29 protein-coding genes (1 of these 29 running past the window's edge) are annotated in these 47,052 nt (G+C 34.5%); 17 read left to right on the top strand and 12 right to left on the bottom strand.

What is annotated here, in order from left to right:
* Positions 1 to 21 precede the first annotated feature (21 nt).
* Entirely contained in the window at positions 22 to 2,868 is a 2,847-nt protein-coding gene (locus BXU01_RS14350) for a glycoside hydrolase family 2 TIM barrel-domain containing protein (protein ID WP_083693839.1), read from the bottom strand.
* A gap of 248 nt (positions 2,869 to 3,116) precedes the next feature.
* On the opposite strand from BXU01_RS14350, the gene BXU01_RS14345 reads away from it, so the two are divergent.
* The 5 genes from BXU01_RS14345 (at position 3,117) to BXU01_RS14330 (ending at position 14,759) form a co-directional block, all read left to right on the top strand.
* Positions 3,117 to 5,423, top strand: coding sequence for a DUF4450 domain-containing protein (locus tag BXU01_RS14345; RefSeq protein WP_255373776.1), 2,307 nt, complete (start codon positions 3,117 to 3,119; stop codon positions 5,421 to 5,423).
* Between the two features lie 243 nt (positions 5,424 to 5,666).
* Entirely contained in the window at positions 5,667 to 6,530 is an 864-nt protein-coding gene (locus tag BXU01_RS23895) for a hypothetical protein (RefSeq protein WP_255373775.1), read from the top strand.
* Positions 6,531 to 6,778: 248 nt separating this feature from the next.
* Positions 6,779 to 8,905, top strand: coding sequence for a hypothetical protein (locus BXU01_RS14340; RefSeq protein WP_083693838.1), 2,127 nt, complete (start codon positions 6,779 to 6,781; stop codon positions 8,903 to 8,905).
* A gap of 227 nt (positions 8,906 to 9,132) precedes the next feature.
* Entirely contained in the window at positions 9,133 to 10,980 is a 1,848-nt protein-coding gene (locus BXU01_RS14335) for a rhamnogalacturonan lyase (RefSeq protein ID WP_083693837.1), read from the top strand.
* A 188-nt stretch (positions 10,981 to 11,168) separates the two neighbouring features.
* Positions 11,169 to 14,759 (top strand): T9SS type A sorting domain-containing protein, encoded by a 3,591-nt coding sequence (locus tag BXU01_RS14330; RefSeq protein ID WP_083693836.1) that lies wholly within the window; start codon positions 11,169 to 11,171, stop codon positions 14,757 to 14,759.
* Positions 14,760 to 15,685: 926 nt separating this feature from the next.
* On the opposite strand, the gene BXU01_RS14320 is transcribed toward BXU01_RS14330, so the two are convergent.
* Positions 15,686 to 16,093, bottom strand: a complete 408-nt coding sequence (locus tag BXU01_RS14320) for a helix-turn-helix domain-containing protein (protein ID WP_083693834.1) — start codon at positions 16,091 to 16,093, stop codon at positions 15,686 to 15,688.
* Between the two features lie 94 nt (positions 16,094 to 16,187).
* Entirely contained in the window at positions 16,188 to 17,228 is a 1,041-nt protein-coding gene (locus tag BXU01_RS14315) for a GntR family transcriptional regulator (protein WP_056254281.1), read from the bottom strand.
* A 387-nt stretch (positions 17,229 to 17,615) separates the two neighbouring features.
* Between BXU01_RS14315 and rhaT the strand changes: the two genes are divergently transcribed.
* The 11 genes from rhaT (at position 17,616) to BXU01_RS14260 (ending at position 30,149) form a co-directional block, all read left to right on the top strand.
* On the top strand, positions 17,616 to 18,665 hold the full coding sequence (rhaT, locus tag BXU01_RS14310) for an L-rhamnose/proton symporter RhaT (RefSeq protein ID WP_083693833.1): 1,050 nt from the start codon (positions 17,616 to 17,618) through the stop codon (positions 18,663 to 18,665).
* A gap of 19 nt (positions 18,666 to 18,684) precedes the next feature.
* The gene (locus BXU01_RS14305) at positions 18,685 to 20,826 is read left to right on the top strand and encodes a bifunctional aldolase/short-chain dehydrogenase (protein ID WP_083693832.1); all 2,142 of its coding nucleotides are present in this window, start codon (positions 18,685 to 18,687) and stop codon (positions 20,824 to 20,826) included.
* Positions 20,827 to 21,026: 200 nt separating this feature from the next.
* Positions 21,027 to 22,301: a TIM barrel protein gene (locus tag BXU01_RS14300; protein WP_083693831.1), complete on the top strand. Its 1,275-nt coding sequence runs from the start codon at positions 21,027 to 21,029 to the stop codon at positions 22,299 to 22,301.
* 12 nt (positions 22,302 to 22,313) lie between these two features.
* A complete protein-coding gene (locus BXU01_RS14295) occupies positions 22,314 to 23,675 on the top strand; it encodes an FGGY-family carbohydrate kinase (RefSeq protein ID WP_083693830.1) in 1,362 nt (453 codons plus the stop codon).
* Between the two features lie 507 nt (positions 23,676 to 24,182).
* Positions 24,183 to 24,923, top strand: coding sequence for a (Fe-S)-binding protein (locus BXU01_RS14290; RefSeq protein WP_083693829.1), 741 nt, complete (start codon positions 24,183 to 24,185; stop codon positions 24,921 to 24,923).
* A gap of 6 nt (positions 24,924 to 24,929) precedes the next feature.
* On the top strand, positions 24,930 to 26,330 hold the full coding sequence (locus tag BXU01_RS14285; RefSeq protein WP_083693828.1) for a lactate utilization protein B: 1,401 nt from the start codon (positions 24,930 to 24,932) through the stop codon (positions 26,328 to 26,330).
* Entirely contained in the window at positions 26,323 to 26,910 is a 588-nt protein-coding gene (locus BXU01_RS14280) for an LUD domain-containing protein (RefSeq protein ID WP_083693827.1), read from the top strand. The genes BXU01_RS14285 and BXU01_RS14280 overlap by 8 nt, the downstream gene beginning before the upstream one ends.
* 128 nt (positions 26,911 to 27,038) lie before the next feature.
* Entirely contained in the window at positions 27,039 to 27,941 is a 903-nt protein-coding gene (locus BXU01_RS14275; protein ID WP_083693826.1) for a carbohydrate kinase, read from the top strand.
* Positions 27,942 to 28,501: 560 nt separating this feature from the next.
* Positions 28,502 to 28,915 (top strand): hypothetical protein, encoded by a 414-nt coding sequence (locus BXU01_RS14270; RefSeq protein WP_083693825.1) that lies wholly within the window; start codon positions 28,502 to 28,504, stop codon positions 28,913 to 28,915.
* Between the two features lie 225 nt (positions 28,916 to 29,140).
* Positions 29,141 to 29,527, top strand: a complete 387-nt coding sequence (locus BXU01_RS14265; RefSeq protein WP_083693824.1) for a helix-turn-helix transcriptional regulator — start codon at positions 29,141 to 29,143, stop codon at positions 29,525 to 29,527.
* A 259-nt stretch (positions 29,528 to 29,786) separates the two neighbouring features.
* The gene (locus BXU01_RS14260) at positions 29,787 to 30,149 is read left to right on the top strand and encodes a carboxypeptidase-like regulatory domain-containing protein (protein WP_165689790.1); all 363 of its coding nucleotides are present in this window, start codon (positions 29,787 to 29,789) and stop codon (positions 30,147 to 30,149) included.
* Between the two features lie 59 nt (positions 30,150 to 30,208).
* On the opposite strand, the gene BXU01_RS14255 is transcribed toward BXU01_RS14260, so the two are convergent.
* Positions 30,209 to 30,541 carry a YegP family protein gene (locus BXU01_RS14255; protein WP_083693822.1) on the bottom strand — a complete coding sequence of 111 codons (333 nt, stop codon included), beginning with the start codon at positions 30,539 to 30,541 and terminating at the stop codon, positions 30,209 to 30,211.
* A 237-nt stretch (positions 30,542 to 30,778) separates the two neighbouring features.
* Here BXU01_RS14255 and BXU01_RS14250 point away from each other — a divergent pair, with 237 nt between their 5' ends.
* Complete coding sequence (locus tag BXU01_RS14250; protein ID WP_083693821.1) at positions 30,779 to 31,261, top strand: copper resistance protein NlpE; 483 nt, start codon at positions 30,779 to 30,781, stop codon at positions 31,259 to 31,261.
* Positions 31,262 to 31,424: 163 nt separating this feature from the next.
* On the opposite strand, the gene BXU01_RS14245 is transcribed toward BXU01_RS14250, so the two are convergent.
* The 8 genes from BXU01_RS14245 to BXU01_RS14210 all read right to left on the bottom strand — a co-directional run.
* Positions 31,425 to 31,988, bottom strand: a complete 564-nt coding sequence (locus BXU01_RS14245) for a DUF2911 domain-containing protein (RefSeq protein WP_083693820.1) — start codon at positions 31,986 to 31,988, stop codon at positions 31,425 to 31,427.
* A 161-nt stretch (positions 31,989 to 32,149) separates the two neighbouring features.
* On the bottom strand, positions 32,150 to 33,961 hold the full coding sequence (locus BXU01_RS14240; protein WP_083693819.1) for a glycoside hydrolase family 2 protein: 1,812 nt from the start codon (positions 33,959 to 33,961) through the stop codon (positions 32,150 to 32,152).
* Between the two features lie 33 nt (positions 33,962 to 33,994).
* Positions 33,995 to 34,882: a hypothetical protein gene (locus BXU01_RS14235; protein ID WP_083693818.1), complete on the bottom strand. Its 888-nt coding sequence runs from the start codon at positions 34,880 to 34,882 to the stop codon at positions 33,995 to 33,997.
* 134 nt (positions 34,883 to 35,016) lie between these two features.
* Positions 35,017 to 37,428 carry a glycoside hydrolase family 2 TIM barrel-domain containing protein gene (locus tag BXU01_RS14230; protein WP_083693817.1) on the bottom strand — a complete coding sequence of 804 codons (2,412 nt, stop codon included), beginning with the start codon at positions 37,426 to 37,428 and terminating at the stop codon, positions 35,017 to 35,019.
* 80 nt (positions 37,429 to 37,508) lie between these two features.
* The gene (locus BXU01_RS14225) at positions 37,509 to 38,693 is read right to left on the bottom strand and encodes a glycoside hydrolase family 88 protein (protein WP_083693816.1); all 1,185 of its coding nucleotides are present in this window, start codon (positions 38,691 to 38,693) and stop codon (positions 37,509 to 37,511) included.
* 162 nt (positions 38,694 to 38,855) lie between these two features.
* Positions 38,856 to 40,367 carry a RagB/SusD family nutrient uptake outer membrane protein gene (locus tag BXU01_RS14220; RefSeq protein ID WP_083693815.1) on the bottom strand — a complete coding sequence of 504 codons (1,512 nt, stop codon included), beginning with the start codon at positions 40,365 to 40,367 and terminating at the stop codon, positions 38,856 to 38,858.
* 95 nt (positions 40,368 to 40,462) lie between these two features.
* A complete protein-coding gene (locus tag BXU01_RS14215; protein WP_083693814.1) occupies positions 40,463 to 43,465 on the bottom strand; it encodes a TonB-dependent receptor in 3,003 nt (1,000 codons plus the stop codon).
* Between the two features lie 213 nt (positions 43,466 to 43,678).
* A protein-coding gene (locus BXU01_RS14210) for a two-component regulator propeller domain-containing protein (protein ID WP_083693813.1) crosses the window boundary here: on the bottom strand, positions 43,679 to 47,052 show its 3' portion. It continues 718 nt past the right edge of the window; 3,374 of the gene's 4,092 nt are visible here — the last part of the coding sequence; the start codon falls outside the window, past its right edge; it ends in the stop codon at positions 43,679 to 43,681.

Raw genomic sequence — 47,052 nt, 5'->3', positions numbered from 1 at the left:
AAACCTGAAACCTGAAACCTTTTAGTCCCTAAAATCAAACCATAAATTCATCATAATCCCATCATCACCACTTTTAATTCGAATATTGGTGGGCTGACTTTGTGGGCCTTGTTGTTCTAAAGGTTTAAAATCTCTCATTGCCGGAATTTCATACATAAAAGATATATCTCCCTCCGGAAAATCCGGTTGCGGATAACTTCCCGGGAAAGCATTTTTAGGCAAATCAGGCGTAAATAATCGCAGGAATAAATGATCAGATTCACTAAAAACTTTAAACGATGCACTTCCTGCCTTTAGATTAGCTCCTAATAAATTGGCATGATAGCCTTTAAATTCCGGGTAAATAAGATTTTCAAAACTTTCACCTGTTATCGTGTTGTTATAGTCTTTCTCCCAAAAACCGTAAGTAGTTCCTTTAATTCGGTTTTTCCAAACGTGGTAAGGACCTCTTCCAAACCATTTTATTCCTGTAACCTCCTTTTCAGGAAAACTGAATGTGATTCCGAAAGCGTTGATTTTATCTTCAAAAAAAGCACCGTCAAATCCTTCTCCTCCCGATGCATTTTTTAAGGCAAGTAATTCCATTTTAAACCTTCCGTCCGGCTCCATAATCCATTTTATAGCAGATAATCCGCCTGAATAATTAACCTTGCAAATCGCTTTATCACCTTCTTGTAAAACTTGAATGTCTTTTAATTTTGCTTTCATCCCAATTGGGCGTGGTCCATTTTTTAATGGTATTGTAGATGTTCTGTTTTTTATTGTTACAATTTCTCCCGTCAAAGCATCAAAAGAAACCGTGATTTCATTTCCTTTTAAAATAATTTCGCTGTCATTTTTTGTGACCGATGCTTTTCCTATAGAATTTTGAACCGTTAAGAATTTTTCGGCATAAAATTTCGCTTTATGAATGGGCCATGTCCATGTATAAATTTCTTTATTGAACTGATCATAGGCCGAAACAGACAGAATATCTCCTTCATAAAAATTAACCGGAACATCAAATTTTATCTTTCGCGTTTCTCCCGGATCAATACTCGGAATTTCAATTGTGTCGGAACTTATTTCTTTTGCAATTTCATTTGTATAAAGAATATTTTTAGCTGCTTTTATCACTTTAAAATCCATTCTACAGGAATTCAGATTACTAAAAAGATACTCATTTGTGATTAAGAATGATCCGTCAAAACCTTCTGTGATTTGCTTTGGCAGAAACTGAATTGGTGCCCAAACTTCTTTTACCGTATAATAACTTCCTTCTCTTTCGCGATGAGGTCCAAGAATTCCATCTGCCGCAAGCGAACCTTTAGAATCAAATTTTACATCACCCGTCCAATCGGATCGTTTTACGGCTTCATCGAGCATCGCCCACATAAATCCTCCCGCAAATAACGGACTTTGTTTGTATCGGTTCCAGAAATCCTCGAGAGCCGCTCCATGTCCGTTATCATAAGTTCCGTGCATAAATTCAGTTGGAAAAAATACATTTTCACCCGCATTAAAACGATGCATTCCCGTTAAATAAGTTGGATAATGGTGCGTGTCCCAGCCATTAAAATCTGCCCACGGATGAATCACAATTCTTTTTTGTGGATCATTTTCGGCAAAAACTTTATCGACATTATAATTCCAGCCGCCTTCATTGCCATTATCCCAAATAATTACTGACGGATGATTGACATCACGTGTTACCATTTCTTTTACTAATTTGGTTCCCGTTTCAGTATCATACGAGTTTTGCCAGCCCGCCAATTCATTCAGTACAAAAAGTCCCAATGAATCACAAACTTCTAAAAAGTGATCGTCAGGCGGATAATGCCCGCGAACGGCATTCATATTCATGTCTTTTATTAATTTAACATCCATTTCGCTGATTCGTTTGCTGGTACTGCGTCCGCCTTCAGGCCAAAAGGAATGACGATTAATACCTTTCATGATAATTTTAGTGCCATTAACATAAATTCCGTCTTGTTTTTTGAATTCCAAAGTTCTAAATCCAATTCGCTTATGGTATTGATGAATCGTAGTTCCGTTTTGTTTTAAAGTCAATTCTAAATCATATAAAACAGGACTTTCAGGATTCCAGGGTTTTATGTTTTCCCATTTTGCAGCAATGGTTTCTTTGATACTTTTTGCCTTTACAGGAAAAGTAAAAGTTTGAAAATTTTCTCCTTGTGTTCCTTTTAATGAAACTTCTAAAGTACTATTCTTCTGAATGTTTTTTAAATTGAGATCAACTGTCAGAGAACCATCCATTTTGGGATTCACAGCGATATTCTGAATATGTGCTTTAGGAGAAACCTCAAGCCAAACCGGACGATAAATACCGCCAAACAACCACCAATCGGCTCTTCGTTCTGCTGCATTTACTGATTTATTAGCAGAATGTTTCCAGACATGAACTTCTAAAACATTGACAGAACCAAACTTTAGTAAAGACGAAATATCATATTTAAATTCATAAAAACCACCCTGATGAATTGCTCCGGCTAGTTTTCCGTTTATTTTAACCTCTGTATCCGTCATCGCACCGCCAAAAGCAATTATAATATCTTTATTTTTATAATTGGCAGGAACATCAAATTCATATTTATACAAACCTTCCTCTTTGCTTGGTTCATTTTGTTTCAGTTCTTTATACCATCGTCCATACGTATATTCACCAAAACCTTCCAGTTCCCATTGCGACGGTACATTTATTTTAGACCATATTTTACTATTGTTTCCGCCTGTACAATAAAAATCCCATTGCACAGGATGCTCAAAATCTTTTCCTGATAGATAGATTTTATCCGTTTGTTGCGCACTGCTTTTACAAAAAAAGAAAAGCACGAGTATATTTATATAGATTATTTTTTTTGACTGCATAGTTAATTTGATGTTATTTCAAAACTATGAGTTCTATTTTTATATAGTATCCTGTACTATGATGTTAAAATATTGAAAAATTATAAATTATGTTTTTATCAAAAATCAGGTAGGTACAGGATACTATACCACTAAAAAACAAAGAAATTGCATCTATATTGAAAGATTGATATAAATGATACAAAATACTATAAAATCGATGTTTTCATATATCCAATAAACTCAGGAATAATTCATTTTACAGCGATATGAAAATTAAAAAGTACTTAATTCAAACTTTGACTGGTTTATTTCTATTCTGTTCAGCTACAACATTTGGACAGGAAAATAAAGCGTTGCGCAAAATACATTATGCGCCTGACGGAAATAGTTTTGTTCTAAAAAATGGTACTCGAAAATTCAATCGCGCTTTATACGGTTCTAATACCGGATTTAGGGTTGAAACTGGCGATTTGCCTGAATTTGCAATGTATATGCCGGGAATGGGAGGAAATTTTAAACTTGGATTAACAAACGGAAAAGAGAGCAAATGGATCACCGAAGCTTTAAAAATTGATACCCGTTATGTTTTAGGCACAATGCAATATACGATTGAAGATCCAATTTTAGGAACCGGAAAATTGTTTGTTGATGTTGTAGCTTTAAAAGAAAGTGAAGGTTTTATTGTAAAAATATACGGTAAAAATGTGTCAAAAACGACCAGTTTAATCTGGGCTTTTGGCGGTGCAACCGGAAAAAAGTTTAGTCGCGACGGAGATATTGGTGCTGATCCGGAATCGGTTTTTTATTTACAGCCAGAATATTGTATCAATAATAAGTATACTATCAAAGACGAATCTTTTTTATTAGAATATGGTTCTGAAAGCAATAAACAAAAAACAGGAAATAATAAGAATCTTACTGGATTTTTCCCCAAATCAGTTATGCATTTAGCCAATGCAAAAATGCAAATTGCGCCATTAGAACTGTATCATTCGAATCCGGAATCGCTGAATGTTATTACGGGAAAAATAAAATCTGTTTCTGAAAAAGGAGATTATTGGTTATTTCTCGCAGAAGATTCCAAAACAAATTGCAATCAAAAAAACATCGCTCAGCTTTACCAGAAATCGGTTCAGGAAACCCATATTTTGGCGAACAGAGTGAAGGTTTCGACTCCGGATCCTTACATCAATACTTTGGGATCTGCACTCTCGATAGCCGCTGACGGAATTTGGGAAAGTCCTGCTTATCTTCATGGCGCCATTGCCTGGAGAATGTATCTCAATGCGTGGCGAGGCGCTTATACAGCTGATCCTTTGGGCTGGCATGATCGTGCAAAAACGCATTTTACCAGTTACAGCAATTCGCAGGTTACAAGCCCTGAAAATGGCCCGATTGTATTGGATGAAGAAAGAAATTTAGCACGCCAAAAAGAAGAAATAGGAACATCGATGTTCAGCAGCGGGTATATTAGCCGAAGTCCGAATAAGAATAATGTCGCACATCATTATGATATGAATTTGGTTTTTATAGATCAAATGCTGCGACATTTTAAATGGACAGGAGATACAGCATTCATAAAAGAAATGTGGCCCACAATCCAACGACATTTAAATTGGGAAAAAAGAAATTTTGATCCTGACAACGACGGATTGTACGATGCATATGCTTCAATCTGGGCAAGCGATGCTTTGCAATACAGCGGAGGCGGAGTCATTCATTCATCAGCCTATAATTATTATGCGAATAAAACCGTTGCTCAAATTGCAAAGAAAATTCAGCAAGATGAAAACCCATTTACAAAAGAAGCAGATAAAATTCTAAAAGCCACAAACAGCCAGCTTTGGGTAGCTAAAAAAGGAATTTTTGCCGAATATAAAGATGCTTTAGGAAACAAATTATTGCATGATACGCCCGGAATATGGAGTATTTACCACACGATAGATTCAGAATTATCGAATCCTTTCGAGAGTTATCAAATGCTGGATTACGTGAATAATCAGATTCCGCATATTCCGATTTCGGCAGAAGGATTAGACAAAAAAGAGCTGTATGTAATTAGTACCACGAACTGGCAACCTTATACGTGGTCGACAAATAATGTGGCATTGGCAGAACAATTGCATACTTCACTCGCATTCTGGCAAGGCGGACAATCTGAAAAAGCGTTTAAAATGTGGGAAAGCGCCCTTATAGAAAGTATGTATTTAGGCGCTTCGCCGGGAGGTTTCGAGCAGCTTTTGTATCAGGATGCCATGCGTGGCGAATTGTATCGTGATTTTGCCGACCCAATTGGCATGGCGTCGAGAACATTGGTCGAAGGACTTTTTGGGATTCAACCGGATGCATTAGAAGGTGTTTTAACAATCAAACCCGGTTTTCCTGAAAAATGGAATCAGGCTTCTTTGGAAATTACGGATATTTCGATTGATTTCAAAAGTGAAAATAATGAAGAAAAATACCAAATCAAAAATCATTTTCAGGCCAAAATGAATTTGAAGCTGGTTCTAAATTCCTCTTATGAAGCTGTAGAAAATATTATCGTTAATGGTAAATCAGTTTCATGGAAATAAGTCACGGAAAATATAGGAAATCCAAAAATAAGTATCGAAGTTCCCTATAATGCCATTTATGATATAAAAATTAAATGGAAAGGAGATTCAATAGAAAATATTCAGTCAAAAGAAAATTATGCTGTAAATGAAATACTCGATTTAAAAACTTCTAAAGCTAAAATTTTATCCATACACGATCCGCAAGTTGTTTTAAGTGAAATTACGAAAACGGAAAATTCGCTCAAGGCAAAAGTGAATTCGGTGGGTAATAAACTCTTTTTTATAGAATTGAAACAAGGAGAATTGTCGTGGTGGAAACCTATTAACGTTAATGTAAAAGAAGAAAATAAATTGAATGCAGCAATTACAAACTGGGATATTCCCCTGGATAAATCAAAACAAGCAGAAACAATCTCGCTTTCGTCATTTTTTAATTCAAAAGTTACAGATATTTTTAATTATGAATATCTGTCGCCAAGACCGCAAACTGTGACGTTACAGTTGCCAAAGCAAGGTATTGGAAATTGGTGTTATCCTAATATTTTCGTAAAAATTGATGACAAAGGCTTGCGTGAAAAAGCAAAAGCAAACGGACAAATTTCAACACCAAACGGAATTCCGTTTCAAACGCCTTCTGATGAAAATCAGAAAAATATCATCTTCACATCGATGTGGGATAATTTTCCTGAAAGCATTACTATTCCGCTAAACGGAAAAGCTTCACATGCTTATTTTATGCTTGCCGGAACTACAAACCCAATGCAAAGCCGAATCATAAATGGAGAAATTACAGTAAATTATACCGATGAAACTTCGGAAATCCTGCCTTTAAAAAATCCCGAAAACTGGTGGCCAATCGAACAAGATTATTTTATCGACGGTTTGGCTTTTACAACTGATGCCCCAAAACCACCAAGAGTTTATTTTAAAACAGGAGAAATAACAAGAGATTTTAAGGATTTTAAATCCATAAAAGGATTCACAAATTATGGAGTCGATGGTGGCGCAGGAACTATATTAGACTTGCCATTAGATAAAAATAAGATATTAAAAAACCTGACTTTAAAGACTATTGCCAATGATGTAGTGATTGGTTTGATGAGTGTGACGTTGGTGAGAGAATAAAGAATAAAGAATAAAGAATAAAGAAGAAAGAAAAAAGAATATAGAAGAAAGAAGAAAGAGAATAGGAAAAATGAGGTAAAATGCTCCGTTAGGAGCTAAATATTGGTAGCAAAAAAAAATCAATTTCCCTCATTTCAGAGTCCCGTAGGGACGATATACAAACCTGAAACCTGAAACCTGAAACCTGAAACCTGAAACCTGAAACCTGAAACCTGAAACCTGAAACCTGAAACCTGAAACCTAACCAAATGAAAAAATATCAATTAATTATTATATTCCTATTCTCGACTCCGTTATTTGCGCAACAAAAAATCGATCGCAAAGCGTTGGTAACAAGACATAATGTTCAAATTACCGCTATCGATACTTTGGCTTCGCTGACCGTAGGAAATGGAGCTTTTGCTTTTACTGTTGATGCTACAGGATTACAGACTTTCCCTAAAAAATACGAAAACGGAATTCCGTTAGGTACACAATCAGAGTGGGGTTGGGACAGTTATAAAAACACGAATAATTATAAGTTTTCAGAAATCCTGAGAGATTATAAGCAATACGGAAGAGATATTTCATACACCGTTCAGATAAAAGAACCTGCCAGAAAAGTCGAAGCGGTGAATTGGTTTCGCCAGAATCCGCATTTGTTGCAATTAGGAAATTTAGGTTTTGAAATCACAAAGAAAGACGGAAGTACAGTAAAACCGGAAGATATTAAAGCCATTGCCCAAAAACTGAATTTATGGACAGGAGAAATCGAAAGTTATTTTGAAGTAGAAGGAATTCCGGTTAAGGTTCTTACGGCTTCGCATCAGGAAAAAGACGCAATTGGTGTAAAAGTAACATCTGATTTATTAAAAGAAAAGCGTCTCAAGATTAATTTGAGAATTCCGTTTCCTACAGGTGATTGGGCAGACATGGGAACAAAATATGAAGGCAAGCAGGATTATAAAAGTACTCTTGTAGAAAAATCAAAAACCGAAGCTGTTGTAACGCATGTAATGGACAGTATTTCATACCATGTCAATTTAAGCTGGAAAGGAAACGCGCAGATTAAAAAAACGGGAGATCATTATTTTGTGATCGAAGCATCGAATACAAATACATTAGAATTAAGTTGTCTTTTTGCTTTAGCCGATAAAAAAATATCAAATTCGTCTTTCGCAGAAATTGAAAACAGCAGTATAAAAGGCTGGGAGCAATTCTGGAAAAGTGGTGCAGCCGTAGATTTTTCAGGAAGTACAGATCCCCGAGCTAAAGAATTAGAGCGAAGAGTAATCCTTTCGCAATATTTAACCAAAGTACAATGTACAGGGAAAGTACCTCCGCAGGAAACAGGCTTAACTTATAACAGCTGGTACGGAAAACCGCATCTGGAAATGCACTGGTGGCACGGTGTTCATTTCGCACTTTGGAACCGACCTGAATTACTGGAAAAAAGTCTTTCGTGGTATCAGAAAGTTTTTGATAAAGCGAAGAATATAGCCAAAAGACAAGGTTTTGAAGGCGCAAGATGGCAAAAAATGACAGATCCTGACGGGAACGAAAGTCCGTCGTCTGTAGGTTCATTTTTAATTTGGCAGCAGCCACATTTTATTACGTATGTAGAATTGATTTATCGTTCAAAACCAACCACAGCAACTTTAAATCTATATAGTGAGCGTGTTTTTGCAACCGCTGATTTTATGGCTTCGTTTGCCAATTACGACAGCAAAACAGGTCGTTATGTTTTAGGACCGGGCGTTATTCCGGCTCAGGAACGTTTTAAAGCGATGGAAACTTTTAATCCAACTTATGAATTGGCATATTGGAACTGGGCTTTGAAAACAGCCATCGCCTGGAAGAAAAAACTAAACCAAAAAGTACCTGAAAAATGGGAAACAGTTTTGGCTAAATTATCTCCTTTGCCAATTCAGGATCAGGTTTATCTGGCTACAGAAAGTGCCAAAGATTCCTACACCAATCCGGAATTTAAAACCGATCATCCATCAGTATTAGGAACTTTTGGGATGTTACCGGAAACGTCACTTTTAGACAAAAAAATTATGAAAAATACTTTCGATCTGGTCTGGAAAACTTGGTCCTGGGATAAAACCTGGGGATGGGATTTCCCAATGACAGCAATGTCGGCGGCACGTTTGCAAATGCCGGAAAAAGCGGTTGATGCCTTGTTTATGAATGTAACGACTAATACATACTTAAAAAACGGACATAATTATCAGGCAGAAAGACTAACGCTTTATCTTCCCGGAAACGGAGGATTACTAACCGCCGTTGCCATGATGTGCGCCGGTTGGGACGGAAGTACAGAACAAAATCCGGGTTTCCCGAAAGACGGAACATGGAAAGTGCAAAGCGAAGGATTTAAGAAAATGTTTTAAAATAATGGCACACGGATGACGCGGGTTTTGGCTGATTTTCGCAGGTTTTTTATTTAGTTTTTATTGAACTTAAATATTCTCGCGCAAAGTCGCAGAGGCGCAAAGGAATAAACTTATAAAGTAAAACTTTGCTACTTCGAGACTTTGCGCGACATAAAAAAAACCTGCGCTAACCGGTAAAAACCCGCCCAATCCGTGGGCCAAAAACAACAATAAACTTACCAACTATGAAGAATAAAATTTTAATATTATTTCTTTTATCAACTTTAATTTCATTCGCACAAAGGCAAATGGAAAACTTAGATCGGGGTATAATTGTAATAAAAAACAAAGGTGAGTTTTTTGTAGGTTGGCGGGTTTTAGGAACAGATTCTGATGAACTTGCTTTTAATTTATACCGAAAAAGCGGTACTAAAAAAGCGGTTAAATTAAATGAAAAACCTATTCTGGGCGCAACAAACTTTGTTGATACCAAAGCAAATAATCAGGAAGAAAATACCTGGTTTGTAAAAACAGTTTTAAAAGGAAAAGAAACCGATGCAAAAGGAAGCTTTACGATTCCTGCCCAAAGTCCGGATAAAGATTATTTATCGATTAAACTCAAACCAGTTGCAGGATATATTCCCAATGATCTTTCGGTTGGAGATTTAGATGGTGATGGGCGGTATGATTTAGTTGTGCATATGACAGGTAAGAGTCTCGATAATTCTTTTAAAGGAATGACAGATCCTCCCATATTTCAGGCATATACAGTAGATGGAACTTTTTTGTGGCAAATAAACTTAGGGAAAAACATTCGCGAAGGCGCACATTATACGCAGTTTATGGTGTATGATTTAGATGGTGACGGAATTTCGGAATTTGTTTGCAAAACTGCTGACGGAACAACAGACAGTCAAAATAATATAGTTGGAGATGTTTCGAAAGACTGGCGTGATGTAGATCCGGATTCTGCAACTTATGGTAAAATCCTGAAAGGTCCTGAATATCTTTCGGTTTTTAACGGAAGGACCGGAACACTAATCACAACAACAGAATATATTCCGGAACGTGGCGATCTTGCAGGTTGGGGCGGAAAAGGCGGAAGTGGCGGAAATGACACAAAAGGAAACCGAATTGATCGTTTTACGGCTTGTATTGCATATCTCGACGGCATTCATCCCAGTGTAGTAATGTGCAGGGGATATTACGGAAGAACGGTTTTGGCAGCTTGGGATTTTAAAAATAACAAGCTCACTTCGAGATGGGTTTTTGATAGTAAAGATGCAGATAATCCCTATTCCGGAATGGGAAATCACGGACTCACGGTTGCAGATGTTGATAACGACGGAAAAGATGAAATTATTTACGGATCGATGTGCGTTGACGACAACGGACAAGGATTATATACAACAGGTTTCAGACACGGCGATGCTCTGCATGTTTCTGATCTTGATCTTGATGTTCCGGGCCTGGAAGTTTTTGGAATCCATGAAATCGAAAACGGAACTACTGGTCCTGGTGTAACTTTATTTTCAGCATCTAATGGAAAAGTTTTATTTACAGGTTCTCTAAACGAAGATGTAGGCCGTGGTGTAGCGGATAATATTGATCCAACCAGAAAAGGCGCACAATGCTGGTGGTCAGGATCTCCTTATTTGCATGATATGAAAGGAAATGAAATTGGGAAAGCACCAACATCGACTAATTTTTTAATTTACTGGGATGGGGATTCTTCCAGAGAATTGCTCAATTCTAATTATATTGATAAATACAACAAAGGCAGATTGTTTACCGCAACAGGAGCAACGTCTAATAATGGCACAAAATCGACACCGGCACTTTCTGCAGATATTCTGGGAGACTGGCGCGAAGAATTAATCCTGAGATCTGAGGATAATACGGAGTTAAGGATTTATTCGACCACAATTCCCACAGAAATTAGACAATATACTTTAATGCACGATCCACAATACAGATTAAGTATCGCTTGGCAGAATGTAGGTTACAACCAACCGCCACATACCAGTTTTTATATGGGAGCAGAAATGAAACCCGCACCAAAACCTAATATTGTTTTGGTAACTAAAAAATAAGGTTTAATGAAAGGATTAAATGCTGATTAAAGAGCATTTAATATTTTAAAATAGAGAATTGAAAGTCGTTATTTCTTCGTTTATCTAGTTTGTAAATTTGTTTTTTAACGTTGTAATTATTTACAATTTATATAAACAAGAAGTTTATATGTGTTAAAATTTAACATATATTTACAAAAATATTTAATATGAAAAAACTTTACTTTCTGATTCCTTTTTTCTTTATTTTTAATGGTTATTCGCAAAACGCTGCTGATAGAGATCCTTCATTCAATAGCGAATTCAAAGTACCGTTGGGTAACTATTATGTAAGAGATAATGTTTCTAAATCCAGAATTCAGCATGACGGTAAAATTATTTTACTAAAAGGTGCGCCAAATCCAAATGAAAAGGTCTTAATAAGACTTGACAACAATGTTTTAGATAAAAGCTTTAATATTGGTACTGGTTTTAACGGCACATTAGAGGATATTGAAATTCAACCTGATGGCAAAATATTGGTAGCTGGATATTTTTCTATTTATAATAAAGAAAATGTCAAACGAATTATAAGATTAAATATCGATGGAAGTCTGGATAAAAGCTTTAATTTGAGCTCACTGGTGACTATTAGGGGAGGGTCTGATACAAGATTTAATATTGAGTTACAACCTGATGGAAAAATTGTATCAACAGGAATTTATGGTTCTCAAAAAGGAATCGTTAGGTTAAATTCAGATGGTAGTTTAGATACTGCTTTTAATGCTGATGTTAATTTTTTTGATGATACTTCCAGATTTTGTTTACAGCCGGATGGCAAAATTATTGCTACAGGAGAAGCTTTAAGCGATACTGGAAAAGCATACAGGAAAATAGTGCGATTAAATGCAAATGGTAGTTTAGATGTTGATATAACTCCAAAAATTCCAGAAATTTACACACATTATAATATTGCTTCACAACCTGATGGCAAAATTTTAATCACGGCAAATTTAAAAGACGAGAATAATATATACACGAATCGAATTATTCGGTTAAATAATGATTGTAGTCTTGATACAACTTTTAAATCAGACAAATTTATTGTGTATGGTGACCCGTCTATAACTAAAATCGTTGTTCAGCCAGATGGTAAAATAATTATGAGTGGTTTTCTTACTTATGAAAGCCTTAAGCAAAAATATATTACAAGGTTAAATAGTGATGGAACACAAGATACTACATTTAAAATTGGAACTGGTGCAAATTACATTGTTCAGGATTTTGCATTATTTGATAGTGGAAAAATATTAGTAGCGGGTAGTTTTGATTTATTTAATGGTTTAACGGTCAGCAAGGTTCTGGTTTTAAATAGTGACGGAACGAAAGACAGCACTTTTAATAATCAGTTTGTAGGATTTGATTCAGGACATGTAAGTGTTGTAACTGTTCTTCCTAATGAAAAAATTATGGTTTCAGGAAAATTTTATGGTTATAATGGTGTTTCAAATCCAGGTTTTATTAGGTTAAATAGTGATGGAACTCAGGATCAATCTTTAACATTTGGAGGATTAAAAAGTTTTGCTAGCTCATCATCTCCCTTTGATAATATTAGTTCAATTGTCGCGCAAACTGATGGAAAGTTTGTTGTAGGGGGAGATTTTTCAACTTATAACGGCATCACTACTTACAGAATAGTGAGATTAAATTATGACGGAACCAGAGATAGTTCTTTTGTAATTGGTACCGGATTTAATTCTCGCGTAGAGAAACTGATTCTATTGCCTGATGGCAAAGTGGTAGTTGGAGGAACTTTTACATCCTATAAAGGAGTTTCTTGTCCCGGATTGGTACGATTAAATTCTGATGGTAGTCTTGATAGTACTTTTAAAAGCAGTTGGATAGGTACAAGTGAAGGCCAGATAATATTTATAAATGACATCTATAACCTGCCTGATGGTAAAATTTTAGTTGCCGGATATTTTAAAAATAATGTATCGTTTGTAAGACTTAATAGTGACGGAACTAAAGATAATACTTTTGTTTTTAATACTCCAATATCACAATACTCGCAAAATTTTATTGTACAGAAAGATAATAAATTTTTAGTTTCAACATTTTCAAATATTATAAGACTAAATGCAGATGGTAGTCCTGATAACTCCTTTAAATATGTAACAACACCATCGACTAGTAATTATGTTCTAAGTATAGCCGGAATTCAACTTGACGATAAAGTATTAATTTCAGGAAATAAAAGTAATAGTTCAGATGTAATTTTCTTCAGATTAAATTTAGACGGTAGTTTAGATGATACATTTAATTTTGTATATAGTGAAAATAGCTATAACGACGAGCAAAATCCTAAAGTAGTATCTCAATCAGATGGTAAACTGCTTTATTATGGTGGATTTACAGGGTATAAAGGCATACCTATTGGTGGATTAACACGATTATTAGGCCAGGATTATAAATTTGTTCAGGGACAAAACAGGCTGGATTTAGATAATAATGGCTGTGATTTGAATGATGTGCCATTCAAAAATTTAAAAATGAATATCCAGTCAGGAACAAGTACGAGTAGTTTAATTACCAATACAACAGGAAATTATACGATGACATTTCTTAAAGGAACTCATACTATAACACCTGTATTAGAAAATCCTTCTTATTTTAATATTAGTCCGGCGAGTTATACTGTAGATTTTCCTGCAGAGGCAAGTCCTCGTATATCTGATTTTTGTATCACAGGAAAGGGAGTACATCCTGATCTTGAAGTTAGTATTTTACCATTGACTGTAGCGCGACCAGGTTTTGATGCAAAATATAAGATCGTATATTCAAATAAAGGAAACCAGCCACTTTCAGGAACAATATCATTAAATTTTGATGACACTATTACTGATTTTATCGAAAGTTATCCGGCTGTTTCAAGCCAGTTGGTGAATAACTTAAAATGGAATTTGGCTAATTTAAACCCTACTGAAACAAAAGAAATTACGTTTGTATTAAATGTAAATTCACCTATGGAAAATCCTCCTGTAAATGGCGGGGCAATCTTAAAATATCTGGCAGAAATCTCATCATCACAAACAGATGAAACTCCGGCTAATAATAAATTTGTTTTTGATCAGGTTGTCGTTAATTCTTTTGATCCAAATGATAAAACATGTATCGAAGGTGATAAAATTTCGAAAACTAAAATAGGCGATTATGTGCATTATATCATTCGTTTTGAAAACACAGGAACATATGCAGCGCAAAATATTACTGTGAAAGATGTAATAGACCTTACTAAATATGACATTACTAGCTTATATCCTTTAAGCGGAAGTCATTTGTTTTCTACCGAAATTACAGATAATAATAAAGTAGATTTTAAATTTGAAAATATCAATCTTCCTTTTGATGATGCCAATAATGATGGTTATTTAGCTTTTAAAATCAAAACAAAATCAACCTTAGTCGAAGGAGATTCATTTGGAGGATCTGCAAATATCTTTTTTGATTACAATAGCGCTATTACGACAAATGTTCCAACAACTACAATTGAACAAGCGCTTGGAGTTAAAGATTTTTCATTTGGTCAATATTTTGTTGTGTATCCAAATCCGGTAAGTGATGTTTTAAATATCACTACAAAAGAAGATATTCAATTGTCATCAATCCAGATTTACAATGTTCTTGGACAATTAATACGAGTAATTCCTAATGCCAAAAATGTAGAAAACATCGATGTTTCTGGTTTACATTCAGGAAATTATTTTATAAAAATTGTTTCTGATAAAGGAAATTCAAGTACAAAATTCATCAAAAAATAGACAGAAATTCGTTCTGAAACTTTCATTAAAAAAGCCTGAAAAATTAATTTTTCAGGCTTTTTATTTTTGTAGCAGTTTTTTTTTGATTTATGTTGCAGGAACAGATTCAAATCAAATAGATCAGATTATCATGAGTTTGCAAAACTCTTAAAAATAGGCTGAAAGCCCTAAAAGCAACAGCATAGTGCAAAGCGCTATGAATTAAAAATGATTTCTATTTTAAGCCCTGAAAGGGCGAAAGCCTAATTTTAAACTGTGTATTTGCTTTTGCCCTTTCAGGGCGACTTTCAATTTTGATTTAATTCATAGCGCTTTGCACTATGCTATTGCTAGGGCTCTTTCAGAGCAAAAAGATTTCTAGCTGTTATTAATTGTGAATCTTTTCGATAGCGTCAAATAATGTTTTAAAACAAAAAAAAGACTCGAAAGTCTCTTTGTGAATGAATATGTCTTTATAAAAGATTATTTCATTTAAATTTTCTCAATACAAATGAAAATTATTTATTGATTAGTTTTTAAAGGAAAAGAATTGAAATTCAGGATTTGGTATTGCAAATCATGAGTTTGCAAAACTCTTAAAAATAGGCTGAAAGCCCTAAAAGCAATAGCATAGTGCGAAGCGCTATGAATTAAATCAAAATTGAAAGTCGCCCTGAAAGGGCAAAAGCAAATACACAGTTTAAAATTAGGCTTTCGCCCTTTCAGGGCTTAAAATAGAAATCATATTTAATTCATAGCGCTTCGCACTATGCTATTGCTAAGGCTCTTTCAGAGCAAAAAGATTTTGAACACTTATAATTGTGAATCTTTGTGATCGTGTCAAATAATGTTTTAAAACAAAAAAGAGACTCGAAAGTCTCTTTGTGAATAATATATCTTTATAAATGATTATTTCTCATTTAAATTTTTCTAAATACAAATGAGAATTATTTATTAATTAGTTTTTCAAGCCTTGTCATCATTTCTTCTTTCTCTTTCAACATACGCTCGTACAATGCAATCTTTTCTTCGTGAAGTTTTAGAACCTCTTTTATAGGATTAAATGTTGGATTAATATTAATTGCAGACGCTCCATCTTTAAAGTCTGTAAATGTATTAGAAATTACATTCACCGCGTGCTCCTCATCAAAATTCTGAAACGCTTCAACAGGAATTTTCAATGAACTCGAGATTTGATTAAGTATCTCCTCTTCAATTACATCTTTTTGCTCCAGCATAGAAATTTTCTTCTGATTCCAGTCATTCCCCAAATCAAAAGCCAATGCTTCTTGTTTGATTCCAAGCATTTCTCTAAAACGTTTTACGTTCCTTCCCTGATGTATTTTCTGTTCCATAATGACTGTCAATTTTCTAAAGGCTCAAATATAAAGCCATTTGAATTATAAATTCTGAATTTCAAAGATAATTACAAAAAGACAGGTTTACAATCTAAATCGAATTTCGATCAATAAAATTAAAAGGAACCTTAACCTGACCTTTCTCTTTATTCAAAATCATTCTCGCAACGGTTTCCCCCATTACATTAAAATCTGTAGACATTACCGTTATTCCAAGCAATTCCTTTAGTGGTGTATCATTATAGGATATTACCCCAATATCTTTGCCCAGAACATATTCTTCGTCCCTGATTTGTTTCATTAAATTCACAAGGTCAGATTCTTCGATCGTGATAAACAAATCTCCTTTTTTAAGGATCATATCGTCGTAAACTTCGCTCAGGATTTCAAAATTAATTTCATGTTCGACACAAAACTTTTTAAATCCGTGTAAAATTCGGCGCGGATAAGGATAAACAGCCTTCTCCGGATATATCAAAATTAGTTTTTTGTATTTGTTTATTTTCGAAAGTCCCTCTTTTAAGGCATTATAAATATCATTTTCAAAATCCTGATAAATCTTGATGATTTCGCCTTCCATTCCTAATTTAATATTATCCATTAAAATTAGTTTCTCTTCCGGAATTCTTTGGATAGCTTTTGCAACTTCATCTGTAAAACTAAGGTGTTTAAGTTCATCGGTTTTAAAATGGGTTGTAATTACATAATAGTCATAAGCGCCTTCAAACTTATCTAATAAGTTCAAAAATAAGGTTTCATCACAATGATAAATATGTAAATCAGTATGTGCATTTGCTCCAATTGTGTCAATAAAAGAGTTGTACGTTTTCATTTTATACGCACTAAGTTTATTCAATACAAATAACACATTTACTTTAGACTCCAGCTTTGTACGGGTAATATAATATCCTTTTCCTCGGATAGACGATATTATTTTTCGTTCTTTTAGAATATTATAGGCCTTTTCGACTGTATCTCGTGACATATAAAATTCTTCACTAAAACTGTTTATCGAGGGTATTTTTTGATTTATTTTTAAATTTCCGTTGGCAATATTATGCAAGATCGAGTCTACAATTTGTTTGTATTTAGGAACCCTTGAATCTTCATCTATTTTAATAAGTTTAATCATTTTTATGGCTTATAAATTATGCTACAACCTTCTGCAAGATCATTTTGACTATAATTTGTATCAAAAATTTCATTAAAAAAAACATATAAAATATTCTGCTTGTTACTTTTCTCACAAAAGCGTTCCATTTAAATAAGGCTTATTTTATGTTTTTTATCGATTTGTTTATTTCTGACAAATTGAGGATATAATAATTACGAAATCGATTGCTAAAATAGAAATTTTAAATCTATATTTCTAATATTACCAGATTGTTCTTTGCAATAATCCTTAGTTTTAACATAAATAACAAAAGTATAAAGGATAGTACAGGACAGTTTTCTTTTTTACATTCTATTATTTTACAAAACCAAAATAACTATCAATTAACCAAAAACAAAATTATTAATGGAATCATTATTAGGAATCATTTTTCATTCTATCGGAGGATTCTCTTCAGGTAGTTTTTATATGCCTTTTAAGAAAGTAAAAGATTGGGCTTGGGAAAGCTACTGGATCATAGGAGGATTTTTTTCCTGGCTGATAGTTCCGCCAATTGCTGCTTATTTAACGATTCCACATTTTGTTGAAATTATTGTAACAGCTTCGCCATCTATAAAAGCATTCACATTTTTAATGGGATTAATTTGGGGAGTAGGAGGATTAACGTATGGTTTAGGTGTTCGTTATTTGGGAATGTCTTTAGGAAACTCTATTATTCTTGGATTCTGTTCTGCTTTTGGCGCCTTGGTTCCTTCTATTTATTATGATTTATATCCTACTGCAGGTAAGATTTCATTTAGTGATATGTTATCAAATACCGGCGGACAACTTGTTCTTGCAGGAGTTGCAGTTTGCCTTATTGGTATTGCGATTTCAGGAAAAGCAGGAATTCTTAAAGAAAAAGATTTCGCAACAGGACACGAAGACAAAGACAAAGATTTTAGTTTAGTAAAAGGGCTGATTATAGCCGTGATCTCAGGAATTTTGAGTTCATTTTTCAATTACGGTATCGAAGCGGGAAAACCTATGGCAGAAACGGCAGTAACTTACGGCTGTAACCCATTATTTCAAAACAATGTGACTTATATCGTTTTGATGTGGGGAGGTCTTACCACCAATTTTATCTGGTGTATGTACCTTAATTTCAAAAATAAAACCTTCTCTGATTATACCAATAAAAATGCGCCAATTGCCAGAAACATACTTTTCTCAGGTATTGCGGGAACGATGTGGTTTTTACAATTTTTCTTTTACGGAATGGGAGAAAGCAAACTGGGGAACGGTGCAAGCTCATGGATTTTGCATATGGCAACCATCATACTTACAGCAAATTTTTGGGGATTTTATCTCAAAGAATGGTCGGGAGTTTCTAAGAAAACGATTAGAACTTTTGCCTGGGGAATTGCATTAATCATGCTATCAATTGTTTTGGTTGGAATTGGAAATTCATTATAAATAAAATAACGTAACAACAATGTCGAATATAAATATAAATAATATGACTTTTAAGCATGTAAGCTATCTTTGGGATGAGGCTAAGGCAGCAGCATTGGCGGGAGATGAAGTGGGGCTTTTCATTTATCGATCTAATTTATTAGGAGCTGATTTAAGATTAACAAACTATGGTGGCGGAAACACATCTGTAAAAATTACAGATAAAGACCCGTTAACCGGAGAAAGCTCTGAAGTAATGTGGATCAAAGGTTCTGGTGGAGATATTGGTACGCTTACAAAATCAGGTTGTGCCGCATTATATTTAGACAGACTTCGCAATCTTGAAAATGTATATAAAGGAATTGAGTTCGAAGATGAAATGGTGGAGTTATTCAATCACTGTATTTTTGATTTAGCATCAAAAGCGCCTTCTATAGATACGCCTTTACATGGTTTTTTACCCTTTAAACATATTGATCACCTGCATCCTGACGCTGCAATTGCAATCGCAGCGGCAAAAGACGGAGCTAAAATTACCGATGAATTATTCAACGGCGAGATTGGCTGGGTAGGATGGCAGCGTCCAGGTTTCGATTTAGGACTTCAGTTAAGAAGCTGTCTGGAAGAAGCAGAGAAAAAAGGAAAAAAACTACGCGGAATCATGTTGGGTTCTCACGGTTTGTTTACCTGGGGCGATACAGCATACGAAAGTTACATCAATACGCTTGAAGTAATCGAAAAATGTGCAGAATATTTAGAAAATAATTACGGAAAAAAACGCCCTGTTTTTGGAGGTAAAAAAATAGAAAGTCTTCCTGTAGAAGATCGTAAATTAAAAGCAGCAAAAGTTGCCCCAATTTTAAGAGGTTTCTGCTCATCAGAGCGTCGAATGATTGGTCATTATACAGATGATGCAAGAGTTTTGGAATTCATTAATTCTAATGATTTATCAAAATTAGCTCCGTTAGGAACTTCTTGTCCGGATCACTTTTTACGTACCAAAATAAGTCCTTTGGTTTTAACCTTAGATCCCAACGAAGACTTATCAGATGTTGCTGCGATCAAAGCAAAATTAACTCCTGCTTTCGAGGCATATCGCGCGATGTACAAGGATTATTACAATACTTGCAAAAAGGATAATTCGCCTGCAATGCGTGACCCAAATCCAGTTGTGATTTTATATCCGGGAGTAGGTATGTTCACGTTTGCCAAAGATAAAACAATGGCACGTTTAGCATCAGAATATTATATCAATGCCGTAAACGTTATGAAAGGCGCAGAAGCAGTTTCAGAATATACGTCGTTACCACATCAGGAAGCTTTTGACATTGAATATTGGTTGCTTGAAGAAGCAAAATTACAGCGTATGCCAAAACCAAAAGCATTGTCAGGAAGAGTCGCTGTTATTACAGGTTCTGCCGGCGGAATTGGTAAGGCTATTGCCAAAAAGTTTGCTCAGGAAGGTGCTTGCGTAGTAATAAACGATATCAATGAAGAGCGTTTAGAGCAAGCAACAGCTGAGTTTATCAAATTATTTGGTAAAGATGCCGTTTCAAGCACATTACTAAATGTTACTGACGAAAAAAGTACAGAAAAAGCATTAGATGAAGCAAGTCTGGCTTTTGGAGGCGCAGATATTATAGTTAACAATGCCGGAATCAGTATTTCTAAATCTATTGCAGAACACACACTCGAAGAGTGGGACAGATTATATGATATTTTGGTAAAAGGACAATTTATTGTCTCAAAAGCCGGAATCGAAGTAATGCGCAAACAAGGCTTTGGTGGGGACATCGTAAATATCGTTTCTAAAAATGCCGTTGTAGCAGGTCCAAATAATCCGGGTTACGGTTCAGCAAAAGCTGCACAGGCACATTTAACACGTTTAATGGCTGCCGAATTAGGAGCAGATAAAATTCGTGTAAACACTGTAAATCCTGATGCAGTAATCTCAGACTCTAATATTTGGTCCGGAGGCTGGGCAGAAGGTCGTGCAAAAGCATATGGCGTAACGGTCGAAGAGTTACCGGCTTATTATGCAAAACGCACGTTATTGAACGAAATTATATTGCCTGATGATATTGCAAACGCATGTTTTGCATTTGTGGGTGGTTTACTCGATAAATCAACAGGAAACGCCCTGAATGTAGACGGCGGAGTATCAATGGGCTTTTACAGATAGATTGTTTAAGTTTTTATAAGTTTGTTTAAAGCAAAAGTGGTTTTTTGTGATCTAACGTTCGATATCTTTCGGACGTTAGATTTTTTTAGCAAATAATAAACCCCGTAAAATCAAACAAAATAGCATAAAATACTAACGTTAAACCAGAGATGAATTTATATAATTTATATATTGTAATCTCTATTAAAAGATAAAATAATATGTTAATCGGATCAAACAATATAGAATCTCACAATGAGGATTTATTAAAAAAACATCAGAATAAATTTGCTTTTACAGTATCAGAAATTGTTGATACAGAATCGATTATTCAAAAACTGATCGATTTTCAAATTGCAATTCCGTCTTGGGCTTTAGGAACAGGAGGAACAAGATTTGGACGTTTTGCAGGAGGTGGAGAACCACGTTCTATAGAAGAAAAAATCGAAGACGTTGGTTTGCTTCATGCTTTAAACAATGCTTCAGGAGCAATTTCTTTGCACATTCCGTGGGATATCCCAACAGATTATAAAGCAATCAAAACCCTTGCCGCACAACACAATTTAAGATTTGATGCCATGAACTCGAATACCTTTCAGGATCAGGCAGGTAAGGCAGGTTCATATAAATTTGGATCGTTGCAAAACGTAAACAAAGCAGTTCGCAAACAAGCAATAGCACACAATATAGAAGTTATTCAACACGGAATCGAATTAGGATCAGAATCACTAACAATTTGGTTAGCAGACGGATCTTCGTTCCCGGGACAATTAAATTTTAGAAAAGCATATCAAAATACATTAGAAAGTTTAGAAGAAATCTATGACGCATTACCTTCAAACTGGAAATTATTTTTAGAATATAAATGTGCTGAGCCTAACTTTTATTCGACTACAGTGGCAGATTGGGGGCAATCCTACTCGTATGTTAAAAAGTTAGGCGATAAAGCGCAAACTCTTGTCGATTTAGGACATCATTTGCCAAACGCTAATATAGAGCAAATCGTTTCTTTATTATTAATGGAAGAAAAATTAGGAGGATTCCACTTTAACGATTCAAAATACGGAGACGATGATTTAACCGCCGGAGCCTTAAAACCATACCAGTTATTCTTGATATTTAATGAATTGGTAGAAGGAATGGACGCCAGAGGAATGAATCACGCCAAAGATTTAGGCTGGATGATCGATGCATCGCACAACATAAAAGATCCTCTTGAAGATTTATTGCAATCTGTAGAAGCCATTATGATTGCCTACGCACAAGCACTTTTAGTAGATAGAAAAGCATTAGAAATTGCACAAGAACAAAATGATGTAGTAAAAGCACAGGAAATCCTGCAAGATGCTTTCCGTACAGATGTTCGCGCATTAGTTGCTGAAGCCCGTTTGCGTTCAGGAGCTGCACTTAATCCGGTTGAATTGTATCGCAGTCTTTCCGTTAGAAAAAATCTAATAGGAGAAAGAGGCTTAAAAACCATGGCTACAGGCTTATAAAAATCAGTATAAATGAATGTAGTTGCAATTTTTGACATTGGTAAAACAAACAAAAAAGTATTTTTATTTAATGAAAATTATAAAATTGTTTGGGAAAAATCAGTTAATCTGGAGGAAACCGTCGATGAAGATGGTTTTCCCTGCGAAGATATCGAGGTCCTGAAAAACTGGATATTCGAACGATTAGCAGAAATAAAAACCCTGACCGATTATGTTTTAAAAGCCATCAATTTTAGTACTTACGGTGCTAGTTTTGTCTACATTGATAAAGAAGGAAAAGTTTTAACACCTCTCTATAATTATCTAAAAGAGTATCCCGAGGAATTAAAAAATAACTTCTATAACAAATACAAAGGAAAAGAAATTTTTGCAGTAAAAACTGCTTCTCCCGTTTTGGGAAGCCTCAATTCAGGAATGCAGATTTACAGACTGAAAGAAGAAAAGCCGGAATTATTCAACCAGGTAAAGTACTGTTTACATTTACCACAATATTTGAGTTTTTTATTAACCCATGAAGCTTATTCTGATATTACAAGTATTGGATGCCATACCAATCTTTGGAATTTCAAGAAGATGAAGTATCATAAATGGCTCAAAAACGAAAATATTTCGGCTAAAATTCCACCGCTACATTACGGAAAAGATACAATAAAAAAACAAGACGGATTAGCCATAGGCGTGGGTTTACACGACAGTTCATCAGCTATAATCCCGTATACCATAAACTTTACAGAACCCTTTGTTTTGCTGTCTACAGGAACCTGGAGTATCTCTCTGAATCCTTTCAACAACAAACAATTAACTTTTGAAGAGTTACAAAACGATTGTTTGTGTTACATGCAATACACAGATAAACCGGTAAAAGCAGCGCGCCTTTTTGCGGGAAATGAACACGAAGTACAGACCAAAAGATTGGCGGAACATTTTAAAGTGCCTTTAGATACGTATAAAGAGATTTATTTTGATAAAAAGATAGTGTCGAATTTACGCGCTCTAAATTTTCAGATTATTTATCCAAAGAAATATGATTTTGATATTCTAAAAGAATGTCCTTTTCAAAAAAGAGATTTGAGTAATTTTAAAAGTTACGAAATCGCCTATCATCAATTGATGCTGGATTTAGTCGAACAACAGTTTTTTTCGACTAATTTAGTAGTTCATAATAGTCCTGTAAAGAAGATTTTTGTAGACGGAGGTTTTAGCAAAAATTCAATTTTCATGAATTTATTGGCAGAAGCTTATCCGGATATCGAAGTTTATGCCGCATCAATGGCGCAGGCAAGCGCATTAGGAGCTGCATTGGCAATTCATCAAAACTGGAATTCTAAACCAATCCAGAATGATTTAATAGATTTGAAGTTTTACAAACATTAAAAAAAGAAATTAAAAAATAAAAAATCTGCTCAATCTGCAAAATCTGCGAGAGAAAAAATAGCCACAGATTAAAGGATTAAAATGATTTAGTTTCACGTAGATTTTACAAATTTAATTTTAAATAAAAAATCTGCCCGATCTGCAAAATCTGCGAGAGAAAAAATAGCCACAAATTAGAGGATTAAAAGGATTTAGTATCACGCAGATTTTACAAATTTAATTAAAAATAAAAAATCTGCTCGATCTGCAAAATCTGCGAGAGAAAAAATAGCCACAGATTAAAGGATTAAAATGATTTAGTTTCACGCAGATTTTGCAAATTTAATTAAAAATAAAAAATCTGCTCGATCTGCAAAATCTGCGAGATAAAATACAGCCACAGATTAGAGGATTAAAATGATTTAGTTTCACACAGATTTTGCCAATTTAATTAAAGATAATAATCTGCGTATATCAGCTTAAATCTTTTAAAATCTGCGTAAAAAAATTATAACAATTACCAAGAATATGAAAATCGGACTATTTATACCGTGTTATGTCGACCAGTTTTACCCAAAAGTAGGTATTGCAACCTATGAACTTTTGCAGAAACTAGGTTGCGAAGTTCATTTTCCAATGGGACAAACCTGTTGCGGACAACCTATGGCAAATAGCGGATACCAATATTTAACCAAAGGATGCGATGCTAATTTTATAGCTAATTTTACCGGATTTGATTATATTGTTTGTCCTTCCGGAAGTTGTGTTTTGCATGTAAAAGAACATTTACATGACGAGAAACAAGAAGAAGTAGCCGCAGAAATGCGAAAGAAAGTCTTTGAATTAACAGAGTTTATTACTGATATTTTAAAAATAGATTCTATCGACGGAAATTTTCCGTACAGAGTAGGAATGCACGTAAGTTGTCACGGTCAACGCGGATTAAAACTTTCGCAGATGACAGAATTAAACGCACCGTTTTTTTCTAAACCGGAACAATTACTGCACAATATAAAAGGATTAGATCTGGTTTCGTTAACCAGAAAAGATGAATGCTGCGGTTTTGGAGGAACATTTTGCGTGACCGAAGAAGCAGTTTCAGTAAAAATGGGACAAGACCGAATAAAAGATCATGAAAACCATCACGTAGATTATATTACCGGCGGAGATATGTCGTGTTTGATGCATTTAGAAGGAATTCTAAAAAGACAAAAAAGCCCGATAAAAACCATTCATATCGCCGAAATATTAAATTCACTCGGAAATTAAAGCACAATGTCTTCAGAAAAAATAATACAGCACAGCGAAGCCGCAGCAAAATTCAACAAAGATGTGGAACGTGTCAACTGGCACGATGAAACACTTTGGTTTGTTCGTGAAAAACGTGATAAATCAGCACATCAAATTCCGGATTGGGAATTACTTCGCGAAACAGCTTCGAAGATAAAAAATAATGTACTTTCTAATATTCATGATTATTTAGTTGAATTTGAGGCAAATGCACAAAAAAACGGAATAAAAGTACATTGGGCAGCAGATGCAAAAGAGCATAACGAAATTGTACATTCGATCATGGCAAAACACGATGTAAAGCAAATGGTCAAATCAAAATCAATGCTTACAGAAGAATGTCATTTAAATGATTATCTAGCCGAAAAAGGCATCGAAGTAATCGATTCTGATTTAGGAGAATACATTGTTCAGCTTCGTAAAGAACCGCCAAGTCATATTGTTTTACCCGCAATTCACCTTAAAAAAGAAGATGTCAGCGAAACCTTTCACGAACATCTGGGAACAGAAAAAGGAAATATAGATCCTCAATATCTGACAGAATCGGCTCGTTTGAGTTTAAGAAACACCTTCCTGACCAGAAAAGTAGCCTTAACCGGAGTAAACTTTGCCATTGCAGAAACCGGCGAAATTGTAGTTTGTACCAATGAAGGAAATGCAGATATGGGCGCGCATTTAGCCGATGTGCATATTGCCTGCATGGGATTCGAAAAACTGATTCCGCAGCGCAAACATTTAGGTGTTTTCCTGAGATTATTAGCCAGAAGCGCAACAGGACAACCTATAACTACTTTTTCAAGTCACTTTAAGAAACCAAGAGAAGGAAAAGAAATTCATATTGTTATAGTCGATAATGGCAGAAGTACACAATTAGGGCGGGAAGATTTTAGAAACTCCCTAAAATGCATTCGTTGCGGTGCCTGTATGAATACGTGTCCGGTTTACAGACGAAGTGGCGGACACAGTTATCACAATGCTGTTGCAGGACCAATTGGGTCGATTCTGGCACCAAATCTGGACATGACTAAAAATGCCGACTTACCATTTGCAAGCACACTTTGTGGTTCTTGTACCAATGTTTGTCCGGTAAAAATCGATATACACGACCAATTGTACAAATGGCGTCAGGTGCTGGTAAAAGAAGGACATACGCCAAAAGCCAAAACCGTTGCAATGAAAACGATGGCAACAGTTTTAGCAAACCCAACCATTTTTAATATTGCAGGAAAATCAGGTCGTTTTGTAATGAAAAATGTTCCCGGATTAGTCCATAATAAAATGAACAAATGGTACGATCAGCGCGAGATGCCAGCCGTTCCGGAAGAATCTTTTAGAGAATGGTACAAGAAAAATTCAAGAGAAGCAAAAGCAAAAGACAATGAGTAGTAAAGCGGATATTTTAAAAAAAATAAAGCAAAACCAACCTGCTTTAATTACGGATTTGCCGGACTTGAATGTTTTAGGTTCAGAGAATTTTAATGTACTTGAAACCTATAAAACAGTATTAAAAAATATTGGTGGAGATCCTGTAGAAGTTGCTGATTATGCTGAAATCATTCAATATATAAAAGCAAATTATAATCTCGATAAACGCCTGATAACAACCATTCCGGAGCTTTCTGAAATTGCATCTTTAGACTGGACAAACGATGATGTACATTCACTTCAGGATGTAGAATTAACGATTGTAAAAGCTCATTTTGGTGTAGCCGAAAATAGTGCACTTTGGGTTACAGATGATGTACTAGGGCAGCGTGTATCGCCTTTTATTGCGCAATATCTCGCTATTATAGTGTATAAAAAAGATCTTATCGCAACAATGCATCAGGCTTATGAAAAAATTGGAAATCAGGAATACGGTTTCGGTACCTTCATTGCCGGACCATCTAAAACAGCTGATATCGAGCAATCATTAGTTCTTGGAGCTCACGGCGCAAGAGGATTAATTGTTTTCTTACTCGATTAATACGCAAAGATTGAATAGGATTTAATATTTCTTTTTTTGTTTGTAAATCCCATATTCCATAGGTCACCACAAAATAAAAGTTTAACTTTATAATATAGAATGTATACAAAATATTAAAAAAGTTGAGAATGAATAACGGTAAAAACCTTAAAGCAGTAGCTTACGGAGAAGTACTTTGGGATGTTTTTGATAATGAAAAAAAAATTGGCGGAGCACCTCTGAATGTTGCGTTGCGCATGAAAACATTAGGTTGCGATGTAGCCATGATTAGTTGTGTAGGAAATGATAAAGATGGCGATGCTATTATTGATCATATAAAAAGTCTGGGACTCGAAACCAATACTATTATACAATCAGAAGAATATCCAACAGGTTTAGTAAATGTTACCTTAGATAATACAGGATCTGCAAGTTACAGTATAAATTACCCGTCGGCCTGGGATAAAATTGTTTTAAATAAAAGAGCTGTAGAAATAGTAGATAATGCTGATGTTTTAATTTACGGAAGCCTCGTTTGCAGAGATGAAGTATCCAGAAAATCTCTTGAAGAATTGCTGCAAAAAAACGTTTATAAAGTGTTTGACGTCAATCTGAGAAAACCACATTATACATACGAAATACTCGAACAATTAATGCATTCAGCTAATTTTATAAAGTTTAATGATGAAGAATTGCTTGAAATTTCGGCTGCTTTAAAATCGCCATTTACAACTTTAGAAGAAAACATAAATTTTATAGTTCAGCATACAAAAGCGACGGGAATTTGTGTTACCAAAGGCAAAGACGGAGCCTTATTGTTCTGGCAGGGAAAATTGTATGAAAATGCAGGTTATCCTATTAAAGTTGCTGATACAGTAGGAGCAGGGGATTCTTTTTTAGCAGCATTGACCACTTCGCTGCTTACCGGAAAAGAACCTCAGGATGCCATAGATTTTGCCTGCGCTGTAGGAGCTTTGGTTGCCCAGTCTCCAGGTGCAAATCCAGAAGTTTCGCATTCTAAAATTGAAAACTTAATGAATAAAGTTTCATGATTTTTTGTTTCTGAAGAATATTTAAAAAACACTCTCAAAAGGAGTGTTTTTTTTGTTATAGATTAAAGAGATCTATTTATGTCTGTCGGAATTTCTGTTTTTTTCTCATTTTTAGTGTCAGTTATCAGAAAATTTGAATCGATAATCCGGTGTTTAATAAGTATGGGACTATTAAAGATTTTTTTTCGAATACATTTTGGCACAAATGCAATTAATTATTTGTATATATTAATTTTTGCTGTCAACGACTATTTTTTTTGTTATAAATAGTGCTTATTTTTTTATATCTGTCTAAAAAACAGCGCTGTAGTGTGAAAAAAAATAGTAATAAGTACATCGTAAAATTTACACAACAATAGGCAAAAATTAACAATATAGATTTAATTATAACTTTTAGTTATATTCTATTAGAGGGTTTGTAGGAAAAAAAAACGAGATAATGCGTAATATTGCGAGGAAGAAATGTTGTTTTAAATTAATTGTTTGAGATAATTTTTTAACTGTTTTATTTTAATTCTTCAGTACAATAAATTCATGTTTTTTAAATAACCCAAATTATTATGTTCTTTACCCTTACTCATGACCAAGTTCAGTTTCAGTATGGATCAAAACGATGGCAATACAGCTTTAATGAAATTGCCGAACTTGGTTTACTCAAAAAAAAGAAGTCCTACCTTCTTGAAAATGGCGCTTTTATTTCGGTAACAGCTTTTGCCTATTATTGTATGGTTTTCTCTAATTTATCTGAGTTGTATTACATAGCACCTACTTTGTTAATGTATACCATTCTGATCATTTTGAGATTTTATAATGATATCGAATTCGAATATTATGTCATTGTGAGAGACATTTATAAAAAAGAAACCAAGGTAAAAATCAATTCTACAGATCGTCCCGTAATAGGAAAACAAATTGATCATTTCTTACACCTGAATTTTGACCGACTGCTTCAAAAAACAAAAAAAAATCTATAAAACCAAGCCATGTTATTATCAGGAATCTCCCTTTATGATTTAGTTTTGATGGCAGCGGCTATTCTATATGGTTTTATTATTACGACTAAAAAAAAATGAACAAATATTACCTCAAGAAACCTACGATTGAAGTAGTATGATATTACACATTAAAAAGCTATAGCTGTAATACCAAAAGTTTAATACCGGTCAGTTTTAGCTATACAAAATACCCCAAATAAAATTATGACCTCTTCAATAAAAAATAAAATTAAAAGCATTAGAGAATTAAAAAATTATACCCAGGAATATATGGCAGATCAACTAGGAGTTACACAAGCAGGTTATAGTAAAATTGAAAAAGGAAAAACGATTCTTTCTTATGTAAAATTGGTTGAAATTGCCCGAATTTTAGAAGTCAGTGTAGAAGATGTTATCAGTTTTGATAGTCAGAGATATTTCAATAATTTTAATAAAGTCAGAGGAAATAATAACGGAAGTATTCAAATTAATTCTGATAGCAGTGCAACCCTAAAAGTCCTTTATGAAGATAAAATAAAGTTATTAGAAAAATTATTAAGCAAAACAGAAGAAGAATTATGTCGCTATAAAGATAAATTTGGACAGCTTTGAAATCTGTAAACAAGCTATAATGTTAGTACATATTTAGTTGCAAAAAGGTGTATGAAAATTTCATGCACCTTTTTTGTTTTTTTGCATGCCTAAAAATCACTAAAACTGGGTATTGCATATTGTTTTAAAGTGATATAAATTGCCGGAAATATATCTGTAAACTAAAAATACAATTAATAAAACAGATAATATTTATCCATAAAAGATTCTTCTTTTAAGGTCTGAACGATTATTTACAATGACAATTAAAAAAAAAGAAATGCAAAATAAATTGATATTAAAAGTAAAGCTAATTATTTTGAGCCTATTATTTTGCAGCTGTACAAACAACACTTTGTCCGGTCACGTATACGATTATGATACAGGTGAACCGCTTTCGAATGTGCAGATAGACAGTAACGGAAATAAAACCGAAACAGATATTAACGGATATTTTAATATAAAAATAAAACCAAACAACATTTGCAGATTATCTTTAAAGAAAGAAGGTTATGAGGCAAAGAAAGTAAAACGCAAACCAGATTCTTTGGGCTTGTTTTCTCAGGGAAATATAAAAAATCGTAAAATTTATCTGTTTAATAAGGAAAGCGATTTTTCTAATAAAAGAAGCGATTATAAATAGAAAAGGCATAAAAAAAACGAGGCTTTTAAGTCTCGTTTAATTTAATATGGTATAAAAAATTACACTGTTTGATCATCTGTAGTTGCGTCAGGAGCATTTTTCTTGACAGATTCAATCCCGCTTTCTCTTGCAGAAGTACTCTCATACATTTCGCTTGATCCAATGATTTGACCATTGGTAGCCTTTAGATTGAAATATGGTTTTCCGTTGCTGGATTCCTTTCTATCATAACGAGCATCATCCTGTGAGTTTGTTTTCACAGATTCAATTCCGTTTGTACAAGCCGCTTTAGTAGTATAGCCTTCACTTGCTAAAATAGTCTGGCCATTACCTGCTTTTAAATTAAATTGGAATTCACCATTGGTTCTTTTGGTAATTACAAATTTTCCCATGTAGTTTTATTTAAGTTAATATAATTTATTTTGCTACAGATAAAAATACAAAACTTCATCATATAAATCATACAAAACGAAGAAATAATACTGACGTCATAAAAAAATAACAAGCCCATAAAACGAATGAACTATACTAATTTTTAACCTGCAAATTTTCGATTATTTCAGAAAAAAGGTTAAATAAAACCAATAAACACAAGAATATTCTTATATTTAATTTTTAAAACATATAATATGAAAAAGTTAGTAGTGTTGCTCGTTGTTGCTTGCCAGTTAATGTCTTGTAATTCTAAAAAGAAAGAGGAAACTATTCAGGATACCTCTGATGTACTCGATAGTGAAAATACAGAAAATGTTTTGGGACAAGTCATGGTATATGAAGGTTTATTGCCGTGTGCTGATTGTGAAGGAATTGAAACTGTACTAAAAATTTATCAGGGTGATGGTACAATCGAAGGACATACATTTGAATTGACAAGTGTATATAAAGGAAAAACACCTGAGAAAAAGGTAATAGTCGAAGGGAACTATAATCTTGAAAGAGGATTAGAAAAAGATCCCGACGGAACAATTTATGTCTTAAATTATGACAGGCCAGAAGCAGAGCAGTTATTTTATGGATATTCTGCTGCAAATCCTGATAATTTATTTTTATTAAATAATAAAAGAGAAAAGATAAAATCCAAGCTCAAGTATTTTTTAACCCTCAACGAATAATTATCTAAAAAAAGGAAACAGGTTCTTATTTCGTGAACGGTATTTTTTTAAACATAACTTAAGTAAAGTAAAACATCAGATGAAATTATAGAAACCGTTAAGGCTTAAAAACAAAAAAGAGACATTGAAAAATGTCTCTTTTTTTATTATTAGAATGAATCCATTATTTAATTGTAATAGGCAATTCAACTGTTGTTTTGTCCCAACCAATAACTAAATTAGCAACAGAATCCTTACTTGTAAAAGCAATTGATAAAGCTTCGATTACTTCAGATACTGATTTTACAGGAACTGAAACCCTTACAAAATCTTTACTTTCGTCATAAGCATAACCTCCCCATAAATCAAGTTCTTTATTGATAATGATTGTCCATTTGTCTTTTTCAGGAATAGCAAATAAACTATAAGTACCGGCCGGAATCTTTTTACCGTCAATGGTAACCGCTTTGTAAAATTTGATTTCTGTATTTTCATTAGCACCAACTCTCCAAACTTCACCAAACTTTACAACATCACCAAAAATTGTACGTCCTTTTACAGAAGGTCTTGCATAAATAACTTTTACAACAGGATTTGGATTATCAGTTTTTTTGAATTTAACAGCTTTGTTCGGGAAGTAAGAAATATCTACCGGACTTGCATCCAGCGGAGCAAATTTTACTGCATCTTGCGCATGAACTGAGAAGGCAGCAAATAAAACAACTGCCAGTAAACTAAATTTTTTCATAAGATTAATTTATTTTGATTACTACAAAGTAAGTTAATAATGAAGAAAAATCATATAATTAAACTTTGTTTTTTGTTAATGAATTGATAACGGTTCTTACATTTAATTAGATTGAGGTACAAGGCTTTCCTTTTTTTTTCTCATTTTACGAAAGAATACTTTTAATACTCTTTTTTCTTCTTTGCATACCAATCCTGCATGATATAAAAAGCTTTCTTTTTATTCCCGTCATTAGAGATTAGCCCTTTTCTGTTATAGCCGTCCTGAATTCCCGGAAGAAGTCGTTTTGGCGATCTGAAATCGACCAGAATCCACGGACTTAAACCACTAAGGTGAGGTATTTTTTCGATCATCTTCAAATTCTGAATGTATAGATATTCCTGATATTCCTCAGTCCAGCGCTCGTTTTTTTCTCCGTGGAATCCCTGTTTTGCATCTCCGCCAAATTCAGAAACGATGACAGGTTTGTTGTATTTGGTTTTCCATAAAATCTTCTCGGCATCTTCCAGTTTTCCACCATACCAGCCCAAATACTGATTGAACGAAATGATATCCAAATATTGACCAATTTCATCGTTTATAGTACCAAAACCATTTCCGCTTTGCGTTAATAAAGCCGCGCTGATTAATCTGGTATTATCTAAAGATTTGGTGTGATCCACCAGGTTTTTTATAAAAATATTTCTCGCATCAGATATTGGTGTTTCATTTGCCATCGACCAGATAACAATACACGCCCTGTTTTTATCTCTGGTAATAGTTGCTGTCAATTGATCTTCGGCATTTTTATAGGTACTTTGATTGGTGAATTCAACGGTCCAGTATACCGGGATTTCTTCCCAAACCATCAAACCTAATTTATCTGCCGTTCTTATTATGTTTTCGTTATGCGGATAATGTGCCAGACGAACATAATTACAACCCAGTTCTTTCGCCCAGTTCAGTAAACGCAAAGCATCTTCTTCAGAATTTGCACGTCCGCCTTTTGCATTTTCTTCATGAATAGAGATTCCGCGTAAAAAGATTTGTTTTCCGTTCAAAAGGATCTTGTCTTCCTGCGTTTCAATTGTTCTGAAACCAATAGTATCTTTTAGTTTTTGCCCGTTAAAATCAATTATAACTTCATATAATTTTGGATTTTCGGGAGACCAATACGAGATTTTTTTCGTCGGAATTTCAAAATTTACCATTCCGTCAGCACCAATTTTTCCTTTGTAACTAATTTTCAGTTCAGGAATTGAAATTGTTATATTATTCTGTGCCGAATTATAATTATTGATTTTAATAAAACCGGCAATCAAATCTTTATTATTCTTTTTAAGCTGAATGTTATAATCTTCTACAAAAGATTCATTTTCCTCGATAAGAGTTACATCGCGTGTAATTCCGCCATAATTCCACCAATCCGTATTAATAGTAGGAACATCTTCTTTATGTCTTGTATTATCTACTTTTACAACCAAATAATTGTCTTTTGGTTTTACAATAGATGTTATTTCATAATTAAAAGGCGTAAAACCACCTTCATGAGTTCCCAGCTTTTTCCCGTTCAAATAAACATCTGCTTTATAATTTATTGCTCCTAAATAAACAAAAAGACGTTTTTTGTCTTTTAGATCATAATCAAAAGATTTCTTGAACCAGACATTTCCTTCGTAATATTTAAGTTCAGGAACCTGCGAATTCCAATCTCCGGGAATCGTAATCGTTGGAGATTTGTCAAAATCATATTCCACTAATTCCTGTTTGTTCACAGCATGATAATTATTAAAAAAAGCACTATTTGATGGTTTTTCCTGTTTGTCATACTGATCGAGATGAAAACTGTAAAATCCTGTTTGATACGGATCAATAATATAATTCCAAACCCCGTTTAAAGAAGTTGTATTTCGATTAGGAATATTTGAAATCAGGTTTTGTGCCTGTCCAATAAAAACCGTTGTTAGTAATAATAAGGTGATTAGTTTTTTCATTCGTATATTTATTTTGTTTTATATTGTTGAGAACTAATTATCTTTTTTAGATAAAGGAGTTATTTCCTGTATGCTAAAATCCGAAAATCGCATTGTTTCATCTTTCATATCGGCAATATCTTTCAAACTGCGATACATTCCCCATTTAGGTCTTATAAAAGAATTTGCACTGTAATTAGTTCCGGTTTTTGAAAGATAGGCAGTACGAATCGTTTGAATATTAGAATTGCTGTAATTCATTAAAACTGTTCCGTCACTTACTTTTTTTATCGTTAAATCATAAGTTCCTTTTAAACCAATTTTAATAGTTTCTGTTGCTTCAACCCAGATTCCTTCAAAAAGGGACATATTTACCGTTTGATATTTTGTCATTTTTGTAGCTTCGTCCTTTACATAAATAAGTTCTAATTTATTTGAACCATTTGACATTTTTCTTAAAGTTAAAGTAAACAAAGGATTGCCATCATCGCCATCTACCGCTTTAATCTGATGAATATGGGTAAAATTTTTAGTAGGTTTAAATCCTGTAGGTATCTTAAAACGCCATTTATATTGTATGGTTTCGCCGGTTATTCCTTTTAGATTATCTGGAGAAGGTTCAAATGACTTTATTTCGACGCGTTGCCTGTCTGTTTTACCTTTAACAGGTTCATTGTCTGGCGGTGTATTAGTAATGTGTAGATTAAATTCAAATACATATTTCTTCAGATCATTATCATAAACCTCTGTGATGTGACGCCCAAAATCTGGATGTATAGCGTCTGGAGCTTCTACGGAGCCGTTTGTTGTTCCGGGTGCCAATGCTTTTGTAATTAATTCGTAAGTACCAACTCCGCCCGGACCATCTGCATTTAAGATTACTTGTGCGTTGGTTGCAAAACTGCTCATTAAAGCGATTCCGTAGAAAATGGTATTTTTCATAGTTTCTGATCTTTATTTATTCTCATGTTGTCATTTCTCAAAATGACAAGCCAGACTTCAAAGCATGATATCAAAAAATCTGCTTAATCTGCAAAATCTGCGAGAAAAAAAACTTGCGAACTTTGCGTTTAAACTTAATTAACAATAATCTTCAAATATTCACCTTTAAAACTCTGATTCAAAGCCGTCATCTCTATCGGAACACTTGATCCGTCAGGAACCACTTCGATAGAAGCTTTTCCGTTTGCCATTTTTATGGATTCGCTTCCGGTTGGCGTTCCCTGGCTTTTCATTGTTTTTCCACCTTTCAAACACTGAAAATAAACACTTTCTTCATAATCTAAACAACGCAAATTGTTATTATCAATTGCAATTGCAGTGACTAAATAATTGCCATTTTTTAATTTTTCCGATGACAATTGTAAAGAAGTTGCCGTATCATTTTTATTGAAACGATAGTTTACTTTTATCGTATCAGATACTTTTTTCCCGTTTTTAGTTTCTCCAACAGCGATCAGAATATTTTCACCTTTCTTAAAATTAACATCCCAAGTTAAGCCATTTGCAGGATAAAGTGAAAGATTTCTCTGTTTTTCTCCAAGCGATTTCCCCTGATGAAATAAAGTAACCTTGTCACAATTACTAAAAACACTCAACGTTCTGGGAGTATTTTCCGGACCTTGTCGTTCTGTCCAGGTATGCGACTCGATATAGGTAAAAGGTTCATCGCTCCAGTAACTTTTAAAAACATAATACGCATCTTTTGGATTTCCGTTGCGATCTGCCAATCCTTTTTGATTCATGTACGGAATATCATCTTCCGGACGTAACGGCGTTGCAAAATCTTTAAATGCCCACTGAATATTTCCCACAAACGTTGGATCATTCTCGGATATATGCAAATGCCAGTCGAATAAATCAACGATATAATTCTCACTCCAATCACCAATTTGGGCAATATTTGCCACTTTTGTTTGCACAATGGCTTCTTCCCAACCTTCGGCTTTTATGATATTTTCACCGGTAACAGGATTTTCGCTATGACGTCCTACGTGACTGTCTCCGCCATATTCGGCATGAATAAAATGCTTGTATTCTTTTTTGTAAACATCAATTGCTTTTTGATAGTTTTTATAACTTCCGGAATACCAGCCTGACCAGATAGAAGGGGAGAAGACATCGACAATTTGTGAACCTTCGTAGTATTTTCTAATCGCCGTTTTTCTGGTTGGATCCATTTTATGGGCAATGTCGTTAAGTTCCGTCAGGAATATGTTTGTTTTTTCGGTATTATCTCCGTCAGTAAAATCAGGCAGCCAATTCATTTCGTTTCCAAGTGACCAAATGATTATACTTGGGTGATTGTAATTTTGATTGATGATTTCGGCAAGCATATTTTTAGTATTCGTTTGCCAAAGTTCACCGCCAATTCCGCCACGGCACCAAGGCAATTCATCCCAAACCAATAAACCCAGTTCATCGCAGGCTTTGTAAATTTCAGGATCTTGCGGATAATGCGCCAGACGAACAAAATTAGCGCCCATCTTTTTTATTGATTCCATATCAGCGCGATGTTGTGCATTGCTCATTGCAGCGCCAACTGCGGCTTGTTCTTCATGACGGTGTGTGCCACGAATCAACAATCGTTTTCCGTTCAGGTAAAACGGACCGTGATCTTTAAACTCAAACCATCTAAAACCTACTTTTTCGTTTACGCTGTCTCTTACTTGGTTTTTCTCAGATAAAAAAGCAGTTATTTTATATAAATTTGGTTTTTGAGTATCCCATAATTCAGGATTTTTCAGGTTTTCGAATGTAATGGTGGTTGTCTTATCCAAAACCGGAATCGTTTTGCTGGCAACTTTTTTTCCTTTCGTATTTTTAAGAACTACAGTTAACGATAAATCTTTGGTATTATCCGGATTTACAGTCGCAGCCACAATATTTAAAGAAGCTTTTTTAGCCGAAACTTCAGGAGTTGTAATTTTTAAGTTCTCGATATGATTTTTGTATTTAGACAATAACCAGACATCACGGGTTATGCCGCCATAAATAAAGAAATCACTTTTTTGAGAAGGGATAATTTCAATATCATAACTGTTATCAACCCGAACAAAAATATCGTTGTTCCCTTCTTTAATATAATTGGTAATATCAATTGTAAAACCAATGTAGCCGCCAATATGTCCTCCGGCTTCTTTACCGTTTACATATACTTTTGTGGTTACATTCGATCCTTCAAAATACAAGTAATAACGTTGATTTTGATCAATTTTAGAGATATTCAGTTTTTTTTGGTACCAGCTTGCATCACGTCTGTAACCCGGATTAAGATCTGTTGCATCTTCTGCATTCCAGGTGTGAGGTAAATTTAGAGAAGTCCAGTTTGTCGCTTTTTGTGCTTCACCAAGACTTGAAGTATGATTTTCGAGATACAGCCAGTTTTCATTGATATTCATTTTTGTCTGAGCAAAACTGCCCAGACAAATTTGAAAAAAAACAAAAAGCGCAAAAATAGAAAATGTATTATTTTGATAATTCTTCATGTGTGTATAGGTTCAGAGGTACAAAGGCCCAAAGATTTCAAGGTTCATAAGTTCAAAGGCAAAAAAACTTTGTTGCTTTGTTACTTTGCCACTTTTCTTAAAAGAGCTTCCAGAAAATAATAGTCGGCATAGATTATAGGTTCGTCAATTTCGTCGTGTTTTGGCCAGTTTCCAGTGCTGTGATCCAATATAAAAGGCGCATTTATATTTGGATCTAAAATGTATTTATCCGAATGTAAACTCGTGATTATCTTATCGGCGAAAGCCAAATAACTTTTGTTTTTAGTATAACCATAAAGTTCATACAAAGCAGAAGCCATTACGGTTGCAGCAGAAACATCTCTTGCAGAATTAGGAATGGCAGGATCTCTAAAATCCCAATACGGAATTGCGTCTTCTGGCAGGTTTTTATCTGTCATAAAAAATTGTGCGGTTGCTTCGGCTTGTTTTAGATATGCAGGATCTTTGGTATAACGGTACGACATGGTAAACCCGTAAACCGCCCAACCTTGTCCGCGTGCCCAAACCGAATCGTCATTATATCCCTGAAGTGTCGTTTTTTTTCTAACAGCTCCGGTTTCCGGATTATAATCAATGACGTGATAACAGCTATTGTCTTCTCTAAACTGGTTTTTAAGTGTTGTATTGGCGTGTTTGATGGCAATATCCTGATACTTTTTGTTTCCGGATAATTTACTGGCTTCAAAAAGCAATTCGAGATTCATCATGTTATCGATAATTACAGGATAATCCCAAATTTCCTTATTGAAATCCCAGGAACGGATTGCACCTACTTTTGCGTCAAAACGAGTACATAAAGTTTCAGCTCCTTTAATGATTACGTCCTTGTATTCTGGTTTGTTTTCGGCTTTTAGACCTTCGCCATAACTGCAATAAACTTTAAAACCTACATCGTGAGAGTTTCTGTTTACGCTTTCTTTTTTGCTAAAACGAGTCCATTTTTCAGCTTGCTTTTTATATTCTATATTTCCTGTCAGTTGGTATAATTGCCAAAGGTTTCCGGCAAAGAATCCGCTCGTCCAGTCTCTGGATGGAACTTTTTTAATATCATTTGTTTTGATCGTCATACTTCTTGGCATAGACATAGAATCAACCGGATAATCGAGTACCATTTTGTATCGGGTTTCCAGAAGAGTCTTTGCATTTGCAGAGCTGACTTTTGTTGGGGAATTAATCCCGGATTTGCATGCCGCTGCGAGCAATGCAAACCCCAGAATTAAAACAAAAAAACTAACTTTATTCATACTTATTAATTGTTTTTTAGTTTCTAAACTAAATTTAAGACGCAGATGACGCAGATTCGCTATTGCGAAAACGCTGATTTTCGCTGATTTTTTTAAATCCGTTTTTTTCTGTGTCTTCGCGATAGCGCATCCGGTTTATCTGCGTTTAATAATTGAGTTAAATTAATACCCCGGATTATTCGGTTTTAAATTAGGATTAATCGCTAACTCAGTTCCCGGTAATGGAAATAAATAATCTTTGTTGGGATTAAAATTAGGATGTGGCTCAAATCCATTCGGACCAAAAACTTCAGGACCATTTTTCAACCTTTTGATATCATACCATCTTATGTATTCAAAGGCAAGTTCTAACCTTCTTTCGTCGATAACCATTTTTCTAAAATCAGCCTGAGATAATCCAGGTGTTACATTTGCAGGAAAAGAAACCAGTTTTCCGTTTTTATTTCTGGCTCTCGCGCGCACTCGGTTTACATAACCATCTGCTTCTGCAGTTCCCGGAGAAATTTCGTTAAGTGCTTCGGCAGCAGTTAGTAATACTTCGGCAAAACGCATCGTGATGTAATTATGTTGCGAAGTTCTTCCGTTTGCACCTGCTTTTCCCGGAAAACGGTAATATTTAGCAATATGCGGACGTGGCGCTTTTTCGTTATCGCTTGATGGAAAAACCACTAAATTTGCACCCACTTTTTTTCTAATTATCGTATCAAAACTTACCGCTCTTCGATAATCTCTTTTATCCCAATCGTTAAATACTTTTAGTGAAGGCACAGCAACTGAGAATCCTTGCCCGTAACTATAACTTTCATCTTTTAAGGAACCGGTAAAAAAAGCGGTATAATCCTGACCGTAATTTCCTGAAACTAAATTGTTGAAATCAATTGTAAACAAAGGCTCTTTAAGTTCAGCTGCTTTTGTAGCATTAAACAAATCCTGAAAATTAGCATCTAAACCTAAGCCAAATTTTGCTTCGTTTGTGATCACATATTTCGATTCGTCATATGCTTTTTGATAATTTCCTAATGTCAGGTAAACAGATGCCAAATATCCGGCTGCGGTACCTTTTCCCGGAACTGCTTTTACCTTTGGTTTATCGTCCAGCCATTGTTTTGCAAATTCTAAATCAGAAATGATTTTTGCGTACACATCAGCTTCTTTGGTTCTGCTTAAAGAATTTACCTGTGCAACATCATTTACAACAAAATCAATATACGGAATATCTCCAAAAATTCGAACCAGATGATAATAAGCAAAAGCTCTGGCAAAATAAGCCTGTGCCATAATTGCATTTACCTTTGCAGGATCTCCTGGTGTTTTTTTAGCACCTTCGATAGCCTGATTTGCTGCTGTAATAATAATATACGACTGCGGCCAGAAATTTGCCACAAGTGCATTAGTATCATTCATATTCATATCATTAACATCGATACGGGCAGCCTGAGTAGTTCTGTCACCAATATCAGCCATATCATCACGCAGCATAAGCGCAATTGTAAATTCTCGTCCCCAATAATTATTGTGGGCAATGTTTGCAAACGCGCCATTTACGGCAGCTTGCAAATCATCTGTATTATTAAAGAAGTTATCAGGACGAATAACGCCTACCGGATGTTCTTCTAAATCGGAACATCCAAAAGCGAATATTCCCAAGAAAAGAAAAGCTATATATTTTTTCATGTGTGTTACTATTTAATTTTTAATGGAACATGGAATCGTTATTCTTAATTCTGTTTTTAATTTGGAATCGTGGCGATTTCATAATACTTTTTAGACTAGAATTTTATATTAAAACCAAAAGTGAAAGTTCTTACGTTCGGATAACTTCCGTAATCCAATCCTAAATTGGTATTACTTCTGGCATTTGTATCATTAAGATAATTTACCTCAGGATCAGAACCCGGATAATTTGTAATAGTCCATAAGTTTTGTGCACTGATGTAAAAACGAACTTTATTTAATCCTATTTTCGAAACTACTTTTTCATCTAAACTATATCCAATTGAGATATTTTTTAAACGAATATAACTAGCGTCATACACAAATCTCGACGTAACTCTTTTTGTTCTTGCCGCATTTGCTGGAACATTTGTATCTGTATTGGTTGGAGTCCAGGCATCCAGAACTTCTGTTGTAGCATTGTTATTTCCTGAAGCTAATTCCATTAAAGTATAATTTAAGATTTGATTGCCTTCTGAACCCTGAAAGAAGATATTCAGATCGATGTTTTTATAGGTAAAATCATTATTGAAACCAAAAATGAAATCAGGATTAGGATTACCAATAATAGTTTTATCGTTAGAATCCAGTTTTCCGTCACCATTTACATCCCTGAATTTTTCTCCACCCGCAGCAGTTTCAAAATTCCCGGGAAGAACAGTTTCACCTTGCTGGATTACACCATCATAAATAAACCCGAAGAATGAACCAACCGGCTGTCCAACTCTTAAAATCTGAGAATCTGTAGCAAGGAAATGTCCAGGCGTAGAGTTTATTAAAAGATCCTTGTTATCAGCCAGTTTCAATACTTTGTTTTTGTTCGAAGAAATATTAAAGCTTGTTGACCACGTGAAATCTGCACCAATAAAGTTTTTGGTATTAATACCCAATTCCCATCCTTTGTTTTCTAATTCTCCCACATTTTGCAATTGAGAAGCAATTCCTGAAACTCCCGGTAAAGGCCTGTTGAACAATAAATCTTTGGTAATTGTTTTATAATAATCAGCTGTGATGCTGATTCTGTTATCAAATAAACCTAAATCAATTCCGTAATCTTGTTGGTACGAGGTTTCCCATTTTAGATTTGGGTTGTTTAATGACGTTAACTGAACCGCATTTACAATTACGTCACCACTTACATCATAAATTTCTGAAAATCTTGACAGAGTAGAATACGCATCAATAGACGGATTTCCGGTTGCACCATAACTCGCTCTCAATTTAAGGTTAGAAACCGTTTTATTGTCTTTTAAGAAATTTTCTTTACTAATATTCCATCCAATCGCTCCGGAAGGAAATGTTCCGTATTTATAGTTTTCACTAAAGCTTGAAGAACCATCGCGACGTGCGGTAAACGTGAATAAATATTTATCGTCATAATCAAAATTCAACCTTCCGAAAGCCGAAATTAATTCCGTTTCAGACAAGCTCGATTCCGGTTTCAGGAATACAGTTCCCGCACCTAAATTATGATACGAATTTGTATTGGTCAAAAATCCTCTTGACGCAGCAAAAGCACGTTCATTTTTGTTTTTTTGATACGAATATCCTCCAAGAACCGTTAAGATTCCTTTATCGATAATTTCACGTTTAAACGTTAGATAATTTTCAGTAAGGAAAGAAGAAAATCTCGTATTGGTCACAGAAGCTTCTCCTTTAATATTTTTTCCTGCAATTAAAGTTGACGGAATATAGCGTCCGGTTTGCGAATTATTATCTGTTAATCCTAAAGTTGTTTTAAAATTTAAATCTTTGGTAATTTGATACGACGCAAAAAAGTTACTTCGGTTTACGATAGAAACTGTTTCAAGAATGTTTTCCATTGCCGTTGCATACGGATTATCAATATCGTCCCCAATTGGAGCCGTTGTCGTATACGATCCGTCAGCATTATAGATTCCTTTATCCGGCATAAATCGGTAAGCGGCAGCAATTACACCCGCCGCACCAGTTCCTCCGGCGCCGGTCTGGCTGATAATTCCTTGCTTGTTTTGTTTGCTTTGAAATAAATTCAGACCTACTTTAAACTTATCAGATAAATCAGCTTCAAGATTACTTACAATCGTGTATTTATCGATTCCTGAATTAATCACCACTCCGTTTTGATTAAAGTAATTTCCGGAAACATAATACCTCACTTTATCAGAACCTCCGGAGAACGATAATTGCGTGTTCGAAATCATTCCTTCACGATAAATTACATCTTGCCAGTCTGTGTCAGAACCCGCAGCGGTATGTGTGGTAAAACTTTTTCTATACGCCACAAACTGATCTGCATTTAATAAATGCAATTTGTTATTGACAGATTGTACAGATGTTGAATTACTGAATTCGATAACCGGTTTTCCCGGTTTTCCTTTTTTAGTCGTCACCATAATAACACCGTTTGATCCTCTTGATCCATAGATGGCTGTAGCCGATGCATCTTTTAAGACTTCAATCGATGCAATATCACTAGGCGCCGGCATGGCAACTCCTGCAAAACCATCGACCACAATAAGCGCGTCACCGCTGGCATTGATGGATGTTCCTCCACGAACCCTGATTTTTACCGGTGCGCCAGGTTCTCCACCATTATTAGACTGAACCGAAACTCCCGCTGCACGACCTTGTAAAGCTTGTTCTGCATTTAATGTTGGGTAAGCCGTAAGTTCTTTTGCCGTGACAGAAGATACAGAACCCGTTATGTCGCTTTTTTTACGAGTACCATAACCTACAACAATTACTTCGTCCAGATTTTTAGTGTCCGGTTTAAGACTTACATTGACTACTGTTTTATTGCCTAACGGAATTTCGACAGTCTGATATCCTACATAATTGAAGACTAAGACAGCGTTTTTATCAGAAACGATTACGCTATAGTTTCCATCCATATCTGCAGATCCTCCTACAGAAGAACCTTTGATATAAACATTCGCACCAGGAAGTCCCAGTAAATCTTCGCTCGAAGTTACTTTTCCGGTGACTTTTTTTTCCTGTGCATTCATAACGATATTTACCAGTAAAAAAGCTACTGACAAATACCATTTAAGCGATTTGAAATTTTGGTTTGTAAACATTCATTTTGGTTTTTAGGTTAATGTTAGATAAAATAAAAGAGCAATAAACTCATTCCTATTATGAGCAGTACAAATAGAACTTGCAGCAATATGAATTTTGTTTTTGTGATCTTCATAACGGCAAATGTAGCAGTGGCGAAGGATATAGAAATACAAAAAAGGGTATCTAAAAATACAGATACCCTTTTTTAACCCTTTAAAATAACGAATTCCCTAAATTTTGACGGAAGACTTGAAAAATTTGTCAGCAAACTGAGTTGGTGTTTCCCCATACTTTTTCTGGAAGCATTTACTAAAGTATTTTGGATTATTGAAACCGACTTTATAACTGATTTCAGAAACATTTAATTTGTTTTGTTCTAATAACTGAGCAGCGCGTTTTAATCTTATTTCATGAATAAATTCGTTTGGCGTGTAATTGGTCCACGCTTTTATTTTTAAGAATAACATGGTACGGCTCACACCTAATTCTGTACAGAAAAACGGAATATCGAATTGTTCGTTCGAGATGTTTTCCTCGACAATTTTGAATGCTTTTTTTAATAACTCTTCGTCTAAGGATGAAACGGTAATTTCTGACGGAATAAAATTATCCTCGCTTGCAAATTTGTTTTTAAGACGTTCAGTAGAATTCAACAGGTTTTTAACACGGAGTTTAAACTCAATTAAATTAAAAGGCTTACTGATATAATCATCAGCACCGCTTTCTAAACCTTCAAATTTGTAAACTAAGGAAGTTCTTGATGTTAGCAGAATAACCGGAATATGACTGGTTTTTAAATTCTCCTTGATTTTAGAGCAAAGTTCTGTTCCTACCATTTCCGGCATAATTACATCGCTTATAATTAAATTAGGAACATGCTGAAGTGCTTTGTCGAATGCTACTTTTCCATTTTCGGCTTCAATAACATTATAATCTTCCTTAAGCAGGTTTTTCATGAAGGATCGCAGGACTTTATGATCCTCGACAATCAGGATGGTTTGTTTTTCGTCATTTACCACAAAATCATCAATATCTTCCGGTTCTGTTATTGCTGCTTTTTCTAATTGGGCGGTATATTGATCGATATCGTCACTAATTTTAAAATCGCTGATAATTTCATTGTCCATAAGATGCGCTCGTCCTAACGGAAGCGTTACTGTAAAAACCACACCTTCCGGTTTTTTATTGGTTACATCAATATTTCCTTTATGGAGTTTTACAATGTTTTTTACAATCGAAAGCCCAATTCCCGTTCCTTTATTGTAGTTTTTCTGGACGTTTTTATGCATTGGAACTTCAAAAAACAAGTCAAAAATCTTATCGATATGTTCTTCAGCAATTCCAACTCCTGAATCTTCTACCGCTATAAAAAGATTCTCATTGTCATGTGATATTTTAAGATTAATGTTTCCGCCTTTTGGAGTGTATCTAAAAGCATTTGAAATTAAATTATAAAAAACACGCTCCAGTTTATAACGGTCAAAATACACGGGAATTTCTTCCTGCGATGATTCAAAAGTATACGTATAATCGCCGTCTTTGGCATATTCGATAAAAGAGAGAAAGATTTCTTTGGTGAATTTTACAATATTTCCTTCGGCAGTTTCCAGCGTAACCTGATGGTTTTCGAGTTTTCTAAAATCCATTAAACGGTTTATTAAACTCAAAAGATGATTGGCGCTTCCTTCAATAACCAACAACTTTTTATACATTTCGTTTGTTCCGTTGTAGTTGGCCAGAATTTGCTGCAAAGGTCCTAATATCAGTGTAAGCGGAGTTCTGAATTCGTGCGAGATATTGGTAAAGAAATCCAGTTTAGCCAGATTATTTTCTTCGATACGTTTGGTTTCCAGATATTCTAATTCCAGTTTTTGTTTCAGCCTGGCTTTCGATTTCATAATCCAGATCAAACCATATAAACCTAAACCAATAACGATCCCGTATAATAAAAACGCCCAGATACTGCGCCAAGGAGCTGGTTTTACGATAACGGTTAAAGTTGTTGTTTTTTTGTTCCAGACACCGTCATTATTTGCGCCTTTTACTTCGAATGTATACGTTCCGGGATTCTGAATGGCAAAAATGGCTTCGGTACTTTTAGTTACGGTCCAGTTATTTTCTAAACCAACCATTCGATAACTGTATTGATTATTTTTAGACCGAATATAACTTGGAATTGCAAAATCTATAGAGAAATTTGCCTTGTCATAATCCAGTGTAATGGTTTTGGTATAACCAATGCTTTTTTCTAAAATGCCTAAAGAATCATTGGCATGAATTGTTTGGTTTTTAATTTTCAGATTGGTTATCAATACTTTTGGAGCATAGGTATTTAAGGATATTTTCTTGGCATCAAAATAAGTTGCTCCGGACGGACTTCCAAAATAAAATTGATTTGAGTTGAGTTTTAATGCCGCATTATCATTGAATTCATTACTTGCCAAACCGTCTTTTTGATCATAAATAACAACGTTTTTAAGCGTTGTACTGTATTTTATAATGCCCTGATTGGTGCTGATCCATAAATTTTTATCATCATCTTCTAAAATAGAATGTATAGAAGTAATAACGGTATTGCCAACTCTTAAATTGATTTTGTTGAATTTTTTTCCATCAAAATAATGTAATCCTTTTGCTTTTGTTCCTACCCAGATTTTATTTTGACTGTCCTGAAACAAAGTCAGAATATCATCGCCTGATACAGAAGCCGAATCAAAAAAGTAATGCTTGATGGAATATTTATTAGGAGAAAAATTGCTTAGCGGGATATAATTCAGTCCGTTTTGTGTGCCAGTCCAAATACCTTTTTTTTGATCGACCAAAATAGTTCGAACAATGTTATTGGTGAGATAATTGGGTTTTGTATTATCGTTTCCAATAGTTTCAAAAGTTTTAGAAATGGTATTGTACCGAATCAGTCCTTTGCCAAAAGTACCAATCCAGATGATATCATTTCCCTCGGCTTTGATAGAATATACACCGGATTCTTTTAATAAAAGATTTAAATCAGCCGCAATCCTGTTGTCTTCAATTCTTTTTGAAATCACGTTGTAAGCCGATAATCCTTTTGAGAAAGTTCCAATCCATAAAATATCTCCTGAAAGACACATCGATTTAATATCATTTTTAACCGTTTGTCCGCTTTTACTGTTGATGTAACTTACAGCTTCGGTATTTTTATTGTAAATCGTAATTCCGCCGCCTTCAGTTCCAAAATAAATATTCTGGTTTTTATCAGCAATAATAGAACTTACGACATCAAAACTCATCGGAATCTTTTTCGAATTCTGATTGTAATTCGAGAAATTCACATTTGAAATATCCCAAATATTAACGCCTTTATAATAACAGCCAATCCAGACCGAGCCTTTTTTATCGATGTAAACGGATTTAACCTTATCAATTCCGTTGCTGTTGTTGCTGTTATTTATTTTTTGAATGGTTTTATCTTTTCCTAAAATATAGATTCCGTCATACGTACCAATCCATAAAGAACCTTGATTGTCGATAGCAAGCGAACGAATATCAGTATTTATTTCACGATATTGATTCTCTGATAAAAATGAAACAAATGCATTCGATTTTTTATCCAATTTAAGAAGTC

Source organism: [Flexibacter] sp. ATCC 35103, assembly GCF_001975985.1.
In the GTDB taxonomy this organism is placed as follows: domain Bacteria; phylum Bacteroidota; class Bacteroidia; order Flavobacteriales; family Flavobacteriaceae; genus Flavobacterium.
The sequence above is the reverse complement of the archived record's forward strand: the minus strand, read 5'-3'. Positions and strand labels throughout refer to the sequence as shown.

Excerpts from the sequence above, each read along its gene's own strand:
- BXU01_RS14280 (WP_083693827.1), top strand. The coding sequence starts at position 26,323 with ATGAGTAGTAAAGCGGATATTTTAAAAAAAATAAAGCAAAACCAACCT.
- BXU01_RS14340 (WP_083693838.1), top strand. The coding sequence starts at position 6,779 with ATGAAAAAATATCAATTAATTATTATATTCCTATTCTCGACTCCGTTA.
- BXU01_RS14285 (WP_083693828.1), top strand. The coding sequence starts at position 24,930 with ATGTCTTCAGAAAAAATAATACAGCACAGCGAAGCCGCAGCAAAATTC.
- BXU01_RS14220 (WP_083693815.1), bottom strand. The coding sequence starts at position 40,367 with ATGAAAAAATATATAGCTTTTCTTTTCTTGGGAATATTCGCTTTTGGA.
- BXU01_RS14330 (WP_083693836.1), top strand. The coding sequence starts at position 11,169 with ATGAAAAAACTTTACTTTCTGATTCCTTTTTTCTTTATTTTTAATGGT.
- BXU01_RS14270 (WP_083693825.1), top strand. The coding sequence starts at position 28,502 with ATGTTCTTTACCCTTACTCATGACCAAGTTCAGTTTCAGTATGGATCA.
- BXU01_RS14260 (WP_165689790.1), top strand. The coding sequence starts at position 29,787 with ATGCAAAATAAATTGATATTAAAAGTAAAGCTAATTATTTTGAGCCTA.
- BXU01_RS14245 (WP_083693820.1), bottom strand. The coding sequence starts at position 31,988 with ATGAAAAAATTTAGTTTACTGGCAGTTGTTTTATTTGCTGCCTTCTCA.
- rhaT (WP_083693833.1), top strand. The coding sequence starts at position 17,616 with ATGGAATCATTATTAGGAATCATTTTTCATTCTATCGGAGGATTCTCT.
- BXU01_RS14240 (WP_083693819.1), bottom strand. The coding sequence starts at position 33,961 with ATGAAAAAACTAATCACCTTATTATTACTAACAACGGTTTTTATTGGA.
- BXU01_RS14250 (WP_083693821.1), top strand. The coding sequence starts at position 30,779 with ATGAAAAAGTTAGTAGTGTTGCTCGTTGTTGCTTGCCAGTTAATGTCT.
- BXU01_RS14295 (WP_083693830.1), top strand. The coding sequence starts at position 22,314 with ATGAATGTAGTTGCAATTTTTGACATTGGTAAAACAAACAAAAAAGTA.
- BXU01_RS14290 (WP_083693829.1), top strand. The coding sequence starts at position 24,183 with ATGAAAATCGGACTATTTATACCGTGTTATGTCGACCAGTTTTACCCA.
- BXU01_RS14300 (WP_083693831.1), top strand. The coding sequence starts at position 21,027 with ATGTTAATCGGATCAAACAATATAGAATCTCACAATGAGGATTTATTA.
- BXU01_RS14275 (WP_083693826.1), top strand. The coding sequence starts at position 27,039 with ATGAATAACGGTAAAAACCTTAAAGCAGTAGCTTACGGAGAAGTACTT.
- BXU01_RS14350 (WP_083693839.1), bottom strand. The coding sequence starts at position 2,868 with ATGCAGTCAAAAAAAATAATCTATATAAATATACTCGTGCTTTTCTTT.
- BXU01_RS14235 (WP_083693818.1), bottom strand. The coding sequence starts at position 34,882 with ATGAAAAATACCATTTTCTACGGAATCGCTTTAATGAGCAGTTTTGCA.
- BXU01_RS14215 (WP_083693814.1), bottom strand. The coding sequence starts at position 43,465 with ATGTTTACAAACCAAAATTTCAAATCGCTTAAATGGTATTTGTCAGTA.
- BXU01_RS14320 (WP_083693834.1), bottom strand. The coding sequence starts at position 16,093 with ATGGAACAGAAAATACATCAGGGAAGGAACGTAAAACGTTTTAGAGAA.
- BXU01_RS14345 (WP_255373776.1), top strand. The coding sequence starts at position 3,117 with ATGAAAATTAAAAAGTACTTAATTCAAACTTTGACTGGTTTATTTCTA.
- BXU01_RS14230 (WP_083693817.1), bottom strand. The coding sequence starts at position 37,428 with ATGAAGAATTATCAAAATAATACATTTTCTATTTTTGCGCTTTTTGTT.
- BXU01_RS14265 (WP_083693824.1), top strand. The coding sequence starts at position 29,141 with ATGACCTCTTCAATAAAAAATAAAATTAAAAGCATTAGAGAATTAAAA.
- BXU01_RS14305 (WP_083693832.1), top strand. The coding sequence starts at position 18,685 with ATGTCGAATATAAATATAAATAATATGACTTTTAAGCATGTAAGCTAT.
- BXU01_RS14255 (WP_083693822.1), bottom strand. The coding sequence starts at position 30,541 with ATGGGAAAATTTGTAATTACCAAAAGAACCAATGGTGAATTCCAATTT.
- BXU01_RS14225 (WP_083693816.1), bottom strand. The coding sequence starts at position 38,693 with ATGAATAAAGTTAGTTTTTTTGTTTTAATTCTGGGGTTTGCATTGCTC.
- BXU01_RS14315 (WP_056254281.1), bottom strand. The coding sequence starts at position 17,228 with ATGATTAAACTTATTAAAATAGATGAAGATTCAAGGGTTCCTAAATAC.
- BXU01_RS14335 (WP_083693837.1), top strand. The coding sequence starts at position 9,133 with ATGAAGAATAAAATTTTAATATTATTTCTTTTATCAACTTTAATTTCA.